The 57,671-nt window shown below is 33.7% G+C and carries 47 protein-coding genes, 2 tRNA genes and 3 pseudogenes (2 of these 52 running past the window's edge); 24 read left to right on the top strand and 28 right to left on the bottom strand.

Annotation, left to right across the window (positions count from 1 at the left end):
- On the top strand, positions 1-30 hold the 3' end of the coding sequence (locus Trichorick_RS04480) for a DUF2670 domain-containing protein (RefSeq protein WP_323737833.1). Its footprint begins 375 nt before the window's first position; 30 of the gene's 405 nt are visible here — the last part of the coding sequence; its start codon lies off the left edge, out of view; the stop codon is at positions 28-30.
- Positions 31-359: 329 nt separating this feature from the next.
- Here Trichorick_RS04480 and rnc read toward each other — a convergent pair whose 3' ends face one another.
- Both rnc and lepB read right to left on the bottom strand, forming a co-directional pair.
- Complete coding sequence (rnc, locus tag Trichorick_RS04485; protein ID WP_323737834.1) at positions 360-1,067, bottom strand: ribonuclease III; 708 nt, start codon at positions 1,065-1,067, stop codon at positions 360-362.
- On the bottom strand, positions 1,060-1,839 hold the full coding sequence (lepB, locus tag Trichorick_RS04490) for a signal peptidase I (protein ID WP_410250266.1): 780 nt from the start codon (positions 1,837-1,839) through the stop codon (positions 1,060-1,062). Before lepB ends, rnc begins: the two co-directional genes overlap by 8 nt.
- Before the next feature lie 109 nt (positions 1,840-1,948).
- Here lepB and Trichorick_RS04495 point away from each other — a divergent pair, with 109 nt between their 5' ends.
- Positions 1,949-2,722: a peptidoglycan recognition protein family protein gene (locus Trichorick_RS04495; protein ID WP_323737836.1), complete on the top strand. Its 774-nt coding sequence runs from the start codon at positions 1,949-1,951 to the stop codon at positions 2,720-2,722.
- Here Trichorick_RS04495 and Trichorick_RS04500 read toward each other — a convergent pair.
- Positions 2,713-5,556 (bottom strand): hypothetical protein, encoded by a 2,844-nt coding sequence (locus Trichorick_RS04500; RefSeq protein WP_323737837.1) that lies wholly within the window; start codon positions 5,554-5,556, stop codon positions 2,713-2,715. The two genes, Trichorick_RS04495 and Trichorick_RS04500, sit on opposite strands and share 10 nt — an antisense overlap.
- A gap of 520 nt (positions 5,557-6,076) precedes the next feature.
- On the opposite strand from Trichorick_RS04500, the gene pheS reads away from it, so the two are divergent.
- Positions 6,077-7,105 (top strand): phenylalanine--tRNA ligase subunit alpha, encoded by a 1,029-nt coding sequence (pheS, locus tag Trichorick_RS04505; protein ID WP_323737838.1) that lies wholly within the window; start codon positions 6,077-6,079, stop codon positions 7,103-7,105.
- Complete coding sequence (gene pheT, locus Trichorick_RS04510) at positions 7,102-9,498, top strand: phenylalanine--tRNA ligase subunit beta (RefSeq protein WP_323737839.1); 2,397 nt, start codon at positions 7,102-7,104, stop codon at positions 9,496-9,498. Before pheS ends, pheT begins: the two co-directional genes overlap by 4 nt.
- On the opposite strand, the gene bcp is transcribed toward pheT, so the two are convergent.
- The 3 genes and pseudogenes from bcp to Trichorick_RS04525 form a co-directional block, all read right to left on the bottom strand.
- Positions 9,493-9,960 carry a thioredoxin-dependent thiol peroxidase gene (gene bcp / locus Trichorick_RS04515; protein ID WP_323737840.1) on the bottom strand — a complete coding sequence of 156 codons (468 nt, stop codon included), beginning with the start codon at positions 9,958-9,960 and terminating at the stop codon, positions 9,493-9,495. The genes pheT and bcp overlap by 6 nt on opposite strands.
- Positions 9,961-10,050: 90 nt before the next feature.
- Positions 10,051-11,037: pseudogene (locus tag Trichorick_RS04520) on the bottom strand (LD-carboxypeptidase); the annotation flags it as partial.
- 41 nt (positions 11,038-11,078) lie between these two features.
- Positions 11,079-13,688, bottom strand: a complete 2,610-nt coding sequence (locus Trichorick_RS04525; RefSeq protein ID WP_323737842.1) for an AsmA-like C-terminal region-containing protein — start codon at positions 13,686-13,688, stop codon at positions 11,079-11,081.
- Positions 13,689-14,194: 506 nt separating this feature from the next.
- Between Trichorick_RS04525 and Trichorick_RS04530 the strand changes: the two genes are divergently transcribed.
- From Trichorick_RS04530 to Trichorick_RS04555, 6 genes are all read left to right on the top strand, one after another.
- Entirely contained in the window at positions 14,195-15,028 is an 834-nt protein-coding gene (locus Trichorick_RS04530) for an HAD family hydrolase (RefSeq protein WP_323737843.1), read from the top strand.
- Between the two features lie 195 nt (positions 15,029-15,223).
- Positions 15,224-17,665, top strand: a complete 2,442-nt coding sequence (locus Trichorick_RS04535; RefSeq protein WP_323738875.1) for a VirB4 family type IV secretion/conjugal transfer ATPase — start codon at positions 15,224-15,226, stop codon at positions 17,663-17,665.
- 176 nt (positions 17,666-17,841) lie between these two features.
- Positions 17,842-21,624, top strand: a complete 3,783-nt coding sequence (locus Trichorick_RS04540; protein ID WP_323737844.1) for a hypothetical protein — start codon at positions 17,842-17,844, stop codon at positions 21,622-21,624.
- The gene (locus Trichorick_RS04545; RefSeq protein WP_323737845.1) at positions 21,617-21,958 is read left to right on the top strand and encodes a hypothetical protein; all 342 of its coding nucleotides are present in this window, start codon (positions 21,617-21,619) and stop codon (positions 21,956-21,958) included. Before Trichorick_RS04540 ends, Trichorick_RS04545 begins: the two co-directional genes overlap by 8 nt.
- Positions 21,959-22,148: 190 nt before the next feature.
- The gene (locus Trichorick_RS04550; protein WP_323738876.1) at positions 22,149-22,850 is read left to right on the top strand and encodes a metal ABC transporter ATP-binding protein; all 702 of its coding nucleotides are present in this window, start codon (positions 22,149-22,151) and stop codon (positions 22,848-22,850) included.
- Positions 22,851-22,852: 2 nt separating this feature from the next.
- On the top strand, positions 22,853-23,623 hold the full coding sequence (locus Trichorick_RS04555) for a metal ABC transporter permease (protein ID WP_323737846.1): 771 nt from the start codon (positions 22,853-22,855) through the stop codon (positions 23,621-23,623).
- An 8-nt stretch (positions 23,624-23,631) separates the two neighbouring features.
- Here the strand turns inward: Trichorick_RS04555 and Trichorick_RS04560 are convergent, their stop codons facing one another.
- The 8 genes from Trichorick_RS04560 to Trichorick_RS04595 all read right to left on the bottom strand — a co-directional run bounded on the left by Trichorick_RS04560 (position 23,632) and on the right by Trichorick_RS04595 (position 31,518).
- Entirely contained in the window at positions 23,632-25,515 is a 1,884-nt protein-coding gene (locus tag Trichorick_RS04560) for a glycosyltransferase (RefSeq protein ID WP_323737847.1), read from the bottom strand.
- A gap of 18 nt (positions 25,516-25,533) precedes the next feature.
- Complete coding sequence (locus tag Trichorick_RS04565) at positions 25,534-26,334, bottom strand: enoyl-ACP reductase FabI (RefSeq protein ID WP_323738877.1); 801 nt, start codon at positions 26,332-26,334, stop codon at positions 25,534-25,536.
- Between the two features lie 105 nt (positions 26,335-26,439).
- Positions 26,440-27,303 carry an LpxI family protein gene (locus Trichorick_RS04570; RefSeq protein ID WP_323737848.1) on the bottom strand — a complete coding sequence of 288 codons (864 nt, stop codon included), beginning with the start codon at positions 27,301-27,303 and terminating at the stop codon, positions 26,440-26,442.
- Between the two features lie 265 nt (positions 27,304-27,568).
- Positions 27,569-28,357: an acyl-ACP--UDP-N-acetylglucosamine O-acyltransferase gene (gene lpxA, locus Trichorick_RS04575; RefSeq protein ID WP_323737849.1), complete on the bottom strand. Its 789-nt coding sequence runs from the start codon at positions 28,355-28,357 to the stop codon at positions 27,569-27,571.
- Positions 28,358-28,550: 193 nt separating this feature from the next.
- Positions 28,551-28,997 carry a 3-hydroxyacyl-ACP dehydratase FabZ gene (gene fabZ / locus Trichorick_RS04580; RefSeq protein ID WP_323737850.1) on the bottom strand — a complete coding sequence of 149 codons (447 nt, stop codon included), beginning with the start codon at positions 28,995-28,997 and terminating at the stop codon, positions 28,551-28,553.
- Entirely contained in the window at positions 28,987-30,033 is a 1,047-nt protein-coding gene (lpxD, locus tag Trichorick_RS04585; protein WP_323737851.1) for a UDP-3-O-(3-hydroxymyristoyl)glucosamine N-acyltransferase, read from the bottom strand. The genes fabZ and lpxD overlap by 11 nt, the downstream gene beginning before the upstream one ends.
- A gap of 441 nt (positions 30,034-30,474) precedes the next feature.
- Positions 30,475-31,035 (bottom strand): RDD family protein, encoded by a 561-nt coding sequence (locus tag Trichorick_RS04590; RefSeq protein WP_323737852.1) that lies wholly within the window; start codon positions 31,033-31,035, stop codon positions 30,475-30,477.
- Between the two features lie 12 nt (positions 31,036-31,047).
- The gene (locus tag Trichorick_RS04595; RefSeq protein WP_323737853.1) at positions 31,048-31,518 is read right to left on the bottom strand and encodes an RT0821/Lpp0805 family surface protein; all 471 of its coding nucleotides are present in this window, start codon (positions 31,516-31,518) and stop codon (positions 31,048-31,050) included.
- A 124-nt stretch (positions 31,519-31,642) separates the two neighbouring features.
- Here Trichorick_RS04595 and Trichorick_RS04600 point away from each other — a divergent pair, with 124 nt between their 5' ends.
- The 6 genes from Trichorick_RS04600 to Trichorick_RS04625 all read left to right on the top strand — a co-directional run bounded on the left by Trichorick_RS04600 (position 31,643) and on the right by Trichorick_RS04625 (position 37,042).
- Positions 31,643-32,548, top strand: a complete 906-nt coding sequence (locus Trichorick_RS04600; protein WP_410250267.1) for a cation diffusion facilitator family transporter — start codon at positions 31,643-31,645, stop codon at positions 32,546-32,548.
- Between the two features lie 10 nt (positions 32,549-32,558).
- Positions 32,559-33,005, top strand: a complete 447-nt coding sequence (locus Trichorick_RS04605; RefSeq protein ID WP_323737855.1) for a nucleoside deaminase — start codon at positions 32,559-32,561, stop codon at positions 33,003-33,005.
- Between the two features lie 47 nt (positions 33,006-33,052).
- On the top strand, positions 33,053-33,925 hold the full coding sequence (gene motA, locus Trichorick_RS04610) for a flagellar motor stator protein MotA (protein ID WP_323737856.1): 873 nt from the start codon (positions 33,053-33,055) through the stop codon (positions 33,923-33,925).
- 2 nt (positions 33,926-33,927) lie between these two features.
- The gene (locus Trichorick_RS04615; protein WP_323737857.1) at positions 33,928-34,833 is read left to right on the top strand and encodes a flagellar motor protein MotB; all 906 of its coding nucleotides are present in this window, start codon (positions 33,928-33,930) and stop codon (positions 34,831-34,833) included.
- 231 nt (positions 34,834-35,064) lie between these two features.
- Positions 35,065-35,823, top strand: coding sequence for a flagellar biosynthetic protein FliR (locus tag Trichorick_RS04620; protein WP_323737858.1), 759 nt, complete (start codon positions 35,065-35,067; stop codon positions 35,821-35,823).
- A 58-nt stretch (positions 35,824-35,881) separates the two neighbouring features.
- A complete protein-coding gene (locus tag Trichorick_RS04625; protein WP_323737859.1) occupies positions 35,882-37,042 on the top strand; it encodes a mannose-1-phosphate guanylyltransferase in 1,161 nt (386 codons plus the stop codon).
- 158 nt (positions 37,043-37,200) lie between these two features.
- On the opposite strand, the pseudogene Trichorick_RS04630 reads toward Trichorick_RS04625, so the two are convergent.
- Both Trichorick_RS04630 and Trichorick_RS04635 read right to left on the bottom strand, forming a co-directional pair.
- A pseudogene (locus tag Trichorick_RS04630) lies at positions 37,201-37,500 on the bottom strand (DDE-type integrase/transposase/recombinase); the annotation flags it as partial.
- Between the two features lie 93 nt (positions 37,501-37,593).
- Positions 37,594-37,986, bottom strand: a complete 393-nt coding sequence (locus Trichorick_RS04635; RefSeq protein ID WP_323737860.1) for a hypothetical protein — start codon at positions 37,984-37,986, stop codon at positions 37,594-37,596.
- Between the two features lie 437 nt (positions 37,987-38,423).
- Here Trichorick_RS04635 and Trichorick_RS04640 point away from each other — a divergent pair, with 437 nt between their 5' ends.
- From Trichorick_RS04640 to Trichorick_RS04650, 3 genes are all read left to right on the top strand, one after another.
- Positions 38,424-38,681: an AbrB/MazE/SpoVT family DNA-binding domain-containing protein gene (locus tag Trichorick_RS04640; protein ID WP_323737861.1), complete on the top strand. Its 258-nt coding sequence runs from the start codon at positions 38,424-38,426 to the stop codon at positions 38,679-38,681.
- Positions 38,678-39,076, top strand: a complete 399-nt coding sequence (locus Trichorick_RS04645) for a PIN domain-containing protein (RefSeq protein ID WP_323737862.1) — start codon at positions 38,678-38,680, stop codon at positions 39,074-39,076. Before Trichorick_RS04640 ends, Trichorick_RS04645 begins: the two co-directional genes overlap by 4 nt.
- Before the next feature lie 550 nt (positions 39,077-39,626).
- Positions 39,627-40,010, top strand: a complete 384-nt coding sequence (locus tag Trichorick_RS04650) for a transposase (RefSeq protein ID WP_410250235.1) — start codon at positions 39,627-39,629, stop codon at positions 40,008-40,010.
- A gap of 229 nt (positions 40,011-40,239) precedes the next feature.
- Here Trichorick_RS04650 and Trichorick_RS04655 read toward each other — a convergent pair.
- The 6 genes and pseudogenes from Trichorick_RS04655 to Trichorick_RS04680 form a co-directional block, all read right to left on the bottom strand.
- Positions 40,240-40,316, bottom strand: a tRNA-Arg gene (locus Trichorick_RS04655).
- A 204-nt stretch (positions 40,317-40,520) separates the two neighbouring features.
- On the bottom strand, positions 40,521-40,934 hold the full coding sequence (locus tag Trichorick_RS04660; RefSeq protein WP_323737864.1) for a hypothetical protein: 414 nt from the start codon (positions 40,932-40,934) through the stop codon (positions 40,521-40,523).
- A gap of 891 nt (positions 40,935-41,825) precedes the next feature.
- Positions 41,826-42,305 (bottom strand): annotated as a pseudogene (locus tag Trichorick_RS04665) (hypothetical protein); the annotation flags it as partial.
- A gap of 833 nt (positions 42,306-43,138) precedes the next feature.
- Positions 43,139-43,741, bottom strand: coding sequence for a UbiX family flavin prenyltransferase (locus tag Trichorick_RS04670; protein ID WP_323737865.1), 603 nt, complete (start codon positions 43,739-43,741; stop codon positions 43,139-43,141).
- Positions 43,742-44,329: 588 nt separating this feature from the next.
- Positions 44,330-44,602 carry an HU family DNA-binding protein gene (locus tag Trichorick_RS04675; protein WP_323737866.1) on the bottom strand — a complete coding sequence of 91 codons (273 nt, stop codon included), beginning with the start codon at positions 44,600-44,602 and terminating at the stop codon, positions 44,330-44,332.
- A 231-nt stretch (positions 44,603-44,833) separates the two neighbouring features.
- Complete coding sequence (locus Trichorick_RS04680) at positions 44,834-45,190, bottom strand: glutaredoxin domain-containing protein (protein ID WP_323737867.1); 357 nt, start codon at positions 45,188-45,190, stop codon at positions 44,834-44,836.
- Positions 45,191-45,683: 493 nt separating this feature from the next.
- Here Trichorick_RS04680 and Trichorick_RS04685 point away from each other — a divergent pair, with 493 nt between their 5' ends.
- From Trichorick_RS04685 to Trichorick_RS04700, 4 genes are all read left to right on the top strand, one after another.
- Positions 45,684-48,056, top strand: a complete 2,373-nt coding sequence (locus tag Trichorick_RS04685; protein ID WP_323737868.1) for an AAA family ATPase — start codon at positions 45,684-45,686, stop codon at positions 48,054-48,056.
- 143 nt (positions 48,057-48,199) lie between these two features.
- Positions 48,200-48,691 (top strand): 50S ribosomal protein L13, encoded by a 492-nt coding sequence (gene rplM / locus Trichorick_RS04690; protein WP_323737869.1) that lies wholly within the window; start codon positions 48,200-48,202, stop codon positions 48,689-48,691.
- Entirely contained in the window at positions 48,678-49,118 is a 441-nt protein-coding gene (gene rpsI, locus Trichorick_RS04695; RefSeq protein WP_323738878.1) for a 30S ribosomal protein S9, read from the top strand. The genes rplM and rpsI overlap by 14 nt, the downstream gene beginning before the upstream one ends.
- Before the next feature lie 829 nt (positions 49,119-49,947).
- Positions 49,948-50,024, top strand: a tRNA-Met gene (locus Trichorick_RS04700).
- Positions 50,025-50,449: 425 nt separating this feature from the next.
- On the opposite strand, the gene Trichorick_RS04705 is transcribed toward Trichorick_RS04700, so the two are convergent.
- The 3 genes from Trichorick_RS04705 to Trichorick_RS04715 are packed head-to-tail and all read right to left on the bottom strand — an operon-like array spanning position 50,450 to position 52,227.
- A complete protein-coding gene (locus Trichorick_RS04705) occupies positions 50,450-51,331 on the bottom strand; it encodes a ribonuclease D (RefSeq protein ID WP_323737870.1) in 882 nt (293 codons plus the stop codon).
- A gap of 25 nt (positions 51,332-51,356) precedes the next feature.
- Entirely contained in the window at positions 51,357-51,533 is a 177-nt protein-coding gene (locus tag Trichorick_RS04710) for a hypothetical protein (protein ID WP_323737871.1), read from the bottom strand.
- 37 nt (positions 51,534-51,570) lie between these two features.
- A complete protein-coding gene (locus Trichorick_RS04715; protein WP_323737872.1) occupies positions 51,571-52,227 on the bottom strand; it encodes a phosphatase PAP2 family protein in 657 nt (218 codons plus the stop codon).
- A 14-nt stretch (positions 52,228-52,241) separates the two neighbouring features.
- On the opposite strand from Trichorick_RS04715, the gene Trichorick_RS04720 reads away from it, so the two are divergent.
- Positions 52,242-52,991: an MBL fold metallo-hydrolase gene (locus Trichorick_RS04720; RefSeq protein WP_323737873.1), complete on the top strand. Its 750-nt coding sequence runs from the start codon at positions 52,242-52,244 to the stop codon at positions 52,989-52,991.
- On the opposite strand, the gene Trichorick_RS04725 is transcribed toward Trichorick_RS04720, so the two are convergent.
- The 3 genes from Trichorick_RS04725 to Trichorick_RS04735 all read right to left on the bottom strand — a co-directional run.
- Positions 52,988-54,208, bottom strand: coding sequence for a CCA tRNA nucleotidyltransferase (locus tag Trichorick_RS04725; protein WP_323737874.1), 1,221 nt, complete (start codon positions 54,206-54,208; stop codon positions 52,988-52,990). The genes Trichorick_RS04720 and Trichorick_RS04725 overlap by 4 nt on opposite strands.
- 214 nt (positions 54,209-54,422) lie before the next feature.
- A complete protein-coding gene (locus Trichorick_RS04730) occupies positions 54,423-55,328 on the bottom strand; it encodes a hypothetical protein (RefSeq protein WP_323737875.1) in 906 nt (301 codons plus the stop codon).
- 16 nt (positions 55,329-55,344) lie between these two features.
- Positions 55,345-57,671 carry the 3' portion of a FlgK family flagellar hook-associated protein gene (locus Trichorick_RS04735; RefSeq protein ID WP_323737876.1) on the bottom strand. It continues 469 nt past the right edge of the window, so the window shows 2,327 of its 2,796 coding nt (coding positions 470-2,796); the start codon falls outside the window, past its right edge; it ends in the stop codon at positions 55,345-55,347.

The following is a 57,671-nucleotide window of genomic DNA, read 5'->3' on the forward strand; positions in this document are numbered from 1 at the left end:
AATCCATACGATAACGATAGTGGTGAATAGAACAACTATAACGCACGATGTTATGTTATCCTGAGCGCCATGATGTCATCCTGCACAACGTCATCCCGGAACACTCTAATGTCATCCCGAACTTGTTTCGGGATCTTATGAAGCCATGATGAGATCCCGAAACAAGTTCGGGATGACGTTGTGTGTATGGTATATGGTATGATATCGAGTGTTCGAGGGACTATGTTGGTTGGGATTGTATGAGTATTAAATTCTTGGCATCTAGCTGCTAAAAACCTATACAGGCAGGAGTGACATCGATGGCGCATTAAAATCGTGAACAACACTCCTGGTATTATTATAGTAAGACTAGAAATTTATTACAATTTGAGTATATCCAATATTTTCTGCGCTGCTTCTTTTTCTGCTGTTTTAATAGAGTTGCCATGCCCTTGTTGTTGATAATGAGCTACCTTAGCCATAATAGTAAAATATGGTGAATGAGCATATCCTGACTTGTTTACAACTGTATATATTGGTTTATTATATCCCTTACTTTGAGCCCACTCCTGTAAAGTAGTTTTAGGATCAGTTTTGCTAATATTAATATTATTTAAGAACTCTGACCATAGATTGATAATAATAGATCTAATGGTATCAATGTTACTATCCAGATAAATGGCAGCTATCAGTGCTTCCATGGCATTTTCTAAATTATTAGGATTACTGCGGCCACCAGAAATTTCTTCGCCGTGAGTCATTATTATATCATCAGCCAAATTAATTGCTGCCGCTACTTTACATAAGGTTTCTTTACAAACTAAAAATGATCTTACTCTAGCTAAAGTACCTTCATCTTGTTTGGTGAAGTTTTGAAATAAATACTCGGTAATAATAAAATTAAGTATTGCATCACCAAGTAATTCTAATCTTTCATAATTTTTATTGATTGAGTATTTGGAAATATTTTGCTTTAAAGAGGGGTGACTTAATGATTCAACTAACAACTCAAGATTATTAAAATGATATCCAGTTGATTGTTCAATTCTTTTGCTTATTGTTTGAATAACAGCGGTTTCATTAATCATAATATATACTTTTAAACATTCGATTAAATCTAATAGATTTTAACCATAACCATATTCTTGCCACACGTTCAGTTATACTACCATTATCTACCCATAATAGTTCTTTGGTAGAGAAAAGAATGACCCGCCCTTTAGCAATAAAATTCTCAAATGGCACAAATCCCAAATCTACTCTACTATCATTAGAACAATCACGATTATCTCCTAGAAAAAAATAATGATCTTTTGGTACATAGAATATCTCGGTATTACTGTATTTATTAATCATCATAGTAAATTTTTCCATCTTCTGATCAAGTTTATAAGCAGTATAACTGACTCCATTTGGCAATGTTTCTTTATATTTATTATATTTCTGACCTTGTTCGTCAGTATAATCACCTATTTCAGATCTCACTATAGGCATATCATTAATATATATTACATCTTTAATAAGTTGAATTTTATCACCAGGTAAACCAATCAATCTTTTAATATATCTAAGTTCCATATTCATTGGTGGACGAAAAATTATAATATCACCTCTTTGCGGAGCTGATGCAAAGACTCTACCACTAAAAATATTAGGACTAAAAGGAAAAGAATATCTACTGTAACCGTAAGAATATTTTGTTGAAAATATGTATTCACCTTCAAGAACTGTTGCTTTCATTGAGCCTGTAGGAACAAAAAACAGTTCTATTACTAAACTTCTGATAGCTAAAGCTATTAGAACAACATATATTAATGATCTAATCTCGTTTATGGTATGATTTATTTTTTTTTCAGTGATCGCTGTCAATTTTTACTTCTATTTAATGTTGTATACTTACTTGCAAAGCTTTTGGTTATTATAGTACCAGGCGATAATAGTTTACAACCACTATGAAATCTAGCAATTTATGAATATTATCACAAAATTTTGTTCACCCAATTATTCTATTAGAAAAGGTGAGATAAAATTTATCATAATTCATTATACAGAAATGGAGTTTGATGAAGCCATCAGCAAATTATGTAATATTGCAGCCAAGGTTAGCGCTCATTACGTGATCAAAGCTGACGGCGAAGTATTTAGGCTGGTCGAAGATCAACATAGCGCATGGCACGCCGGAGTCAGCAACTGGCAAAATTATAGTAGTATTAATGAATATTCTGTCGGTATAGAATTAGATAATTTAGGTTATGCCAGTTATCCAATAGCACAAATGCAAAGCTGTATTAGCTTATGCAAGCAACTAATAACGCTGTATAATATTCCAAGAACTAACATCTTGGGTCATTCTGATATTGCTCCAAATCGAAAGATTGACCCTGGACCATTTTTTGATTGGTCATATTTGGGGCAACATAAGCTAGGCTTATGGTATAGAATGCCCTTAAATCTATCAACTCAAGATACTTTTGTAGTTGATATTATGTTCTCTTTTGGTGATAAATCAGATGAAGTCACCAAATTACAGCAAGATTTGCAAAGAATCGGTTACAAAATCGAAATCACCGGTACATTTGATCTTCAGACTAACTATGTAATTAGAGCTTTCCAGTCTCACTTTTATCCGCAATTAATAATTAAATTAGGGAAAGATTTATATCACAACAATAATTATCAATATTCATGGGATGAAGTATCCCATGAAATATTGCAGTCAATAAAATTAAATTATTATATTTGATCGTCACCTTCTTCATGATGACCTGTTAAGTCTGCTTGTTGATGATGAATAATATTATCCAGTGCTTGTTTTGTTTCTTCTATAGCGATGTATGATGAATATGATAGTAGTGTATTATGTAGAGCTTCGGTTAATTCAATATGGTAAGTATTTATAAAAGTTTCTAACGCTTGATAATAACTACCAGCAACTAAATGATGATAAATCTTATTAAGTAAAGCTGGATTATCAGATGACGCTGAATTAAACTGTGCTATACATTCACACAGCTCTTTTGTAAGATTATTAATATAACTACCACTAAACATATTGCCTACTATAACTTTAGTAGTAATGACATTCTTGATAAGTGATGATAAAAACTCATTAATTTTAACTATACTGTTCCGTTGTGTTATACTGAAATAAATGCTCGTAAGTTGAGTAGTTGGTATCACTTGAAGCAATCCTGATACTTCATCCCACGTTAATTCTTTATAAGACCAATTTAACTCTACGATACTATTCTGGTTAAGCAAACTACGTAACTTCTCGTAATTACCGGCTTTAATTAGCTGATAGCATCTGTCATCTTGATTAAAGAGCTCCTCATTATCCAAAAGTTTTGGCCAAGGAAGTGGTTGTTTTTCGTGATGTACTTGAATCGTGTTCATCTTATCACCATTAACATCAACTCCATTTATAATACACCTAGTAGACTTGCTCAGCTTAATAAATTCAGCAATTGTTTGTTGATAATTACTATCCTCCTTCTCATAATTAAAATGTATTGTATCAAGATGCATTTTGGGAACTTGTGAGATTATCTCAAACAACTTAGTTGTTTCTTCATAGGTTAATGGTTCAAAAGAAGATAGACCGAGTTCTATTATATTATTATTATTAAAAAAATTCTTTAGTGTATCATAGTAACCGGCTTTAAGCAGCATATAGCAAATCTTAGAGGCACGAGTATAGTTCTCGTACATATTATGATGAGTATTACCAAACTTTTCGGTAAGAAGCACGGAGCTAGCAATAGGTTTCGCCGAATCTGAATATCTACTTAACTCATATAAAATATCATCTATTTTACCACTTAAGTAAAAATAACTACTAAATTCCCTCTTCCTACCGTAAACAATCATTAGTAACTCTTCCGGCAAAGGCTTGTCTGTCATTAAACAAACTCGATGGGTAATTTTCGTTTCCCTTATTATCTCAAATAGCTCTAAAGTTTCGGGTAAACTTAATTCATCTAAATTCAATCTGAGCTCTTGAATATCATTATTAAGAAGAAAAAGCTTTAACTGCTCAATTGAACCAGAATTAATGAAATGTTTGCAAATATTAAAGCATCGAAGATTTTGTAGTTCTTCATATCCGCACTCTTTTTCTCTTGATAGAGCACTGAGGATAAACTCAATTATACTTAATGAGATACCTTCTAGATTTGCACTTTGTAAATTTTCATAAGTTATAGCGTAGGCTGTTAGAAAAATTTTTAATTCTGGGTAATAACTACTATTAATTAGTTCATCACAAATATCTTTAAGCAAATCATAATCATTAAATCTCTGTTGGTATTCTCTATTAAATTTAGTTATTTTTGACACGAGATTCTCTTCATTGCCAATAAAATTAAGCTTTTCAATTATTGACTTTATTAATAATGGCTGATCTTCGTGATGATAAACCTCTTGAACTTCTAAACTAACTTTGGTAGCATTAGCATTTCTTATATCAAACAGAGTTTGCTCTATAAACAAAGGTATTTGATCGGATGAAACGGACAAATGGGTGATATTATTAAATACCAAAAAAGTATTCAACCTCTCATAATGACAACTCTTAAGAAGCGCAGTACAGATTTCATCAGACATAGCTTGCGATTGCTCGATCGAGCTTAATCTTTCATAGCTAGCTATTTTGCTTATAACTTCCTCATTCATATCAAGACTCATCCAGTCTTGATCAGTTATATGATGATTGGTAATAAAATCAAATAATCCACTGTAAACACCTTCTTTAATCAGTTGGTAACAAACTTTCTTAATCGTCGGTAATATCTCATTGCTGGTTGTATCTGTTTTTTGTAAGTGTACAAATAGATCGATAGATGACTGAGTATTAATGCTAATAATATCATTAACATTGAGTATATTATGATTTTTAAGAAAAGTAGCTAACGATTCAAAATAGCCTTGTGTAATTAGATCATAACAAATTTTATTCAACAAATTTTTATCTGTTGTGCCTTTTTTTAGCATTTTATTAAAAGTAGCTATCTTAATTAAGACAGAGCTTTCTCGATCTATATTAAATAGATTGAAATTAGTTGTTATATGCTCATTGGTACAATACGGCACTAATAATTGTGCGTAAATAATATCATCAACTTGCGCGAAAAAATTCTCAACTTTGCTGTTTGACACAGCTCTAAATAGGTTCATTTGAGCAGAAACATTAACTATACGTATATTGTCTACATTTAACATAGTAATTTTGGTCTCCGGCAAAATTCGAGCTAATGCGTGAGCTTCATTTGTCGACAACTTATAGCCCGAATAGATTGTAAGTTTGTTAACAAGTGTTGATGGTAAAATGTTAATCAATATTTCTTGCGATAAATGTGTCTGCAAAACAAGCGAGGTGATATGTGTCCTTGGCAACACTTCAGCTAGCATGCTCATTGTTGCTTTTGCATGTTCATCATTATAATTATAAGGTAAATTTAAGTATAATAGTTCAATAGTAGTATATGGAAGTTCATCATATAACCTCCTCATATCTTCTAGATTTTCAATTTTTATATGTGGTGTAGTTTCAAAATCAATAAAATAGCTTTGTCTCATAATAATCTTTTTTATCCTTTTTTATATTTATATATATGTTATGTACATTATAATATCTATTAATATAATTCATGTCAATATGCTGATAATTTAATTTTAATTAAATATTAAAGAGAGAAATGTTCTGAAAGCTTTAGAAGCGCAAATTATCCCAACTGATATTTAATTGGCAACTCGCGTTAATTTACATAAGAATAAGTAAGAATTGATTGGTTACTAATTAAAGTGGATAATATGAATATGTACATTCTAAAAAAATGATGTATATTTAATCTATAAGTTAAATTATTATGAGTGCTAGGATTTATAAGGTTGTAGGAAATTTGGTTATCTGTATACAAGGCGTCATCACCAGGAGTCGTTAGGCTCCGTGGTAATCCAGAAATTAGCTTAAGTAAGAGGATCTTATAAAGACTGAATTGTTTCGATTTTTGACAAAATCTCAAGCAAGACGACTTTTTCTATATCTAAAAACCGTGAACGCTCACAAAGAAAAAATTAATCGAAATTAATCCGTAATATGCTTAAACATCTGATCGAATCAGCGGCAGATAAAATTGCTGTGGCTAACAATTTAAATGAATTACAACAAATTAAAGTTGAATTTCTCGGAAAAAAAAGCCCTGTAGCTCAGGCTATGCAGAAACTAGGGTCACTTAGTGAGTTTGAGCGCAAAAATTTTGGTCAACAAATCAACGAAGTAAAACAACGCATTACTGAATTAATTCAGGAAAAACAAATTATCCTTGAAGCTCAAGCTTTAGAACAGCAATTACATAATGAAGCCATAGATCTTACACTACCACCAAGGCCGCGCAAATATGGCAGCGTTCATCCGATTAGTCAGGCTTTAGAAGAATTGACGCAAATTTTTGCCAAATTCGGCTTGACTGCAAAATATGGGTCAAGCATCGAAACTGATTGGTATAACTTCACTGCCTTAAATATTGGTGAGCATCATCCAGCGCGACAAATGCATGATACATTTTATCTTAAGTTTGGTGAAGTGTTGCGTACTCACACCTCACCAATTCAAATAAGAACAATGCAGCATGAAAAACCACCATATAGAATAATTGCTCCCGGTAGAACTTATAGATCCGATTCAGATCAGACTCATACTCCGATGTTTCATCAAATTGAGGGGCTAGTAATAGACAAAAATATTCATATGGGACATTTGAAATACGTAATCATAGAATTTATTAAGCATTTCTTTGAACAGACAAATATTAAAATACGATTTAGACCAAGTTTTTTTCCTTTTACCGAACCGTCTGCTGAGGTGGATATTTGTTTAAATGATAATAATCAATGGTTGGAGGTGCTTGGTTGCGGCATGGTTCACCCTAAAGTACTAGAAAATGTAAATATTGACTCAAATGAATGGCAGGGCTTTGCTTTTGGGTTAGGAGTTGAGCGTTTGGCAATGCTTAAATATAATATCAAGGATTTACGACAATTTTTTGATGGCGACATACGCTGGCTAAGACATTATAATTTTTCTGCATTTGATGTTCCAACATTAGTTGGAGGGTTAACAAAATGAAATTTACTTTATCATGGTTAAAGCGTTTTTTAGATACTGACGCTACGGTTACGGAAATTGCTACAACATTAACTAATATTGGTTTAGAAATTGAATCGGTAATCGATAAAAGACAGGAATTAGTCGATTTTACTGTGGCTCATATTATTGACACTATGCCACATCCAGCTGCTGATAAATTAAGAATTTGTACTGTACAAACGACAACAGAAAACTTACAAATTGTCTGTGGGGCACCAAATGCACGGGCTGGAATCAAGGTAGTGTTGGCTAAGGTTGGTGTAGAAATTCCTAATGGTAAATTTAAAATCAAGGCCTCAGAAATTAGAGGTATTAAAAGTATGGGGATGCTCTGTTCTGCAGCAGAGCTTCTGATCGGTAGTGATGCTGATGGGATCATCGAATTACCGGATAGTGCAAATATTGGTGAAAAGTTTATCAAATATTATGGCCTGGATGACCCGGTAATCCAAGTTAATGTTACTCCAAATCGTGGTGATGCACTTGGAGTATATGGCATTGCTCGTGACTTGGCAGCTGTGGGTATTGGTAGATTACTGCCGCTCGAACTGCCAAAAATTGATCATAGCTTTCATTCTGAGTTCAACGTTAAAGTAATGGCTTCTGATGCTTGTCCCTTATTTTGTATTCGTGAATTTAAAAACGTCAATAATATAGAGAGCCCAAGCTGGCTAAAGCAATTATTAGAAAATATTGGTGTACGTCCGATTTCAGCCATTGTCGATATTACTAATTACATGGCTTACAGTTTTGGCCAACCAATGCATGCTTATGATGCTGATAAGTTAGCTGCTTTAGAAGTGAAATTATTGAAAGATGAACAACAATTTCAGGCTTTAAATAATAAAGAGTATAAGTGTATTTCTGAAGATTTAGTGATTTGTGATGGTTGTGAAGTCCATGCTCTTGCTGGAATCATTGGTGGCAATACTAGTGCCTGTAGTGAAAATACTCGTAATATAATATTAGAAGCGGCAGTGTTTGAACCGTTGATGATTACCAAGACTGGTCGTAGATTACAAATTGATACTGACTCTAGATATCGTTTTGAACGCCGAGTCGATAAAACTTTCGTTGCCTCAGCTTTAGATATTGCAACGCAAATGATTTTATCAATTTGTGGTGGAACAGTTAGTGAGATGCTGGGAATAGCAGAGCAATCGTCGTCACAAACTGAGGCTCATAATGGTTTTATTGATTTTCCACTAAGCTTTCTTCAGCAATATAGTGGCTTAGTGCTATCAGCAGAGCAAATTTGTACTATCTTAAAAGAATTGGGTTTTAAGGTAGTGGTTGTTGGTGAGATTTTAAAAATACAAGTACCGGCGTGGCGCCATGATGTTAAGATCAAGGAAGATATTGTTGAAGAAATTTTACGCATATATGGCTATGATCAGATCACGGAAATTGCTCTACCCAACTCAGAGATTATAGGGGTAATACCAGTAGCGCAAAAACGCTTGCATGATCTTCGGAGAATAATTGCATGTGCTGGTTATGATGAGGTAATCACTTGGTCATTTATGAGCAGCATTACTGCGCGATTATTTGCTGAATTGCATAACGAACTAGTGCTGGTCAACCCTATCAGTGTCGATCTTGATTATATGCGACCTAGTATTGTGCCTAATCTTCTGGCGATCATTGCTAAGAATCAAGCAAGAAGGGTGGCTGATATGTCATTATTTGAAATTGGTCCAGTATTTTGTGGAACAAAACCAGAAGATGAAATAACCATGATATCGGGAGTTAGATGTGGTGATTATTTGCCAAAGAACTGCCATGGCGCTTCCAGAATAGTTGATATATTTGATATCAAAGCTGATTTAGCAGCGATATTATCGCATCTGGAGCTGTCTATTGATCGATGCCAGATATCTACAGCCAAACATACTTATTATCATCCAACTAGATCAGCAAGCTTATCGTTAGGTAAGAATATTATTGGACATTTTGGGCAAATTCACCCTACTATATTACAGCATTTTGATATAGAAGGTGAAGTGATAGCGTTTGAATTGAATATCACAAATATTCCTACGTCTAAACCAAAATTTGGCAGAAGAACAGAATTTATAACTTCTGATTTTCAGATTAACTACCGTGACTATGCTTTTATAATAGATGTAGTGCAACCAGTCGGTAATATAATTTCCTATATTAAAAATATTGACAACAAACTTATAAAATCTGTGGAATTATTTGACGTTTATACTAGTGATAAGATTGCAAGTGGCAAAAAATCAGTTGCAATCTCAGTACAAATTCAAGCAGATGATCATACATTAACTGAGGAAGAATTACTTAAACTCCATAATGCAATTATTGATGGAGTAAAAAAGAATTTTGCTGGTGAGATTCGCAAATTATAAAGTTTTGCAGAAATCCAATACTTCTTGAGCATGACCATCTATTGATACTTTAGACCAAATATGTTTGATCTTACCAGTTTGATCAATGATAAAGGTTGCTCGATTGATTCCCATATATTTTTTACCATACATTGATTTCTCTACCCACACTCCATAACGCTGACAAGTATCAGAGTCAGCATCAGAAGCAAGATCAAATTGCAGACAATATTTATCCTGAAATTTATTATGAGAACTGATATTGTCCTTGGAGATTCCAATAATTACCGCATTTATCTTTGCAAATTCAGGTTTTAAAATATTAAATGCTTGTGCTTCCAGTGTGCAGCCTGGAGTATCATCTTTAGGATAAAAATATAATACTACTATTTTACCTTTCAATTTAGATAGAGTGATTTCTGTGCCATCTTTGATTGGCATAGTAAAGTCCGGAGCTATATCACCAATATTTAATGTCGTCATAATTTTACCTTTTTATTTATTAACAGTTCCGATGTTATTCATTAGACCTCTTTCCAAACTCAATTTCTGAATCATAAATGGGTTTGGAAAGAGGTCTATTATTAAATCAAACTTACTATCCTTAGTCGGAGCAATCCTGGCTTCAGTATTATAAATTATAGGATCATTTACTTGCTCATGTCCAAATCTATTACTCTTGAATATTGGAATATTTACAGTTGCAGCAAAATCTTTTAGTGCTGCTATCATATTTTGATCATCATTACCACAAGCACCAAATATTATAGCTTTTACTTCTGCTAACAAACCAGCCTGCCGTAAATGAGTTAAAGCTCGATCTAGCTGGTAGGGTTTAATCCCGACATCCTCCAAAAACAGAATTTTATTAGAGGTTTTTATTTGCCACTCTGTACCAATGCTTGTTTCAACAATAGTTAAATTACCTCCGGTAAGCGTTCCCTTGACATGCTGTCCCTTATGCTCGTCAGCTAGGCTATTAATAGCCAGCAATCCTTTAATAGTGACCGACTTTACTTTACCGCTCACTATTTCTGCTATTTTTGTAAAATTCGTTCGTTTCTTGTCTTGGTTTAATATCTCGACAATACCATTTCCATGGATTGTTTTCCATCCCCACTCTTGAGTCAAAAAAATATGTAATGCTGTAATATCACTAAATCCAATGAGCCACTTATCTTTAGCAGGTTTTTTTAATCGTTTTAACAATGGTATTATTTTTGCTGCACCATACCCCCCGCGTAAGCACCAAACTATCTGTGAAGATCGATCAAACAATGCATTTTTTAAACATTCAAACCTAACTTGATCCGTATGAGCATGGAAAAGTGATTGTGATCCGTCAAAACAATTGTCGGGTAACAGTAATTTTAATGATGAAATACTGCGTAACTTCTCCAATGAGGCATTATCTGTACCAGAGGCAGGAGCCGCTATAGTAATTGGTGTGTTTTTTAATAATCTAAGAAAGTCTGCATTATCTCGCTCAAAATTAGCAAATACTACTTTAGTAATTAATAATAACACAAAAAAAATAAGGGCTTTATAGCTTGAATACATAATTAATATCTATCTAAACAATAGACCTTTCGTAAATTGAGTTATTGTGGTGTTGGTGGATTATTATCAGTATTTTTATTATTTACCTGTTGCTTTTGTAAAAATTCAGTTAATGAAGTAGAATCAGCTGTCAGTTGTGGAGCTATTATTGTGCCAGCAGCCTTAATTCCTAATGATGTTGGGGTAGAAGGATTGTACTTACTACCGGTTAAAGTTGGTGAAAATGCATAAAATGAGAATAGAGAAGATAAATTCAGTTGTAAATCATAAATATTAATAGCAGCAACAACAGCTGCATTGGCATATTTGGTTTGTAATGTTGTATTTTTTAAAGTTGCCACCCCTTGAATTAATTCAAGTTCACCGTTGAGAGAGTTGATTGGTGTTTGACCGGTAGATAAGGCATTATTTAGATCTGTCTTGAACTGAGTTATATCATAGTTAGGTTGGCTTATACTTGCTATTAGTGTATCAATAGAGAAATTATTTATTTTTACATTCTTAGCAACAAACGAAGATTTTGTATAAAGATTATATAACAACTTTTCTATACTATCACCATTAGTAGTGATCATACCATTAACACTAGCAGAACCATCAGAGTTAAGCCAGCCAACAGGTAGTATTTTTGATAATGCTGCCACGTCAATAGTGTTTAATGCATATACTAAATTCCAGGTATAAGGATCTAATAGCACACTACCTTCAACTTCTATAGTTCCATTAAGAAGTTGAGCCTTTAAGCTGGGGATTTTAAATAGAGTATTATCGTTTTTAGTGGAGAATGTTACTTTTTCTAAAACCAGATCATTTTGGTAGATTTTGGAGAAAAAACAATCTAACTGTAGTAATATTTTATCCAAACTGAAGTTATTTAATAAATTGTTACGCAATTGAAACAGAAATCCTGGAGATAAAAAACTTACTGGCACTACACCATCAGTAATTTGTACTACTAATTGTGGACTAAGGCCATCAGTGAGTAGCTTTCCAGTGGCACGTAAATAATCCGATCCCTTGTTGGTGTATAAATTGTTAACTATAATTCTTGCTGGAGTAATAGATAATACTATATTAGCTAAACCTAAATCTTTTTGAGCAAGTTTTAAATCATCAATAGTAACATCAAAGTTACCTAAATATGATAAGGTTCTAATTGGCACAAATTTACTTAAATAATCTGCTGCTTTCATGTTTTCTGTTAGACTTTTAGCAAAATTTAACATTGGTGTAATTACAGGGTATAGAGCTTGATCTAGGTCTAATTGTGAAAAGCGAAGAAATGATTTGATACGTGGCATGGTTCCGATAAATTTACTAGAAATGCTACCTGTAATCTCAACATCATTAGTTTTTAGTAGAAGGTTTTGTAGTGATAAATCTATGGGAGTGCATTTTACATCAGCTGATAGTGCAAATGGTATAACTCTTTCTACAGTAGCATTTGTACAACCTAGCAAAGAAAGTATAGTGTTGAAATTACTGTGTTGTAATATAAGTTTACCATCAAATATGCTACGTACACTATTTTGAGTGACTATACCATTTAGCTGGAATCTGCCACCAGAAGCAATAATTCCAGAAAAATCACTAATTAATAGCTGCCCTTGTTTCAAATCTGTAATTAATTTAAACTGATTGATGATATCATCATTGCTTAAGATAATTTGATCAATCTCGATTACTGAGTTTAGAGAATTATTGGCAAAAACAAATTTTTCTTGACTCTTATAGTCGGTGTTTTGATCATTTGTTGATGGACTTAATAAAGATTTAAGATCAATTTTTGCAAATTTCAGTGCTATTACATTAGTTGCATTATCATTTTTAGCTAAAGTAATCTCACCACTGCCGATAACAGAATTGGCTTTAATATTAATAGTCTTAAATTGCAATAAATTTTCATCAGCCACTATATCAAAATTTATGGCTATAGGTTCATTTTGCGTAATTTTAGCTAATAATGGACTAACATCTGGTAAATGATAGTTTATCAATTCTGGTAAACTCTTAATTTTAGCTGCAACGATACCAGAAGATAGGCGGTTGTCTTTGTATGTTTCTGATAATTGTAGTTCGTATCCTGGAGTATTAAGATTAAGTGTTATATCTAACGAATCTGTTGTGTTACGGAAAAATCCAGAAAACGCCATCTCTTCAATATTACCACTAAAACTGTTATTTGCAGAACCTATAAAATTGTCAATATTAATGATAGAATTATCAGTTGGGTCAATAAATGTTAAATGGTTAATATTAATATCAATATCCTTCTGCACATAATCAACTAAATTTGTAATTAGTCGATCATGAGTACTAACGCTAAATTTGACATTAGGTAAATTTAATTTTGCATTCGATATTTTAATAAAACTAATTTTTGGTTGAAATTTTAGTAGAGATATGAGAGAAAACCTGAATTCTATATCTTGTAACTCCAATTCCTGAGTTGCAATAGTATCAATAACTAAAGTAGGCCAAGGAAGTGCAACCAATTTAACTTTACCAATAGCTTGGCTGTCAAATTCTATAGTTTTTTGTTTTGCTAAGAAATTTACGCAAATACTTTTATAATCAATAAAGAATAGTGCCCCAAACAGTCCCCCAGCTAAAGTTATACATACCACTAATGTTATAATTATTCTTTTCATATTGTTTTGTTCTTTAAAATGGCCTAGATTGAGAGTCTATATAAAAGAGGTCTAATAGTCGAGAATGTTCAACATCAAGTTAAGGAAAATTGATGTTCAATAGTCATTGCGAGTTGCTCCTACGTCAGCAAGGCATAGTCGAAGCAATCAAAAAAGGCTGTTAACCCTTTAATAAACTGGATTGCCACGACCACTAACGTAGTCTCGTAATGACGTATTTTAACTTAATTGACACAATTCATTAAACACTCTCTAATAGTCGTACAGGCTATAGTAAAATAATACAGTACTAATTTAATATGCACAACTACACCAATTATTATCATCGATTTATGATGTTGGCATCACCATTTATGTTTTTTATTTATCACTGAATAGCATTAGAATTTACTGGTAAAAATCATATATAACTAATAATTTGTATTATAGTTATCTTTTTTCTATTAGCGGCACATAAGTAATTTTGTTAGAATTATTAACGCGTTAATTAATATGGAGGTAATTTTATGAAAACTAAAACAATAGTCTGTTTAGACTTTGATGGCACTATCGTTCGAGGTAATTGGCATTATAATTTTAAAGAATCGTCGTATGTTCCAATTACCGATAGAGCTGGATTGATAGTGAATGGTACTCTAGATAGTGATATGCTGCCTAATGAAGAGTATATGGCTAATATTGACGCCATGAAACAATATGCCAGAAAATTATTGCAATATCAGGATACGTCTTTTAAAAATCTTGAAGGGTTAAAAAACATTATTAGCACCCTACTCAAGCAGGGAGACTGTGTTGCTATCACTTCTTTTTCCAGATATCCACACGCAATAGATGAAACTTTAAAAAACCTTGGACTTTTACCAGAAGAAATTATTAAAATAGCAGTTATTTGTGGAATGCCATTAGGAGACGTAGAAGAAATAGGTAAGTCGCAGCATATTGAGCGAGCAATGGCAATGTATAATATTACAAGTCCAGCAAATGTGCTATTGGTAGATGATACATTTGACAATACATTAGCTGCGCGTAAACAAGGGTATAAAGCAATATTGGTTCAGCCTAAAGATCATACATATTTAGAAAAAATACTAAAATTTGAAGATGATGATATACCACCACTAAAAATATCAAATTTCCATTATAAAGTAGATCCTGGTATGATCTTAAACAGCATTGGAGCAAAAATAGCCTTATTTAAACAGCAGCGGAAACAGAGTAATTCTGATGGTGATCAATCTACAACTTCTACAACTTCTACAAATACTGACTTAGGTAAGTATGATAGTAAGACAGACTTAAGTTTAGTAGGCGAAGTAACAGAGGAGCAGCTGCAGCAATAGTTAGATGAGCAATAAAACAACATTAGTAACTTTCACGTAACACATATAGCTATTTCAGCTTAGTTTACAACTAAAAGCCTAACAAATTATTCATTACTTATACATAATAGGCAGCGCATTTGTATTATTTTGATATTGGTGTAATTTACTCAATCGAGACGTAATGCTTAAATTTAAAAGGATTGATTTGTGTTCATAAGTCGCAGTTCTAGGAAATCCGATAAAGATTTATATAATAACGTGGCAGAGCGTTATATTCCTATAGCATGTCATTATGATTCCCATACATTATTAACTAAGAATGGCGAGTTATTGCAAACTATACAGATTAATGGCATTAACTCTGAGAAAATTAGTGACAAATTGTTTAACCTAAGGGAAATGGTTCGTGGAGCAATAAAGGATAATATTGAAGATAAGGATTTTGCTTTCTGGATTCACACTGTTAGGCGTAAAACTAATTTGGATGATATGACGCCATATAAGAAATTATTGCCGGCAAATATTCATGATCTGTGGCAGCGTAAGAATTATTGGGATGATAAATTTGTTAATACTCTTTATATTTCTATTATACATGACTCTCCGGCGATAAGCATAACTAATCTTAGTGCATTTATTAATTCACTAACCTCTAAAGTTATTATAGATTTTCATGATCGCTATTTTGATGATGCATTTACTAGATTAAATTCAACAGTGGATAAGTTGTTGGCAAGTTTGGAAGAATATGGGGCTGTGAAATTAGGAATAAGATTTGAAGGAGAAAATAGTTTTTCTGATCCTATGTTTTTGTATCGTCGGATTGTACATCTTAACGAAGATAATTGTTTAACGCCAGTTACTGATTTATCTACTGCTTTGGCGTCTCATCAATATGCGGTGGGAGGAGATAAACTTGAGGTTATAGATGAACATGGAAAGAAATTTGCAGCAATGCTTTCGGTTAAGGAATATCACGAAATTTCTTCAGAAGCTTTAGATGTTTTCCTGCAGTTACCAATTGAAATGATTGCTACAGAAGTTTTTTATTTTGTTAATAAAGAAAAAGTAACCTCTGCATTTACAGAGCAAGATAATATACTTAGAGTCAGTGGAGATAGTGATTTAAATGATATAAAGGGCATTACACAAATTATGGATGTGGATGGAGCTTTTAAAAGTAAATTTTGTCGTCAACAAATTTCTATTGCTATTATAGGGGATGATGTTGATAGATTAGAAGAAGATATTCATGATGCATCTCAAGAATTGTCCAAGATTGGCATAGTACATGTCAGAGAAGATATTAATTTAGAGCAAACTTTTTGGGCGCAATTACCAGGAAATTTTGTTTTCTTAAGACGAATGACTCCTACTATTTTACAGAATACGGCGGCGCTTGCTTCGCTACATAATTTTCCTAGTGGTGAACAGTATAATCCGTGGGGGCGTGCTGTGACCTTGCTTAGAACGGAGAAAAGTACGCCATATTTTATGAATTTACATACCAAGGATAATAAAGTAAATAACTGCATTTATGGCGCGGCTAAAACTGGTAAAACTGTATTAACTAATTTTTTAATTTCTGAAGCCACTAAATATGATCCAACTATTTTGTATTTTGCGCATAACAATGATTCGCAAATATTTATCGAAGCTCTTGAGGGGCAATGGTTGGAAACTGAAAAATCATTGATCAATCCCCTATTATATGATGACACTAAAGAGGCACGTGCATTTATTTATGAATTCTTAAGAATCATTTGTAATCATTACATAAAGCCATTAAACGAGCAAGAAGATTCTTTCTTAAATACATTAGTCAGTAACATCTTTACTATAAATATATCAAACCGTAATTTATCCACAGTTTTAAAAGGATCGGATTTTTCTACTCTCGGTGGAGAATTGATAAAATCTAGATTGGAGATTTTTAATGAAGGTGGATTATTTTATGGCATCTTTGATAAAAGCGAAACAATTAAAATATCTTCAAGCACTATTATGGGAGTTAATCTACATAAGCTTGGTGCGCAGTATTTTACCAAAGAATTCTGGCCTGAAGATCCAAAATTAGTAAATCAGTTTACGGATAAGTTGCAACAAAATAACAGTGTGCGTATGGGGTTAATTTATGCGCTCAGTTATTATTTTATTACTAATAATAATGCTCCTAAGATATTAGTAATAGATGGTGTAGAACAGGTATTAGACCCTAAATATTTTAATAATGTTGTAACAGATATTTTAGACAAAGTAGCTAAAAATAACGGTGTAATGTCCAGTAATTTGAATTTAGGAGTTCTCCAATCACCAGAAGCTGAGTCATATAAAGAATGGGTTAAGTTAATTGATACCAGCTTTATTTTACCTTTGGACGTAAGAATGGATGATGCAGGTGAGTTGCTTGGTTTAAATAAAGCTGAAATTGATAAATTATTGACATTTAACCTCGCTTCAAGGATGTTTTTGGTTAAACAAGGAGCGCAAGCTATCGCTGCCGAATTAAGCATAGGAGGCTTTATTGGGATGGTTAGGATATTATCCGCTGATACAGAAGAATTAGCCGTATATCAGCAAATATTGGCAAAATACCCAGGTCACCCTGATAATTGGATTGATCATTTGTATGAGGCTTTGGATAACATCCAATAAATATACTCGGTGAAAATTGAGAATTGCGTTGTCGTCGTTAGAGATCTCCGGTGCTCACGTACCTTAGTACGCTCCGCGCCTCGACTCTACGACTCCTAGCACTTCTTCAATTTTGACCTTCGTCTATCCAAATTATTAAAGTATAAGCTGGAATATAATTTAGAGTAAGAATAGCAGTGATAAAAAAATATTACCCTATATTATTAATAATACTGTTTTGGTCGCTAAATTGCAGTGCGTCTTTTTGGAGTGCTATTGCGGCATGTTTAAAAAATCCGTGTAACTGTGGTTATGGTACAAAATACGAGTGGTGGAATAATAATCAAGTTAAGTTAGATAAAGGGGATGAGAATCCATTATGTCCACCATGGAATAAAGGGCGTGAGGATAATACTTGTTTAACCCAATTTGATTATCCAGGAGTATTTATCCCATGGTATTTAGAGCATTGTGCAGAAGCGACAAGTGAAAGTACGTATTTTTCTCCAAAAATTCGTCTCAGATATCAAGCATGTAATATAGCTGCTTGCTGGACTAATTCAACAACTTTAAATTGGGACGGTGATTGCGTGAATTGGCCGACAGCTTACGCATTGCCATTGTTAAGGATTTGCGCTCGTATTGCAGTGCCTGAAACTCTAACTGATCTAGGTGATCCTTTGCCTGCAGATCCTGGCTATACTAAAGGTAAGCACCTTAATGCATATGGGGCTGAGGAAGATGATAAACCAATTCCCGGTGATGACGGTAAACCCATTATACTAACTAAACCAAAATTATGCGCCTATAAAGACCCATCATTAGTAGATACAGTAACAACACTTGGTGCACTAGGAGTGGACTTAATGGATTGGAATCCTACCAACCAAGCTATGCATAACACTGGAGAACTTCATCCAATTGCTAAAGTACTAATTTTTTTGGTAACGACTTTATCTAATACCGGGCAATCTTTAGGAGATATGATTGGTTCTTTATTGGATGCAATAGGTGGGCTGATAATTCCTGGGCTTGATTTGTTTAAAGTAATTTTTGATGCTATAGGTGCTATTATTCAATATATAGGAGATATTTTTATAGCTATTCTTAAAGAATTTGGGCAGTTTAATAGAGTAGTAGATTCTTATAGATTTGGTTGTGTTGAGGTGCCGGTAGGACCATATCCTCCGCCTTATTGTCCACAGCTTTCACCATTTATACCATCACCTACAACAAATGTTATTTGTGAAGTAGGTGGGTATTCTAATAATACCACTATTCCTCTGATGTCAACCACAGATCATAAATGTGTAATATCAAAGTTAGTTAATAATTTTGTGCGCAATAGTATTCGGATAAGTTTTGATAATTTTGTGCCACTTTGTCAAAAAGGAGAAGATCCAACAAAAACAGACAAATGCGTTAAAATATTAGGACCATTTAACGGTTCAGCTAAATCCATACATACTGCTAGTGGATTTTGGGATGTCATTCCCTCATGTGCAGATAGTCCAGGATCTGTCTGTGTTAGTACTAATATTAAAGCACCGCAGTGTAATGCGTTTGATGCTGATAGTTGGTGCTTATCTGGATTTAGAGTGGCTTATGGATCGAGTACCGGCAAAACATCTGTTCCTAGTAATTATTTTCTTAATGATTTAGTTGGTTGTGATGTGAATAGCGGTAGTACATGTCAGAAAATATGGGGAGTAAATACGGGAGCATTCATAGATATTTCTTTAGTTTTTCCTAAAGTAGAAAGTGGTTATTCTTTTATGCCTCTAAAAAAGAATGTTTCTTTAAATGATACAAATGGTAATGCCAGAAGATTATCTGTGGTTATACGTAGACAATCTACTACGATCACTGATATGCCAGGTGGATCTTCAACATTTCAACAGGATCCAAAACAAATTTGTGTTCTTGGAGAGGATAACAGTATAGTTGGTTGTGAAGACAGAATACCGATGAAACCTAGAGTCAAGAGCACATGCAAATCATCGTTAAATTCTGATTTTTTTGTTTGTCGGAATGATGGTAAGCCTTGTACTTCGGCGTCTGGGGCAGAATATCAAGGTATAGTAAATTATCAAACGATAAGTGATACTGTTTGCAGTAATATAGTCACTGGTACTTCTCCAATGCAAGCTTGTCCTTCATCTACAGCAGTAATGTGTAAAGCTAGCGGTGACGCAACTTGTCAAAATGCTGGTGCTTTTTGTATATCCTCAACAGGTGATGTGGTGAGCTGTACAAATAATAGTAGTAATGTCTGTACCAATGCTACTTTAAAATGCACATCTCCTTCTGGTCAGGAAGTGAGTTGTAGTGGTATATCTTCAACACCTAAGGTATTTGATTGCGATAAAATCAAGGATCAACAAAACCTCGAAGCTTATATCGACTATATCGACCCTGGTATATCTCCTGGCTTGAGACAAAACTGTAATAATAATTATTTTAAACCGGCATTTATAACAGTTTTAAAAAGTGGAGAAGATTTTACCAGTGCAGTAATACAGCCATTATCAGTCAATAATTCTGATGTTGCTAAGTATAGAGTGAATTTAGCTGGATATGATTTTACCTCAAATGTTACTGATGATCAGTTTACTCAGAAGCCTTTTAGTGGCCCTAAATCAATTAATCCATCAAGTATTTATGGTGATTATAAAGCCGGTCCAGATGATAAAATAGCTGCTCCTTATGTTGTGCAAAGCGATGGTAGTCTTAAAGAAGTAGACGGAGTATACTTAACTGGCCTTGAATATGTTGGTGGTAATGACCCCAATATACGAGAAGGGAAGTATATTCAAGGGGGAACATTCACTTGCCTACAAGTATCTACTATGGATCGCTGTAGTGCAGCAAATACTACTAGTTGTGTGTTGGCCAAATTATTAGAAGCAGATACGGTAAATTGTGTAGATTTTGCCAATAAATCACAGTCATCTAAATATATTGGTAAGTTACATTTATGCGATAGTGTACCTGGTCTCTTAGAGACAATATTATGTGTCACTAAGGATGATTCGTTACCAGGTAAAGATGGTGGTGCTGGAATTACTATAAAATCTTGTCCAAATGGTAAATTTTGTTACACAAACGATAAAAACCCAGGTAAAGAAGTTTGTAAGGTCAGTTTACTAAATCAAGATAGGTACGATCCTGCTCAAAATCCTTCTATAAGTGCCTCATTACTTGATAATCAGTATTACGATTTAAATGGCAGTCCAGGAGCTGGATATGATAAAACATTATATGCTCTTCGTGATAAGACTCCGGTAGAACTAGGGTTATGCACAACGATACCACGGCCAAAATGTGAAGCGATTACTAGTCCTAGTTGGTCATATGATGGTGGTGCAACTTGGCCTGAAACTGATGTAGGTATGCAAGCTGTAGGAAAGTGTCCATCTGGATATAGTACTCTTGTCCCACTTACGCGTTATTGTATTGCTAATGCAAGCAATATGACGGTTGCGTTTGAAAAGTTGGATAAAGATGCTAGTGGTAATAGTATAAGTTGTATGCCAGGTGCTGTACAGTTTAGTAACACTCACACATTCCCTGCTTCATATCCTCAGAAGAAGACAGCTAATACCTATGAATTCGGTGTAGATAAGGAGGGCACAGTGACAGGGCCTAATACATTTAGTTCAAATTTACAATTTAATATTCAAGATCTATCAAAAGTAAGTTATTTTCGTATTGCAAAAATTGGTTATGATGATTGGATAGAAGTATATGTCAATGGTAATTTTGTCGCAGGATATAAAAATTTTAAACTACCGATTATTTTAGGTGTAACAACAACAGAACTAGATCTTAATACTGATTCTAATAGTTATAGAAGCGACTTAGGTACTATAGATATTAAAAGTAAACTCCAGCCTGGGCTTAATAGTATTCGCTTTAATCTAAGGGTTATAGGCGGTGGTAGCTTATACTATAAAATTGAATATGGAATAAATGATTAATATCAGAGAATATATAGCCAATAACACTTATAGCGTTTATCAGTTAGGTGGTAACAATGCGTCATCACTAGAAGCCGTTAAGCTTCGTGATGATCCAGTTGCAGTTCGAGTAAGAGAGGGCGCACAGGCACAGCCATTGAAAGTTAATGTAAGGCTTTTAGAAGTGTCATTGCGAGGATCTTTGGCTCCGTGGCAATCCTTTTTAGCTCTTTTTGGATTGATTTTGGATTCCTACGCTCGATTATGGTTCGCTCTGAATGACGACTTGTATGCGGTTTACATCAACTTTCGACAGCTATGGCGTACAGGTAAATTGCATCTTGAACGTCATTGAAACTTAGAATGTTTGCTAGCTTTACCGTAGTTTCTACAAGAGTGCTATTGATAATTCATTCACTGCTTGTATATATTCTTGCAGCATAATACTTAAATAAGTTAGAAGAATACGAGGTAGCAAAATATCGTTTTGAAATAGCTTGTTATTGCGATAAGAATATTAATTTCACTTGAGAATAAATCTAGAAATAATGTCGGTATTGATTGAACTGGATAATGTATCTAAATTACTTGAAGCCAAACTAATTATCGATCAAGTAAGTTTTAAATTACACAAAGGTGATTTAACTACTTTAATCGGTCCAAACGGTGCAGGCAAAACTACTATTGCTAAATTGATCACTGGATTAGAGTTTCCTTCATCAGGAAACATCATCATATCGCCTAATTTAAAAATTGGTTATGTTCCGCAAAAATTAGAAATTAATAAAAATCTGCCACTTACAGTTGAGCATTTTGTATATCTATTAGTTACAAATTTTGAGTATGATAAATGGCAATGGCTATTAGATTTTGCTGATTTTAATCGTGTTAGGAATTTAGATGTATCTAAATTATCGGGAGGACAGTTGCAAAAGATTTTACTAGTAGCAACTTTACTAAATAATTCGGATCTTGTAATACTTGATGAACCGACGCAATCACTAGACATTAATAGTCAACAGGAGTTTTATCGGCTACTTGATAAAATAAGAAAAGAGACACAATTAACAATCTTTATGATTTCGCATGATTTATATACTGTAATGAAGAATTCTGATCAGGTAATATGTTTAAACGGCCATATTTGTTGTAGTGGGCGCCCTAGTGATTCAACGCATGATCAGGATTTTATTAGCGCTTTATCTACAATAGGTTTTTATACGCATCATCATGATCATCGACATTAATCATGCTGATAATTGTCTGTACCTCAATCTTGATCAGCATCATTTTTGCTCCTCTTGGCTGTCTGAGTTTATGGAAAAGATATACCTATTTCACTGATGGTTTTGCTCATGCCAGTGTGCTTGCAGGAAGCATTAGCCTTATATGTAATATCCCATTATTATATTCTGGAATGTTATTCGCCATATTATTTGCGTTGGTCATCTTTAAGTATCGTAGTATTTTTGATGGTAACGTAATAGTTGGACTGATGGCAAATTTTATGTTATCAATGGCGCTGATAATTAGTTATTTTGCGCCAACTTCAGTAGATATTAATCTATTATTATTTGGTGATCTTATATCTGCTTCAATAAACGATATAATGATTTTATTCTGGATTATGGTAATAATAACAGCTTTTTTTGTGATATTTTACAAGCAAATTATTTTGGTGGTAATTAATCGTGATCTTGCCCAAATTATGGGAATAAAAGTAAAATTAATAGAATTATTGTTTTTAATATTATTATCAATCTCAGTATTTTCTACACTTAAAATAGTTGGAGCCTTACTTGTTAGCGGAATGCTATTAATACCGACGGTAATTGCACGATTATTTACAATCACTCCAAAACAGATGATTATAACTGCAACTATTATTTCTGTAGCCCTAACTTTATTAGGGTTATCAATATCTTTCTACTTAGATACTCCGGTGGCGCCGGTAATTATTTGTGTAGGTGTAATTACTTATTTCGTAACTTATTCGTTTAACTTATATCGCTTAAGATAAGCTTAGGTCTATTCAATGATAGCATAAGAGCAGTGCCGATCATTAATAAATGACTTATAATTGGTATAAATATTGATCATCTTATTAAAGAAACCTTCTGTAATGTACGGATCTGCTGGACCAATCGAAGCTGTAGGTAAGATAACCATCTTGCCATATAGCCACATATTTTGATAAATAGTTTTAATCAGGTTTTGGCTTAAATTAGTGTTTTGTTGATAAAAATCTTCTAATACCTTAGAAATAACAGGGCTTGCAGCAACTGATCCAATTAATTTTTGTGAAGCGAGTAGTTGTAAATTTTGGTGATTTACTGGTTGTAACCCGGTATATAATTTATACTTATTACCAAGCTCAAATAATGGAGAAATAGGTTTGGCTTTTGCATCAGCATAATGTCCACCAAATCTATTAATTAGTTCAAGACCAGATAAAAACCGTAACTCTTCAGGAGCATGCTGTTGCTCAGTAAGATATTTTTTTATAATTGGTAGGAGCTCAGATATTTTATTTAAATCCCAAATTTCAATAATAAAATTTCGATTTAACATGATCCAATCATGCATGTTATTAGCCAAATCATTTTTCTCTTGTTCATTAAACACCACAAAAATAATTTTTTTCGGTATTTCATCATTTACCTTGAACGGTAATAATGAGGGAGCGTTTTTAGCGTAATAATATTCCAGAGAATCCAAAATATGTTGATCTGATGGAGGTAACTTCATCAATAATTTTTTACGTTCTGGAATTTCCATATCCATGCCTTGAGCAAATGTTAAAAATCCAGTCTCTGATTTTGCTATATTATGCAAAATAAAGCTTTCTTGTTTAGCTCCAGCAAACGGAAATTTATCCTGAATATTTTGGCTTGTAGCAATTTTAATAAAATTAAATAGACTGTTTTTTTCGTTAATTTTATATAAGTCATATATGAAGCAAGAGAATTCATAAGTTGTGGGTAATACTATAGCTTTCTGATCATTTAATAATTCTTTGTGGATAGCTTCACGCAAAGGATACATTGTAGTTTTTAAAATAAACCAGTTAATATCTGCATAATTTCTATTGCTATCATCACCATTATCATATAGTTGTAGTTGTTTTGGTAAATTAGTTGTAATAATATCAAGAGTACTTTTGATTATCGGATGTTTAGGTATAGTACCAATAAAGCCATTGTTGATCTGTAGGTTTCCTCCAAGCTGATATAAAATAAATTCTGAAACAGCATAAAAATCATATTTATGATTTAATTCATCTAAAGATTTATAGCATTTGATATCTGTGTCTCTATATACCCCACCATATTTTAATAATATTTCGTATCTTAATATATCAGATTTTTGTGTCCACGTACGAGCCAAGTCATAAACATGCTTATATTGCAGATTAAGTTGTTCAATGTCAGCATCTTGCCATAATTTAAATTCCCAATCCGGATGCAACAATTTACATTCTTCCATGTAGTTTTTATATAATGGTGGTAGAGGACTCTGACCAATCCATATTTGATGCATAATTTTAGGAATTAATGGTTCGGCGTTATACACCATTTTAGAAGGAGATCTTTGCTGATAAATATCTGCTATTAACTTATTGAATGTTTGATTCTTGAATTTATCCCAAGTACTTTTTACTCTTGATGATCTATCAGTTACTGATTCTTCAAAAGTTGGATCTTGAGCAAAAGATAAAGAAGATGAAAAGATTAATATAAGGAACTTAAGCAGCCAAAGCTTTAGAGAGTGTTTAATAAACTGTGTCAAGTCGTCTTGCCTGAGGTCTCTGCCTGAAGCAATCCAGTCAATCTTAAAGATTGACTGGATTGCTTCAGGCAAAACCCTCGCAATGACAGGCCTTATTTTTAATCGACACAGTTCAGCGAACACTCTCAAACTTTAGCACATCTAATTATCTGAGGGTTGACTCATGCCCATAATATTATACCCGCAATCAACATGATGTATTTCACCAGTGACACCAGCAGCATAATTGCTTAACAAATACACAGCAGCACCAGCAACATCCTCTTGCTTGGTGTTACGACGTAGAGGAGAAGTGGCAGCATGAATATTGAGCATTGTTTTGAAATCACCAATACCACTAGAAGCAAGGGTTTTAATAGGTCCGGCAGAAATACCATTTACTCTAATGCCATTTTCTCCCATGTCATAGGCTAAATAGCGTATACTTGCTTCAAGAGCAGCTTTTGCCACTCCCATAACGTTGTAACCAGGTATAACTTTCTCTGCACCGTAGTAAGTCAAGCTTAGAATACTACTACCAGGTGCCATTAATACTTCGGCTCTTTGAGCTAGGGCAGTCAATGAATAACAGGAAATCTGCATGGAGTTCTGAAAATTCCTCAGGCTGGTATCGATATATCTTCCTTTTAACTCATTTTTATCTGCAAAAGCGATCGAATGTACAATAAAATCTAATTTACCCCATTGTTGTTTTATTGAGGTAAATAACTTATCCATAGATTCTTCGCTAGCGACATCACATTGGTCAACGAAGTCACATCCTACTTCGTCTGCTAAAGGAATTACTCTTTTTGCCAGAATTTCATTTGGATAAGTAAAAGCAATATTTGCACCTTCTTCTTTTGCTGCATTTGCAATGGCCCAAGCTATAGACATATTATTTGCTACACCCGTAATTAATCCTTTTTTTCCTACTAATAAACCTGTAACATCGTTTTGCATATATTTACCAATTTTATTTTTTGCAAAGACTATCATGTGAAGTAGATTTTTGTAAATCTATTTTTTATTTGTATAGTATAAGGGGATAGATGTAAACTTTAATTCTCAAACATTGAGCAAATCAATCGTTGAAATAAAAATACCACAATTATTTGCTAACTCGATTGTAGTTTTATGATCAATAATAATGGTCTTATGATCAATAGCAAGACCACTATATTTATAATTAGATAGTAGCTTAATTGTATCTGGTCCGATAGTAGGGAGATCCAAACGCATGTCTTGGTTTTGTTTTAGCATTTTTATAAGGATAGCTCCTGTCTTTTTTTTACGTAAACTAGCGCATCTTATGATTAAGTTATCTGTTCCTTCTGCTGCTTCTATGCCAAGTACATAACCATCTTCTACAATTACTGATTGTCCGACATCTAAAGCGCCTAAAGCTATAGCTACTTTTTTACCAAATTCAATATCTATGAGGTTTTGAGCGGATGGAATAAGTGTGGTTAAGGCATTATTTTCAGTAGTTACATTAGTTATATTAGCATATATATCTTGGACAGAGACTACGGTAAAGCCATAATGCTCAAAAAAATCTGCCACTACTCGTAGAATACTATCATCACCAAGAAATTTATTGGCTAATATTTTAGACAGTAATTTTGCTCCAATAAGGTCAGCTTTAATGGTCAGTAAATTGGGACGACGTACTCCACCGGCAAAAATAATATTTTTTACTCCAAACTGTTTGAAATAATCAATTACGGCACCGACGCTGCCGATTGCAAATTCTCGATATGGGAGCTGTGGGTCAAACTTTACATCAACCTCATTATTTATGGCAGCAATGCAGCAATTACCATTTTGTTGTGTGTAAAATTTGGCAATCTCTAATGGTAGCAAACCACGTCCAGCTATAATTCCTAAAGTTGAGAGAGTGGTATCAGTATTTTGGTAATGGTTGGTCATGTATGTAATGTCCCTCCTGAATTTATTTCAGGAGTTGTTTAGATTTCATGAGATCCTGAAATAAATTCAGGAGGACATTCTAAATTGCTAAGGTTTTTTGAATCAGCTTATCTCAAATAAATAGGTCTGATAGTGCAAGTGAAGTTTTGGTATACGAAGGTCAAAATTAAGAAGTGCTAGAAGTTCTAGAATCGAGAAGCGCAGCGTACACTTGAGTTTGTTTCGCATCGCAGAGTTCTAGGAACGACAACACAATTCTTAATTTTCACCGAGTAGATCGTGGTTGACAGAAAGCACGCATATTATCCTGTTGAATAAAATTTATTATTTGTTCAACAATAACATTGCCTTTATAAGATTGTGAAATCTGATTAACTCGATCAGCAAAGATACCATGATCAGCAAATAGTTCTTCTATTGCCTTAACACTATCTAATGTTTCCTGCTTATCAAAGCCACGTCTTTTCATACCTACTAGATTTAATCCTTCAAGTACTGCTCGCTCATTTTTTGCTAGGCCAAATGGAATGATATCTTTATCAATAGCAGACATACCACCAATCATTGCATGTTGACCAATGCGTACATATTGTAATACTGCCGATAAGCCACCAATTATAGCGTAATCATAAACCTGTACATGTCCGGCCAAACTAACATAATTAGCTAAAATAACGTTACTACCAATTTTACAATCATGAGCTATATGTACGCCAACCATGAATAAACCATGGTCTCCGATCATAGTTATCATACCACCACCTGTAGTTCCGGGCTGAATGGTAACATATTCTCTGATAATATTATTTTGGCCAATGATAATTTCAGAAGATTCTCCCTGATATTTTAGATCCTGAGGAGCATGACCAATTGAAGCAAATGGATAAATAACAGTGTTATTACCAATTGTAGTCTTACCTTCGATAATCACATGTGACTTAAGGTCTACATTATCACCCAACAACACATCTGATCCAATTAGACAAAATGGGCCTATTTTTACATTTTGCCCAATTGAAGCTGTTGGATGCACTATGGCCAATGGATGAATCATAATAGACCTCCTGCATAACCTATTCTGGTTGGTAATTTTGTTGTCAAAATTTGACTCTGGTTCTTACTGTACATAGTGACACTTGCGATCCTCGTCTGCATTTTGTCTGAAGAATTTCTTAACTATTTCTAAGTTATGCAGGAGGTCTAATATACTCTGTTTATCAATTGTTTGTGCCATAGGAGTATAGCCGTTAAAGCCTATTTTTAACCATTGCCGTAAAAAAACTTTCTGCTGCTATAGTGTTGTTGATTTCAGCTCTTGCAGCAAATTTCCACACTTGAGATCTATTCTGTTCTATAGTTGAATATAGATACATCGTATCACCAGGTTCAACAATTTTACGAAATTTTGTTGATTCTATTGACATAAAATATACATCTTTATCTTCTTTAGTATCCATAGATTTAGAAACTAAAACAGCAGATAATTGAGCCATTGCTTCAATAATTAATACTCCAGGCATAATTGGTCGATGTGGGAAATGACCAGTAAATTGTGGTTCATTAACAGTAACATTCTTGATGCCGACTATTGAGTGATTTGGTTGTAGCGCTATAACTTTATCTATCAGCAAAAAAGGATAACGATGCGGAATCATTTTCATGATTTCTACTATATCAATTATTTCAACATTCATTTTTCTTTCTCTTTTGAATCAGCTGTTTTATGGCAATAGTTTGTTTATGCCAGTCTCTAATCGGTACTGTCGGTGTGCCGCCAACTATACTATTTGGTGGCAAATCCTGAATTACTCCACCTTGGGCGGCAATTTGTGATTGATCGCCAACCGTGAGATGTCCAGATATACCAACTTGTCCTCCAAGAGCGCAGTAATTACCGATTTTACTGCTGCCGGCAATACCTACTTGTGCAACAATTATCGAGCCCTTACCGATTCTGACATTATGAGCAATTTGTACTAAATTATCTATGCGACATAGATCTTCGATTACTGTATCATTTAGAGAGCCTCGATCAATAGTAGCATTAGCTCCAATCTCAACATTATTACCAATTATTACTTTCCCAATATGAAAAATTTTGTGATGTACTCCTCCTGCGGTGGCAAAACCAAAACCATCTTGACCAATTCGAGCTCCAGGTAAAATCACAACATCATCCCCTATTTCACAATAGCTAAGAGTAACATGTGAATATATTTTTGCTCGATTGCCAATTCGCACTCCAAAATCAATAAAACTACCAGCTTCGATAATACAATCATCACCTATAGTTACATTATCTTCGATAACTACATTATGACCGATATAACAGTTCTTGCCTATAATTGCAAGTGCTGATACTTGCGCTGATGTAGCAATCTTTTGTGGATAGGTTTTTGCAAGATTATAAAATAAATCAATTAACTTAGTGTAGGCTAGATATGGATTCTTATTTTTTAATAGCACCAGTTGTAATTCTGTTTTAGTAGTAAAATCGCTGGGCACTATACACGCAGTCGCACGGCTATTATCAAAATCTTTTGCATATTTTTTGTTACTAAAGAAACTAATATCACCATCATTTGCTAATGTTAAAGGTTTTACAGCAACAATAGGGGTATCTTGATTATAACGATTTCCTTGAGGGAATAAGATCTCACAATTAGTAGCTGTGGCAATTTCAGCAATCGTGTGAGGTTTTGATATTTTGTAAAAATTTGTATCTACCATAGAGTTATTAGTTGTTTGTTTATGTACTTAGAGCCTGTCAGATCAGTACATCTAAGAGGTGATTTTGTCGTCAAAACGCAGGCGAAGTTCCGAAACAAACTAAAAAACTGCTTGCGGTACTCGGCTTCGTTTTTCCTAAAACTTCCTCTATTATATCTACTGATTTGACAGGCTCTTAAATTGGTGCTGTTTGTTGAACCAACGCATCAAGCTAAGAGAAAAGAGACAATACGAATGTCATTGCGAGGCGTTCCCCGTGTCTGAGTTGAGACCCACGTTAGTGTGGTCGAAGCAATCTAGTCGTTTATTTCCTGGATTGCTTCAGGCAAAGCTCTCGCAATGACGGGGAACGTCTCGTAATGACTGTGTGGGGTGATGTGACTCAAGTAAGACAATTTATTGTCTCTTTTTTTAACTTGAGCACAATGTCAAAGACTTCTCTTATCGTCTGATTACCCTTGTATTACAAATCATATCGTGAAATCCCTTTTTTTCTTTAGTAATTATTATTGGTATAGCTAATATAATTGCTGTAGCACCAAGTAATACTAAAAGTAATGCTAAAATTGCTTCAAGATCAATAAAGAAAGCTACAATAAGTAGCATAAACAACATTATTAATACCGCAGAGGCAACCATAGCAAGTTCTCTTGCTATGGCTCTAAGTAAGGTTAATTTATTACCTTCAATAGTAATTAACTTCAATTTTAGCAAGTATTTACCAGGAGTAGCTTGCATCGTAGAACTATTAAATAACGGATAATAGATCCAGGCCATTATTGAGTGAGTTGTATTAGCAAAATTTTCTACCTTGGTGATTTGTATTTCATCAGAGTTATATTCTACAATGTTACGCCATGTTTCTGAATATAGCGAGATAAAATCTATACCAAAGAAAACACTTCCTATTACAATAAGAGTAATTTGTAATAGGAAGCCATCTATTATGTGAGCACAGCTACGTCGCCATATGCCTGCATATTCAAATTGTAGCTGGTTCATTTGTAACTTCTCTCACTGTATAATTTGCCATTGACCGTCAGGTTTGCGACAGGCACGACCATAGGCCTTTTCTTCTTTGCCGCCGACAACTATTACTTGAGTATATTCCCGGCAATATTCCCCGCTATCAGCTCTATAGGTTTTTGTAGGAGTAACATATCCATAGTGTCCGTTATCAGGATTGCGCCATTCGACGCTGTTTCCAGCCGGTGAGGTTTCTAATGCTTGTTGTGAACGCATTTCTAATATACGACGATCAGTGTCATCCATGGTTTTACCAATTTGACCACCTATTAGTGCTCCAGCTAATACTCCCACTCCAGTTGCAGCTAAGGCACCACTACCTTTACCAAACTGAGAACCAAGTAACCCTCCAGCCAGACCACCAATTAAGGTGCCACTGCCTTGCTTGTTCATTCCTCCTGCGCATCCTTGCAAGATAAATCCTATTAAAGCTATTGCGATAATTTTGTTGCTATTCATACTTCCTCTTTAAAATAATAATGCTATTATATAGCTTAACAAGAAGTTATTATACGATTTCCTATAAAATATACCACATATTTTATTCATAATATATAACCACAAATAAATGCAACTATTAAGTATGTCCGTCAAAGTTGAACATCAGCTAATAAGATTAGCATCAAGTTTGTCAGTAGTTACTGCGGTGATAATACTCGCCATTAAAATCTATGGTTTGGAGAGTACAGATTCACAATCAATACTTGCTTCATTAGTGGATTCAATGCTTGATATTTCTTCATCATTGCTAAATTTAATAGCGATTCGTATAGCACTGCAACCACCAGATCACAATCATCGATTTGGTCATGAAAAATTCCAGGATTTAGCTGTTTTTTCACAATCGATGTTTTTTTGTGCTTCAGGTATATTTACTTTTATCTCATCAGCAAGAAGTTTGTTTGAACAGAATCCGGTTACAAATCCCGAGATAGGCATCAAAGCCATGTATTGGTGTGTATTATTGACCTTTTTATTAGTATGTTATCAAAGCTACGTTATAAAAAAAACAAAATCTAATATAATAGCAGCTGATAAAGTACACTATTTTGCTGATTTTTTAACCAATATTGCGGTAATTCTCTCTTTATACTTATGCAATAAAATTTGGTGGATCGATGCTTTATGCGGTATTAGTATTTCATTGTATATATTGTACTCATGCTACTCTTTATTTCGTCAAGCAATAAGAAATTTAGTTGATGAAGAGATGCCTGACAAGGATAAGCAAAAAATACTAACCATTATTATTAATAATCAGAAGATTAAAGGAATTCATGATTTTAAAACCAGATATGCTGCTAATAAACCGTTTATCCAATTTCATTTGGAAATGGATGGAACGATGTCGTTAAACGATGCTCATCAAATTAGTGATCAGATATGCGAGGAATTATTAAAAATTTTTCCAAATGCAGAAATTATTGTTCATCAAGATCCAGAAGAAATAGATGAACCAGTAGGTTATCGTGAAGTCCTCAGGATTTAACAGTGTATTTATGCAAAAAGCATTAATGCTAGCAGCAGAGGCGTATAATAACGATGAGATTCCTGTTGGAGCTGTTATTGTAAATCGCAAAGAGCAAACTATAGTTGCTAAAGCTCATAATATTATGCAGAAACATAATAATTCTTTATTGCATGCAGAAATAGTCGCAATTAATCGCGCATGTCAAGGGTTAAATAGTAAGTATCTGGAGAATTGTGATATTTATGTTAGTTTGGAACCATGCGTAATGTGTGCAGCTGCTATATCTTATGCAAAAATCAGTAGATTATTTTATGCTGCTGCCGATCGAAAGCAAGGAGCAGTTGAGCATGGAGTACGATTTTTTACAAAGAAATCATGTTTTCATCGTCCAGAAGTGTATGATAACCTAGATGCTGAAAAATCTCAGCAGCTAATTAAAAGTTTTTTTAGGCAGATAAGAAAAAATGGTCTATAATCTGTTTCTAGTAATAGAGTTGATATTTTAGAGAATAGGAATAAAGTATGTTATTTGTTATAGGTTTTATAGTTGTTTTTGCTTCAGTGATTACGGGCTATAAAATGCACTCTGGAGACCTGTCTGTACTTTGGCAGCCTAATGAAATCATAATTATTGTCGGCGCTGGCTTTGGCTCCATCTTAATTGGTAATCCGTGGGGAGTGATAGTAAAAACAGTAAAATCATTGAAAAGCTTATTTGTAGGTGGTAGTGTATATGACAAAAATGATTATTTAGAATTATTGTTGTTTTGTTTTAATACTTTTAAATTAATGAAAGTTAAAGGTATGTTAGAAATTGAGTCGCACATAGAAAATCCCGATGAAAGTGAATTATTTGCTCAAGCACCATCATTAAAGAAAGAAGCTTTCATGTATAGATTCGTTACAGATAATTTAAGAATAGTAACTATGGGAGCTGATAATTCTTATCAATTTGAGGATCTTGTTAGTAAAGAGATAGAAGTTTATGAAGATGGAATTAATGCTCCCAGCAAAGTAATATTGACTCTTGCTGATGCATTGCCGGCGCTTGGTATTGTTGCAGCTGTACTTGGGGTAATCGTAACTATGAGAAGTATAGCTGAACCTCCGGAAATCCTTGGTGCTTTAATTGCAGCGGCATTAGTCGGTACTTTTACTGGAGTATTGCTAGCGTACGGGTTATTTGGGCCAATGGGGAATTTTTTGGCTAAGAATGCTGAGTACAGAGTGGAGTATCTTGAGTGTATAAAAGTTGGTTTTCTGTCATATTTAAATAATAATCCACCAATAATAATTGTGGAATATATGAGAAAGTGTATTCCCGATGCTGTTAGACCAACATTCCAGGAGTTAGATAATTTCATTAGTGGTGATACCATGAAAATTATGAATTAATTATGTCAAAAAGCAAAAGTAATGTTACCATAATCTATAGGAGGAAATTAGTCGATAAAAGTCCTACCTATAAACGTACAGGTACTTGGAAAGTAGCTTATGCAGACTTTATTACTGCGATGATGGCTTTCTTTTTAATGTTATGGTTGCTTAGTGTTACCCCAGAGAATACATTGCAAGGAGTTGCGCAATATTTTGCGGTAGTAAGATCCGATACTGAGAAAACGGGTGGTGAAGGAGGTGGAAACGACATAAATCTTGATGATGGTATGGTTGGTCCTACTTCTGCTTCAAGTTCGTTAGTGAATGGTTCGCCTTCCAGAGGTCGCAGAATCAATCAGCAAGATAGTGGGATGATGAGTGATGTAGAAAAACAACATTTTCTTGATATCATGAATACCATCCAGAAAAATGTCGAGATTCAGGATTACATTGATAACATCAGCGTAGATGTTACTGATGAGGGTTTAAGAATACAGATTATGGACAGTGATAATCGTCCGGTTTTCAAACCTAATACTTATGAATTACAACCATATATGAACAAAGTACTAAGTGTCATCGGTAAAATGATTAAAGATCAGCCTAACTACTTAGCTCTTAGCGGCCATACAGCTAGTGTCAAAGATAAAGATGCACTTCAAAGAACAGAAGCTGATTATTGGTTTTTATCAGCTATGCGTGCAAATGAAATTCGTAAATTTTTGACTAAAAATTTAATAAAAGATGACCAAGTTGCGCGAATAGTCGGTAGAGCTGACAAAGAACCATTCGATCCAAAGGATAAATATAGTCCTAAAAATATCAGAGTAAGTATCACCTTGCTTAATAGTTCAGCGGTTAGTCGTTTTCAACAATCGGCGCCAACAGGCTCATCAGCGCCAGCAGGAAAACAAAAAAATAAATAGTAGATTTTAAAGTTTTTAGTGAAGCAATTCAGAAATGGCCTGAATAACCTAGTTGTTATTACTGGATTGCTTTGATTTCTTACAAAATTCTTGCAATGACGTTTAATATCAACTTTTCCCTTAACTTGACGTGTATGATTTATTGAATCCTCCCAGCTCAGGACATTTCGTGTATAACTAATATTTTTGGTTGCTAACGCTAATTCAACTTAAATAACTAACTAAATATATATGTTAGAAGAAGTAACTACTGAATTTATTTTTAAATTTATGCTGATTTTTGCAAGGCTTGGCACAGCTTTCATGTTATTTCCAGCTCTTGGTGATCATAATGTTTTTATGAGAGGACGGCTTGCTATTGCGATGACGGTAACTTTTGTTTTATATCTATTGATCATGTCATCATTACCAGCATATTCAGAGAATTTGCTATATAATGTCAGTTTGTTATTTATTGAGGTGGTAATCGGTTTGATTATAACTATTGGTGCTAAATGTTATTTTTTATCCTTACATACTATAGGGCAGATTATTTCTATGCAGTCAGGGCTTGGAGCGGCTACATTTTTTGATCCGGGACAACGTTCTCAAGTAGCAATATTTGGTAATTTATTAATAATATCAACTACTGTATATATATTTATTACTGATACTCATTATTTATTTATTCAAGTAATTTTAGATAGTTATACCAGATTTCCTCCAGGTGAATTATTGGAGATATCAGACATGAGTAAATTTGTGACGCATGTCGTGAATGATAGTTTTATTTTAGCTTTTAAAATCTCTTCACCATTCTTATTACTAGGTATGGTTTTACTTGTAGGTGCCGGAATACTATCCAGATTGATGCCAAATTTACAAGTATTTTTTATTCTTACCCCAGCTCAAGTTCTATTAATGTTTATGATTTTATATTTGGTAATGGAAACGTTAGTTGAAAAAATAATAACCGCTGTGCAAATGACCATGGGCTTAACAAGCTTTTAACTTGACAAATACTACAAGCAACTTATCATGCTGCTTATATTATTAGTTATATAGACTTATGAAAATTAAACCAGTGATTATGGCTGGTGGTGTTGGTGCTAGGTTATGGCCTTTATCGCGTCAACTTTATCCTAAACAGTTTATTAAGATTTTTGATGGCCTCAGTTTGTTACAAAGAACGTTACTGAGAAATCAAGTATTTGGAAAGCCAACTATAATTGTTGGAGAGAATCATCGATTTATTGCAGCGGAACAAGTACAAGAAATAAATATAGAAGCTGACATCATTACTGAACCATCATCAAAAAATACTGCGCCATGTGCGATCATAGCAGCGTTAACTGCTAAACAGGCAGGGTATGATATGGTAATGTTATTACCATCAGATCATTGGATTTCTAGTGAAGAAGACTATATCTCAGTCATTAGAAAGTCACTGGAATATGTCAGCACTTTGGGCATATGTATTATTGGTATTAAACCAGAATCATCCAATATAGGCTATGGATATATAAAAGCAAAAAATCAAATAGATGCTAACATATTTACAGTAGAGAAATTTGTCGAAAAACCTAATTTAGATACAGCTTTAGCTTATTTTGCTATGACTACTTTAGGGCATGGTAGTTACTTTTGGAATTCAGGGATTTTTATTTTTAAAGTTGATTTTTTGCTTAAAGAAGCACAAAAGCATCAATTAATTCTTTTTGAACAAGTGTATAATTCTTTTGTTAGCTCGATTGAAGATAAAGATTTTATTAGGCTAAATAAAGACTACTATGATCTCATTAAGCCAATATCAGTTGATTACGCTATTATAGAACATTTAGATCAGATGATTATGGTTCGAGCGGAGTTTTTGTGGAAGGATATGGGTAGTTGGTATTCATTATGGCGTAGCCGTGCTAAAGATGAATGTAATAATTATTTTGAAGGAGATGTATTCGCGCGCTCAGTTACAAATTCATACATTAGTACCGGCAAGAAATTAACAGCTGTTATAGGCCTTGATAATGTTATCGTTATTAATACTGAAGATGGAGTGCTAGTAGCTAATAAGTCTAAAGTTGACGATATTAGTGAACTAGTCGCGCATCTAGACGATTTAGGAAGAGTAGAGGTCATAGGTTATACTAGCCAATTATTATCTAGACATCTTACTCAGAACATATGTGATCTAAAACATAAGCTAAAAAGGAAAAAATCCAGGAAAAGTTAGTTCGTACTGTCAACTCGTTACGAGTTTCGCTTTAAAAACTAATCAAAAATTTTGTTCAGAGCCTAAATAAGAGAGTCTGTCGAGGTAATCCAGTTTTTTTGGTTCTGTCGCATCTATTTTTGCAAGGTATGTTTTACGCAAAACTAAGATTTTGGCCGTTATGCAGCGATTAACATTTTAAAATTTTTGAAAGTAGAAAGATTGTTATTAGATCCAATTAATTGTCCTTTTTGAATTATACGAATATTCTCAATACCAGAAATAGTAATTTTTGCTGAACGAAAACTGTTAAAGCCAAGCATCGGCTTCGTTCGTTTTTTAATAAATCTATGATCCTGCTCGACAATATTGTTGAGATATTTGACTTAACACAGCTCAATTTGTATATCTTTGACAAGCTCTTTGTTTGCAGCTTTGAGAGCAGAGATATTACTGTCACTTTTATCGATAGTTACCTTCTGTTATCTCAGATTTAAAGATCACTGGCAATAGATGCGATAGAACCAAGAGGTCTAATGAGCGTTTGATTCTCAAGCCAGTATCATAGAATCTTATATATCCCCTACAACTTGTAACTCAATGTTATTCTTATCAGCAAGATCAGCCATAAACGATAAATCATCATTATCGTAATAATCAATATTAAATCCTAGCTCGCTAAAAACATTTTTATATGCTTTTTTTAGATCGTTACTACAATTAGACTTAGTTACGTTAATCACACTAATCATTAATTCTCTGTTAATCGGTTCAGCTGCTATATATTCGGACAATGCCTCCGATGCTTGCAATAGCAACATTTCATTTGGTTTGAGGACAGTGTTTTGATTAACCAGAGCTTCGTATACTATATTTATATCTTCTGGGAGATAAGTCCCATTTTTACAGTTATTAATAGCTTGTTGTAATTGTATATCGTTAAAAGCATTAGATCTTGTACGCATAATAAAAACCTCTCTAAAAATAAAAAATTGAGTTCTAAGATCATATAAAGACCCTTGGGATGAGTCTAGATGATCTAATAAATGAATATGTTAATTTGATCTTGTACTAGTTTTTCGGACACTGAATCATGCGATTGATAATAAATTTTGTTCGAATAATACAGGTATATTGTAAGCTATAGTAGAGTGTCTACGTTTACGGTTATAATATTCAATATGGTTCTGTCGCATCTATTGCCAGTGATCTTTAAATCTGAGATAACAGGCAATAGATGCGACAGAACCTCTAAAGTAATAGGCATCGATTATATCTTACCTTAATAATTATATCTTACCTTTTATTATAATTTTATATAATAACAATATTATGTAAGTTCTTGAAATTAGACATGTTTTATTATAATATCTTTATTATAAATATAATATGTTCTATCTATATGTATGTAAGCACAGTAACGATATCCTCTAAAGGGCAAATAGTTCTACCTAAAAAAATTCGTAACGCTCTTAATACTAATATCATATCTTTAATTATTAATGATCAGAATCAAGTTTTAATTACTCCAGTACAGGAGTTGGGCGCTAGCCTTGCTTCTTATTCCAAAGATACAGATCTATCTTTTGAGAAAATAAGAAAACAGGCTTGGAAAAATACTATTTTAGCTAAGACTAATGATTTTGCGAGTGAAGAATGAAATATTATTGTGATACTAATTTTGTTATTCGTTACCTATTAGGCGATAACAAAGAAATGTTAGCAAAAACTAAAGAGATTTTTGCACAAGTACAAACCGGCAAAATATTTTTAATTCTTGAGCAAACAGTTTTTACCGAAATAGTTTTTGTCCTGTCATCATTTTATAAAGTTCCTAAAAATAAAATATCAGAAATATTATCTGAGCTTCTGGCTTACAAGGGAGTTGTTTGTGAAGATAAAGAATCATTATTACTAGCTCTTGATTTTTATCATAAACAGAATCTGCATATAGTAGATTGTTTGCTTATTGTGAAAGCAGAGCAAGCTGGTCTAGGTATTCTTTCTTTTGACCAAAAATTGATGAACGTTAGTAACAAAAAGGATAGGCTTTAAACTATGATCGGAAAAACAGTAGGTTATATTAGAGTAAGTCACTTTGACTAAAATCCAGAGAGGCAGTTAGAAGGCATTAAGTTAGACAAAAAGTTTATAGATAAAGCTTCTGGTAAGGATACCAACCGCCATGCTCTAGAAGAACTAATCGGCTATGTACGGGAAGATGATATAATTATCGAGTTCTTTGATAATTTGCGTTGAAAAGAAAAAGACGGTATAAAATATGAAGTAATGAAATATAGTTAATTCATGCAAAATATGCTTCAATTACCACCTATCCCGAGGTCTATATTGGGATTATCGGATATCGAGGTTGAAAGAGTTGAAATCAGCTATAATAGTGAATTTATCATTACTATAAAAAATACGCAGAAAGAAGTAAAATGCAAAAAATGCAATAACCCAACAGAGCCACATGGCCATGGACGGGTTATAAGGCTAAGACATTTGCCGATATTTGATCACACAACTAGATATCGCGTATCAAAATTATATCGTAAATGCTTGATCCTTGCGTAAGAAGAAACTTAAAAAATTAAAAAAGCCCATGGCGCCGGAAGAATACAAGGAATTAGAACCGGCTATATCATTGTTATGTAGGCGTAAGGAATACGCAATTAGCGAGATAGAGGAAAAACAGCTGGAGCCTTTGTTTAAAGTTGTTTCTAAGATTAAGGAAGCCTATAACCTTTGTTTAAAATTAAAAACGATATATAATAAACACTTAACTTCTAAAGAAGCGCTAGAGTCGATAAACAGCTGGATTGAAAACGTTGAGAGTTCTAAGTTAACCTCTTTTAAGAGTTTCATCCAAACGCTCAAAAAATATAAGAATGAGATATGTAATTACTTCATAAATCGCAATACCAGTGGTTTTGTTGAAGGATTTAACAATAAAGTAAAAGTATTAAAGTTGCTATGGCATTCTTAATTTAAAACGCCTGTTTCAGAGAATATTTTTGGATCTCTCTGGGTATACTTTTTTGAATAATTTAACCAATCTAAATGCGGTACAAATGTAAGTTCAACGCAAATTATCAAAGAGCCAAATAAGCTTGATATCTAATACAATATTTTAATTTTATATCAAAACTTTGTTCTAAAGTATACCTAATCAAAGTTTCTTAATTTTAAAAAATCTTGAATCCCCTTGTATTATATGGTGCATTCGATTGGATTCGAACCAACGACCTTTGCCTTCGGAGGGCAATGCTCTATCCAATTGAGCTACGAATGCTATATATATATAAAAAAGTAAGCGTTCACGGTTTTTAGAAAAAGTCGTCTTGTTTGAGATTTTGTTAAAAATCGAAGCAATCCAGTTTTTATAAGGTTTCCTTAATCAAGCTGATTTCTGGATTACTATGGAGCCTAACGACTCTTCTTGATAACGCTTTGTATGTTGGTATACTTAAAAAACTTAAAAACACGTGAACGCTCACTATAAAATAGTAATACCACGAATACCGCCATGATAACAATCCAACTCAAATGAATTTGGATGTAATCTTTCACAACTATCACATGATCTGATATCAATAATATCTTGATTATTATCAATAGTTTGCAATTGTGATAGTAATGTATGTAGAGATTCTATAGAACTTTCTGATTCATTACCACCTATTATATTCATTTTTATTAATCCAGAATCCTGAATATTATTGGGGTTAATTTCTGCAAAAAACTTAATTAATAGATCTTGGTCCAGATTTCTTGCAAGACCAACTTTTTCTAACTTAGTAGAAAAAATACTATAAGCTATCTCTTTATTTAATTCTTTGGTGTATAAAACTAATTCATCTTGCAATGTGACGATTATATATTCTTTACTTTTTACTTCTATTCTTTTCATATATTACTTTCCAAGGCTTTGATCTTTATTCTGATTTTGTTGACGATTTTGTGGAGTAGCGGACGGAGTATTAGAATGAGATTTGGTTACTGATTGATTACGAAATTGTTCGATCTTTTTTATAGTTTCAGGAGAGTAGCTAGGTTTATCTAATTCTTGTTGTTTGGATTGATTGAGTTGAGGAGTCTTTATCTCTTTTTGTTGCGATGCAACAATTTGTTGAGAAGAATCCTTTTCTGGTTGCTGCGATTGGGCAGTCTTTCCTCCTGTAATAGTTTTCCAGGTATTTTTAATAGCATCGACAACGTTACTTGCTACTTCTTTAATAGTTTCCCAAGTTTTTGCTACTGCACTCTTAATCTTGCCCCAAGTGCTTTGCTCTTGTTGTACTTCTACCGATTTAGCTAATTTAGAGGTATGTTCTTTGATATTTTTTTCCAATTCTTGTTCTATTTTAGAAAAAGGTTTATTAGAATCTTGCAGTGATTCTTTAACGTTACTCAGTAAATTATTTTTGATTTCTTGCCGCTGTTGCTCATTAATACCGATCTTTTGTTCTACTAAGCCTTGATTCAACTTATAATCCAAGTTTTTTTCTACAACAGCTTCAATTATTTTAGGATTTTCTTGTCTGATTTTTTCTACTGTTTTAGCAAGTGGATCATATATTATATTGGCATTCCACGTTTCAGTAGCATTACCAGCAGTCTTAGGAGTATTTAAATAACGCTGTACCAATGATTCTTTGTCCAGATCGCTAAATACAGGGGCTTTCATTTCTGGAGATTTGGTTAAATCAAAAGCAAAATTCAGTGATGGCTTTAAATTATGTAATAATTTTCTTGCATCTGTGGTCTCATGGTGCTTGCCTGGTACTGCATGTTCTAATTTAGCGGTCTGAGGATCAAATACAATTCCTGATGGAGCTCCTTTATCACCAATATCTGCGGATTTAATATTCACTGTTGCATGCTTGCTTAACTCTCCTGTGACTCTGGCTATATTATCATCTGATACTGCTTTAGATTGTGGTGATCGATCTCGCCCTCCAACTAAATAAGCATCTAATTTTGTGCCTTCCGGGAAATTTGCAACAACATTTGCTAGTGATGTGGTGTCAGTAAATCTATCGACATGCGCTAAAGCGGTTTTTTTTGTTACAGGATCATGAAGAATAACCGCAACACATTGTTGTATATTATCAGTACCTATTTTCTTATCTGAAAAACCAACTTCATGCTGTTCTACCCTGTCTGCAGTATAATCAACTTTACCTTGCTGCAGATCATAGCCCACTGCATAATGTTCTAACGCTTCTTTATGTTTTCCCTGTGCCCTATTGATTCCACCTAGTGCTAATCGTGCGCTCAATTCTTGAGATTGATCATTGTTTTTTAAACTATTCTCTAAAGAAGTTTGATTCTCTTTTTCATATTTTTCAAGAGTGCCGTTTGCTTGATGTGTAGTTGCAAGGTTTTTATAAGCTACTTCAGCATTATAATAATCTTTGTTTTCCATAAATACAGCTGCGCTTTTCTGAAAATTTACTGCAGCTTCTTGATGCTTTCCTAGCGCATGCTGAGTTACAGCAATGTTAGAATATACAGATGCTAAGAACTGGTTGTTTGGTTGATCCTTAGGAATAATCTGTTCGGCAGTTTGAAATTGCTGTAAAGCTTTTTGTGTTTGTCCTTGAGATAAGAATTGTTGTCCCTCATTATATAAGCGATTAACATCAGGTGGAGGAATATAAGGTGGTTTGGCACTTAGATATTCAGAAAAGCTGGATTTTAAAGATGATAGCTGATTTAACATCTCAGTTTGAGTTTTTTCTGCAGCTTGTCCATCAATTAACATATAATTATCTATACCTAAGAAATTAATTTAAAGTCACTAATTAGAGAACTCTAATAGAATAAAACTATTCTATTAAGAATACTTTTGAAAACTTGCGTCTTCGGTATGCAAGTTTAGAAGCATTTTGCGCTTCAATCCGCAGCATACATAAAATTTGTTCGAATCTCTACCTCGGCGTAACAACACAATTGTCTGTAGGAGCAGAGTGTGAGAGGTCTAACCTAAAATTATATATTCAAGCCATAGTGCTAGTCAATTAACAACCTAAAATTTTATGAGATTTAAATTTTGATTCCTAATCTACTGCAAGTAAATTTGGTAAATTATAAAAAATTTCTACAAGAGATCTATTCTAAATCTGATTGATGCGACAAATTCATGCCGTTCCATCGTTTTATAGTAGGAGTGTCAATATTAAATAAGTCTAGTACTCTGGCTACCGAATGATTTATAAGATCATTAATATTTTCTGGAGAATTGTAAAAAGCAGGCACAGGTGGAGCAATGATGGCGCCATATTGTGATGCTTGCAGCATATTTTGTAAATGTCCAATATGTAAGGGGGTCTCTCTAATCATTAAAACTAATCTACGTCTTTCTTTTAAAGTTACACCTGCTGTACGGCTAATTAAATTATCTTCATAACTACAAGCAATTGAAGCTAAAGTTTTCATACTACATGGGGCAATTATCATGCCCATAGTTTGAAAAGAACCACTAGCTATTTTAGAACCTACATCTGTGTAGTTATAAACATAAGTTGCCAAACTCTTTACTTGTTTTATTGAGTAGGTAGTTTCTTGAGTGATTGTTAGATAAGCAGATTTTGAGATAATTAAATGACTTTGTATATTATGACATTTTAGATGCTCAAGTGCTTTTATGCCATAAATTGCACCTGATGCTCCTGAGATTGCTACCACTATTTGAGGGATATAGTTATTGTTCATTAGGTCTTCTTGCATAATTTATTCTAGTTATTCATTAGACCTTGCTCACAAACTCTACTTCTGCGGATGATTTGTACAACAGGTCCGGTACTCGAATCCGAAACAAACCTAGAGTGCGCTGCGGGTCGAGGTTCCGTGTCTCCTTCAAATCCTCTCCCAGAAGCGAGTTTCGAAAGAGGTTTATTCTGTATTTTTGTCTAAAAAATTTCTTAACTATACAAACGCTTCATCCCGAAACAAGTTCGGGGTGACATCTTTTATCTTATGTAATGAGCTATATATTTATCTTTTTTTCAAATTTTTAAAAGAAGCTGTCTAATATTCTTAAGGTTGAGCGTATAGAAAGGGGAGCGTTATTTGGTTAAAATTAGTTTTGCGCTATTTGTAATCAAGAAGCTTCGGTTATTATAATCGTAGTTATTGGTAGTATACGCCGGCTCGTGTGTAAGATTTATCTACACTCCGAGCAAATTCGGCGTCAGTAAAATTTTAATCCACCTAACTCGTGGATATCACAGATGTAATATTAAAAAGATGAAATAATTAACGCAATATTTAAAACATATATTGTAAGCTACTCAAAATAAATTAGTTGCAAGCATCTTTCATCTTTTTTCCGGCTTTAAATACCGGTTGTTTATAAGCTGCAATGTGCATTTTTTCACCTGTTTTAGGGTTGCGCCCTTCTCTTGCTTGTCTATTTTGTACTTGAAAAGAACCAAATCCTACTAAATTAATATCGTGTCCTTTGCTTAAAGCCATGATAACACTATCTGTTACGTTATTTAGAGCTCTTTCAGCATCGGCTTTTGAGTTGCCTGAAAGCTCTGCCATAAGGCTAATCAGTTCTCCTTTATTCATATATTACTCCTGTTTAATTTATTGACGTGAATTCTGGTTATAATCAGGGATGAAACACAAGTGTTGCCTGACTATAGTGATGATATAACAAATAGAGCATTGATAGCAACTGGAACTATTATGTTTGATATTTTAATAGATTATTTATCTATATAATTTAAATTGTATTGCTGCAATCTTGCATCATAGTACAATTCTTGGGTGATTTAATCTAATGCTTTTGCAAATTATCTAGAACTGATTTAGTAGTTTAGTGAGCTGATTAGTGTCATTGAGGTTAGCCAGTTCCTGGTAGCCGCCTATAAAAACTTCGTTAATAAAAATAAAAGGCACTGTTGATTGCCCAGTTTTGTTGCGTAATTTTGCGTATTGTTCTTTATCCCAAGTGATATCTATATCGATGTAAGGTATGTCTTTATTATCAAGTAGTTTTTTGGCTTCAATGCAGAAAGAGCATTTTTCTTTGCCATAGATGACAATTTTTCTTTTATATTCTCTAACGTCTTTAGCTTTTAGGTCTTGACTGTATATTGTATACGCAAGAAAGCAGAGTAATGCTACTATTGGTAGATAAAGACCTTTTATCATTAGACCTCTTGCATAACCTAATCTTAGTTGATAATTTTGTTGTCAGCACTTGACTCAAGGCGCAGCATGTACTAGCAACACTTGCAATTCTCGTCTGTATTTTCCCTAAAAATTCTTCAACCATTTTTAGGCTATGCAAGAGGTCTATTAGCTGCACGATGTAATCGTTGTCAATATATCACACTATTTTGTTCTAATGATATAAATGCGTTGATCTATAAAACATAGCAAAACTATTTCATTAAATCTATACAAATAAAATAATATCAATTCCTACCATAGCATTATACTAAATTCTTGATTAAATATCAATAATTATTAGATTCTATAAATATATTTAGTTAAAGATAAAGACGCTTGTATGTTCAGAGTTGCAATAATTTACCCAATATCAATTGATAATATATATACAAAAGGATAAGATATTTATTATGAAAATCTGAAAATCTATATTTTCAAACCAATTATTTATTCATGGAGTATTTTGTAATTTATGATCTCTAAAAACATTGAAGTTATCTTAAATAAGGCTTTGGCAATAGCTAATGAATATCATCATGAATATGCGACATATGAACATTTGCTACTATCATTGCTTGAGGATAGTGATACGCAAAAACTATTTAAATATTATAAAATTGATGCTGATATTGTTGTAAAAAAACTACGTCGGTATTTACAGCAGGATTTAGCAGAATTAGTGAACCGTGATAATCTGGATGAGATAAAGCCCACTGCCGGGTTTCAGCGTATTATTCAACGAGCAGCAATTCATGGTCAAGCTAATGGGTTAGCTCGTGTTAGTGGGGCTTATATGCTTGCCGAGTTTTTTTTAGAACAGGAAGCATATGCTGTTCATTGTTTGCGAGAAAGCAATATAACCAGACAGCATGTATTGAGTTATCTAGCAAAAAACAGTGGTAAAAAAGGATTACGGCAGTCTCAATCGGAACCTTATTCAACTTTATTATATGATAATAAAGCTAAAGTTGAAAAAAATAAGTGCAATCATGATAATATAATAAAAAATAAATCCCAAATGTCAAAATCAACATCTCAACATATAGAATTGGATACTTATTGTGTTAATCTAAATGTAAAAGCACGTGATGGTAATATAGATTGTTTAGTTGGTAGACAAAATGAAATCCAAAGAACCATAGAAGTATTGTGTCGTCGTCGTAAAAATAATGCTTTATTGGTAGGTGAACCTGGGGTAGGTAAAACAGCAATAGCCGAGGGGTTAGCGCTTAGGATAGAAAAAGGAGATGTCCCTGATGTGCTAAAACAATCTGTGGTTTACTCCTTAGATATAGGTAGTGTAGTTGCTGGAACAAAATATCGTGGAGATTTTGAAGAAAGAATAAAGAAAATATTTGCTGAGCTTAAAGCTAGACCAGAAATTATCCTGTTTATTGATGAAATACACACAATAATAGGAGCTGGCTCTACTACCTCTGGTGCTTTAGATGCCAGTAATTTGTTAAAGCCGGCATTTGCTAAAGGCGAATTACGCTGTATCGGTTCTACTACTTTTCGTGAATATCATAATTATTTTGAAAAAGATATGGCTCTTGTACGACGTTTCCAAAAAATTATTATAGATGAGCCTGATGAGCAAACTACAATTAATATTTTACAAGGTCTTAAAGGGTACTATGAAAAACATCATAAGGTTAAATATGATGATGCAGCTTTATCCGCTGCTGTAATATTGTCCGTAAGATATATCAATGACCGGCATCTACCGGATAAAGCAATAGATTTGATGGATGAAGCTGGAGCAAGAAAGAATATTAAAAATATGCCAGATAGTACTCCTATTGTTACAGTCAAAGATATTGAAGAGTTAGTATCAACTATTGCTAATATTCCTAATCTTTCAGTGAGTGCAAGCGATATTGTCGGTTTAAGAGATTTGGAAGGAAATTTAAAAAATTATATCTTCGGACAGGATGAAGCAGTTGCCAAACTGGTTGCAAGTATTAAATTATCACGAGCCGGTTTGAAAAAGAATACACGTCCAACCGGTTGTTACCTTTTTGCCGGTACTACTGGTGTAGGCAAAACCGAGTTGGCAAAACAGCTGGCCAAATTTTGTAACATGGAACTTATTCAGTTAGACATGTCAGAATTTTCTGAAAAACATTCAATGTCCAGGTTATTAGGTAGTCCACCTGGATATACTGGTTTTGATCAAGGGGGGCAGTTAACTGAAGAGGTAGATAAATATCAATATTCAGTAGTATTATTTGATGAAATCGAAAAGGCTCATCCAGAAATTCTCAATTTATTACTGCAAATTATGGATGAAGGCACAATAACTGATAACACTGGTAAAGAAGTTAATTTTAGTCATACTATTATTATATTAACCACTAATCTGGGATCTGAGGCTGCCACAAAGACTCCTATGGGCTTTAGTAGAAATGATTATAGTAAGAAGCATAATGCAAGTTTAGAAGCTATTAATTTGGTGTTTACTCCAGAGCTTCGTAATCGCTTGGATAGTATTATCATATTTAATCCTTTAGATGATAAAATCATTAATATGATAATAGAAAAGAATCTAAAAGAGCTAGCTGCTCAGTTAATTGAACGTGATGTGCAAATTTCAGTTAATCAATCGGTGACTAAATATTTAGCAAATAATTGTTTGGCTCAAGAAAATGGCGCACGTATTTTAGATCGAATAATTGATAATACTTTAAAGCAGCCAATTGCTGATGAAATTTTGTTTGGTAAGTTGCAGAATGGTGGTAGCGTATCAATTGCCGCAACTAAGTCTGGTGACTTAAAATTTAAATTTGTTGGTAAATCAAAAACTGAATCTACCAATCAACTAGAATATAGTGGAGAGGTCTAGGAGCATGTCAGATCAGTAGATAAAATTACCTCTTATATCTACTGATCTGACATGATCTAATATTATTCTTGACATATTATAGCAGGAAATGTATTTATTTCTTATGGGTACTAAAGTCTAAATAAAAATATAGAGTGTTGAACGTGAAAACTTATTCTGCAAAGCCATCAGAAATTAATAAAAAATGGTGGGTTATAGATGCAAAAGATGTGGTTCTTGGAAGATTAGCAGCTGAAGTATCAAAGATGTTGCGTGGTAAACATAAAGCTAGCTTTACTCCGCATATGGATTGTGGCGATTATATAATAATAGTGAATGCTGCTCAAGTACATTTAACTGGTAAAAAATCTGATCTTAAGGATGGGAAATTTTATCATCGGCATACAGGATTTCCAGGTGGAATCAAAACTACTACAGCAGGCAAAATGTTGGTTGGAAAACACCCAGAGCGTGTTATAAAACTCGCTGTAAAAAGAATGATAACTAGAAATGTTTTGGGTTCCAAGCAAGTTAGCAATCTGTATGTATATCCAGACGATAGTCACCCGCATCAAGCGCAGCAACCTGAAATATACGACTTTGGGAATAAAAATAATAAAAACAAGAAATTAAATTCATATGATGATAAGCACTAAAAGTAGCACGACTGCAAAACAACAGACCGAGCAAAGCAAAAGTAAACAAGCTTATGGAACCGGTAGAAGGAAAAACGCTATTGCCAGAGTATGGGTAAGTCATGGTACGGGAGCTATTATAGTAAATAAAAAATCATTGGATCAATATTTTCCACGTGAGGCTCATGTAAAAACCATTTTGCAGCCCTTGGCCATGACTAAAGTGCTCGGTCAATATAATATTACTTGTACAGTAAAAGGTGGCGGTTGTTCAGGACAAGCAGGAGCAATAGTACACGGTATGGCACGAGCTCTAAATGAGTTTATTCCAGAATTACATCAGATGTTACGTAATGGTGGTTTCTTAACTAGAGACTCAAGAGTTGTCGAACGTAAAAAATATGGTAGACATAAGGCTCGTAAGAGTACTCAGTTCTCAAAACGTTAATGGATTTGTGCAGTTAGTGGTTGTTGAAATTTAGCTGCCTAAAATTATAGCAAAATTACTAAAATTCTGATATTAGCTCTCTCTTAAAACGCAACTTGATACGAGAGAGGTAGTATCAAAAGACACCACGCCTGACTTGATGACCAATATAATTTTAGGTTTGTTAAGAAATGCTGATCTGCCTGTGTATAAATCATCTGCAATAATGTATAGTTTCTGAGAGCCTGTCTTGAAAGTCTATATAAGAGAGGAAGTTTTAGGAAAAACGAAGTCGAGTACCGCAGCGTACTTTTGGGTACGTGAGGAACGGAGACGAGTTTTGACAACAAAATTACCTCTTATATAGACTTTCAAGACAGGCTCTGAGAGATGCTTATTAAATTTCAGGAATAAACTTTAGAGTTGCTATAGGTTTCATTAGGTATAGTAAAGCTATAGAGTAAGCCTACAAAATTTTGTACGTAGTGCCAGTGATATAGTAAGCATTGTTCATAGGTTTTAGAAAAAGTCATCACTGTGAGCAAGTGTTTACTCGCACGGCAACCCGCTCTTTAATAAGGTGCGTGGCTCTCTCTTACTCGAGTTGATTTCTGGGATCACCACGGAGCTTAATGACTTCTCGTGATGATACCTTGTAGATGACATACTAACATTCAAACTAAAAAACTCGTGAACACTCACGTGAGAGAAGCTATAGCTAAAGTCAGTAAGCTTGGGACGATAAATTGCAGCATGAACTGCGCAAAGCGTAAGAATACGTGAGCACATGTGAAGTGCGTAAAGTTTAAAGAGTAAAAGGCTCTGACCGACGCTATATATAATATTTTATGGCGAGGTAGCTCAGTTGGTTAGAGCAGCGGAATCATAATCCGCATGTCGGGGGTTCAATTCCCTCTCTCGCTACCATCAGAATATTTTATTTTTACTATATCACGATTGAGAAAGCTCTACATTTCTTGATAAACATTCGAATCTATGCCCATCAGTAACTCTAAGGCCTGCAAATTATCGTTATCACAAATTTCTTCCACAAAATCTTTACAATTAATACTAAGATGACTCATTAAGCTAATCAGGTGTGATGTAACTTTATTACCATGATTATCTGAGAACTTTTTTAATAACTTAGGATAATTTAGTAGTATATTATCATATACAATTTCAATGAAACTAAATATATTGCAGGAGGAGCATTCCCATCTCTTGCCTCAATGAAAGTAATAATAAGATTATAACTATTTTCTTGGAGTAAATAATGATTTAAAGAGTTATAGTTTTGTTTAGAGAAATGAATTATTATTTTCTGAATGATTTTTGTTACTGATTATTATTTATATATCAAAATTAAGCAATTCCTTAGATTCACGTAACCCTAGACATAAATCAAACAGTTGGTTCATATATTTTTCCCTGACAATATGTAAACTATGCAACTGTAATCTACGTAATTCTTTGGTAGTTATAGGCAAAGAGTAACAAATTTTTACCAAATCATCATCGGTAGCGAAATGTCTTTTAGGGATATTGATATTGATTGCACAGCTTTCACGGAAAGCGGCAATTATTTGCATTCGATAAATAAAATCTTTAGAACGGTCTTGAAATTTTACCTTTTTCCAAGCCTCAGTATAGTTTACAGTATAATTTTCTGTTTTTAATAAAGTGATAATTGCATTATTATAAATATCATTTAAGTGATGAGAGTCTATAATGTTCTGTAAATATTGATAAAGTGAGTGCAGATATTCTACATCTATAATTGCATATTGTAACATTTGATGTGGTAATGGACGTTGTAGCCAATTAGCTGTTTGATAAGTTTTATCGATATCAACCTTACAAATAATTTTGCATAAATCACTATAGCTTAATGCAATCCCTAATCCCGTCACTCTAGCGGCAAGTTGCGTATCAAAAACATTCTTTGGTAATTTTTTAAAAATATGATAAAAAATTTCAAAATCTTCTCGTGGAGAATGAAATATTTTCAAAATTTGATCATTTAACAAGATATTTTTGATTTTAGTCAGATTTAAACCAGCGAGAGCGTCGACCACTAGCTGATGTTTATTGCTAATAATTTGGATAATACTTAACTCTGCATAATATGTGTGTCTACGCTCAAACTCAGTGTCAATACAGACTATTTTTGAGTCATTAATGATGATATCACAAAATTCATCTAATTGTTGTTGAGTATTAATTAGTATCATTTGGTTTGAGTTAATCTAATTAATATTAATTGGAATCTTCCATTGCACTGTTTTCTCCAGCAACTGATATTTCTGTAGTATCTACCAGCACATGCAAGTGATTGATTGGTTCGATGGTAATATTCTTTCCTATTTTTAAATGCTTTACATAAGTTGCTCTTTGTAAAATTAGAGTAGCATTATTGTCAATTATTAATAGCATAACCATCTTGATTTTTTTCTAATTTCATAAATATCAATCAATTTGCAAATAATTTAATATTTATAATATTGCCAATAGTTTTAAGTAGATTTTGTATTAACAATCTATAAATTATATTACCAATAATAATTACAAAAATAATAATTAAAAAAGAGTAAAGAATATCTGCTGGATAATGCATTGCTAAAGTAATCCGTGATAAACCAACCATCAACACTATACCAGCAGCAAAGAGCTTTTGTTTGACATTTAAATATGACCAAATACAATATGCTATCAATAAAGCAAGGCCTGTATGAGCACTAGGAAAGCTGGACAGACATCTTTCCGTACTAATGTCAGTTATAGTGACAAAATTTATTGGTGGTGATGAACAAAATGGCCTTGGTAAATTAAAAGAGAATTTAAGCAAGCTATATACCAAACCAAAAACTACATATATAATCCCGATTTTTGCTAGTTCATTATAAATAAGCCAAAATTTTAAATTTCGTTGAGTGATGTCAGAAATTTTTTGTAATTTTAGATAAAAATAAATAGCACTTACTATATAATATACAGCAAAATTACCAATAAAGAAAGACCAGGTAATAATTTGTAAAAAATATGGCAATATACCAATATTAGTGCTAAGGTTTATCAGTACAAATAATTTTTGATTCCAACCGTAAAAATTATAAAATATTTCAAACATCTTATTGTATATATATGTTTCAAGTAACAGTGTTAGGTTGTGGAGGGTCAGTTGGTGTACCGATGATCGGTTGCAGCTGTAAAGTTTGTAAATCAAATTCACTCTACAATAAAAGAACTAGATCCGCAATATTTATTAGTGATGAGAATAGTAATATCCTGGTAGATTTTGGTTTTGATATAAAAGATCAAATAGTGCAAGCTGAAATAAATAAGCTAGATGGAGCAATATTAACACATGATCATGCAGATCATGTCGCTGGGATTGATAATTTAAGGTTGTTCACACGAATTCAGCAACGGCCTTTAAATATTTACACTGATTATACTACAGCTGCAGCAGTGGAGCATCGGTATCAATATTTATTTACTAATAAGCAATTGATCATGAATTCCATAGGTTTTTTTGACAAATTAAATATAGGAAACCTTAGCTTACAGCTATTTCGGCAACATCATGGATCAATTGACAGTATCGGGATTAGGATTAAAAATTTTGTATATTCCAGTGATATAGTTGATTTTCCGGTAGAGTCTAAGCAATATTTGTATAATATTGAGATTTGGGTTTTAGATTGCACTGGTGATCAATCTAGTAAAACTCATGCTGGACTTGATAAAATATTGCAATGGAATGAAGAATATCAACCGCAGCAAATCTTCTTAACTAACATGCAGCATACCATTGATTATCATGAAATATCAACCAGGCTACCAAAGAATATTAGACCATTATATGATGGTTATAAGTTTATAGTCAATTAAGTCGAATTAGCATTGAGGTCACAGGCTATATCCAATAGTTGTTGCTTGGTTATAGTAAAATCACTATCTATCCATAAGGACTTAAGCTTTGAGAGCATGGTACCTAAGGCCTTACCATGGAAACCAATTTTTAATAAATCATTACCAGTAATAGGAAATAGTGGTTTTGTGGTGTTAATATGTGTTGCTATAAATTCTTTGGCAACTTCGGAATTGGTATAACTCGTTACTACGACTGCCGTAATATATTCTGGATAATTATCAAAATTTTGCCATAATTTTTTTAACATATAATATATTGGTAGATGCTGCGATTCTTGAATTAAACTCAAGATATTTAATATTTCTTCTGAATCATGTTTAGAAAATTTAAAGCTAAGTAGTTGTTGGTTAGTTAAAGAGATTTCAGCATGAAACAATAGGCTGTATTTAATACTTCTTGTGAGTTTAATGCTAATATTTTGAGCGAAGTCATTACCTTTTGCTAAGGCATTATAATCCCATTGCCAGGGAAAAATATACGGCAGTATATTTTGATTATCCATTTGTTGTAGGATAGTGGGTGCATTATCTGAGTCAATTAAACGATCAATTTCTGCTTTAATTCGCTCAAAAGATAGAGTGCTTAATTTGTGTTTTAATTCAGCACAAGCTTTTAAGCCCTCAGGATCAATTCGCTTGGCGTAGTCACATGAGAATCTAAAAAAACGTAATATCCTTAGGTAATCTTCTTGAATGCGTTGCTGTGGTATACCAATAAACATGACTTGTTTATCTGATATATCCTGAATACCATTAAAGTAATCATAAATAGTTTCTGTGAATGGACAGTAACTAAGTGCATTAATGGTAAAATCACGCCTTGCGGCATCTTGCTTAAAATCTGTGGTAAATACTACTTTGGCATGTCGTCCATCACAGCCTATATCTTGGCGTAAGGTAGTAATTTCAAAACGCTCATTACCTATAAATGCACTAATCGTACCAAAAGCTACTCCTGTTGGTACGATCTTAAGATTATTTTTTGTTGATAAAACAGACATTACCTGTTCAGGTAATAAGGTAGTATTAATATCAATATCGAAATTCGGTTTACCAAGTATAGCGTCTCTAACACAACCACCAACTAATCTAGAAAGACCACCGGCAGAGTTTAAATATGACAAGATTTGTTTATAGTAGCTAGATTGTATAGTAAGCTGTTTATATATATACACATTAATCTGAATTATATTGAACTTCCATCATAGCAATCTCTCGACCGCGTGTCTGAGCTGAAACACAGCCGAAGCAATCTAGAACTCGTATGGCAATTGACTAGGTTGCTTCGCCAACGCCTCAGTTTAGACGAGTGAATAGCTCAAACAAAACGGTTTATATCGTCTCTTTTTCCTTAACTTGACGCGTAGGTTTTTGCGAATACTCTCTAAATTAGAAAATATCAAATATTCTTTGTAAAGTATTGAGTTGTGCCTTGAATATTTTTAAAGAAAATCCATAACCATCTCCAGCATTTTTAACGGCTGCAGCAATTTCTGGCTGCTCACGTTGAAATACCTCGGTTATGGTCTGTATATTTCGTTTTGATAAGGAATCATTATCTGCTGTGGCAGCTTTAAGCTTATCCTGTTCTATACCAATTAGCGCAATTGCCTGACCAAGTAAGGCAGTTGCCTGATTTAAAGCTTCATCTATTGCTACTGGATCGGGAATAGGAGCTTTTAGCAAATTCATAGCTCCTATTGCTTGGGCAACTCCTGCCATACCAGCATATATATTTCCAACTGTTACTGTGCCTAACTCAGATACTTGTACTTTTATTGGATTTGGTGCAGAGGTAGTATAATTAGTTGTAACATCACCATCAGCATCAAGATTACTGACTGCAACCAAGTCACCACAAGGAGGATGTTTGGAATCAACTCCACCAAATAAATATGAGCCATTAACAATTTGAATATTTAGTAGTTCTTGAATTTGTGGTAATGCAGCATTTGCTTTGTCGGTAAATGTACCGGCTGCATTTGCATTATCAGGTATAGCTTCTTTTAAACGGGTTATTACGTCTATGATTTTAGTTAGAGCATCTCGCTCTTGACCTAATCTTATAGTAGTTGTGGTGATGTTCAATTTAAAACCAGTTATTGCAGCAGACTGACTTTGGATTCTATGAAATTCATTAAATGTGCCAGAATCACGTAACTTATCTTGTGTGTCATAGCGACGTGTATCGCCTTTACTAGCTTCAACGAATCCCTGCTTTGCTTTGTTAATTGTGCTTACAGAGCTATTTGGAATAGTGTTAATTATGTCTAATATGTGGAAAGAGTTAGTCATAATGGTTCTCCTGAAATTACGCAGCAGCTGCCGCGATACTATTTATTATCATTTTATTAATATCGTTTGTTATTCTGATTGTTGCAGTAATAGCGTTAAGAAGATCTTGTAAATCAAGCGTTTTTAAATATTCAGTTTGTTTATCAATACCACTATTATCATTACGTAGCTTAGTCATAGTTTCTAATACATTTTCTGCAACTTTTAGATCATTTTTAGCTGTTCCTAATTGTCCAGCTAAACTACTGGCAATTATAGTGGTCACTCCATTTAGTGTAGCAGAAAATGTTGGAACTAGCTTTGTTCCTTCTACAGTTATCATCTTTTTGTCTAAATCGCTTAATAGTTGTACTACTTGCGTTGAAGCATTGCCAATTCTGCTGCTATTTATGGTAACATTAGCATTTTTGTCGGTACCACCTCCTAAAATTGTTGCAGGTATAATGGCAAGTGGTCCGGTTACTACAGCAGCACCATCAGTAAGAGTCACATTTGTTCCTCCTCCCATATTAACAGCAACTTGTATATTATTACCAGATAGACCAGGATTCTTTGCTGCTAAAGTAATGGTATCTAGTCCATTGGATACGGCATCTACTAGCAAACCGTTAGTAGCAGTAATTGTATTTGCTAAGTTGGCCATAGTAGCGGGCAAGCCACCGCCTATTAACACTTCATTTGCAGCAAGAGGACCAGCAGCTCTAAAAGTAAAAAGCTGTCCCGCAATAGTAACAGTATCACCAGGTGCAGGATTTCCTGCAAAGAGCATATCCATTGTTGCGCGAGTGTCACCTACTTTAATAATATCTACTCTTCCACCTAAGCTTACTTTTCCCATTGATATTTTATTAACATCTGTAGCAATTTCAGGATTGACTTCCAACTCACCAGATTTTTCATTCCAATTAAAGTAATCATTAAAACCAAAAAAATGACCAAAGCCTCTATCAGTAGCTGACTCAGTGTTAAAACCTAAGTCCTTACTATCGCTACTATCAATTATTAAAGCAAGCTCCTTACTTGTGGTTTCGATTTGTAAGTAACCTTCTGTATATACATCATCATCATTTATTCTGCTGCCGTCTGCTTTTACTAATCTGGCAGTAGCAATAGGTAGATGAGTTATTAAGCCCGGTGGTGGTGCTTGGTGCATATTTCCAGCTTGAGGTGTTCCCACTACTCTTTGATTGATCATATTTGGATTTGCTGCATTAACAGAAAATCTAGCTGTACCTTCTCGCACAACTCCGTTGTCTCCAATTACTCTTATTTGAACATCGATATCATGTGCAGCATTAATACCTCTAACAGTAATTGGTTGGTTAGTACGAATATGTGTACCTTTTGCTAAATTAAATGCTTCTGGTAATTGGCTTACAAGAGCTCCACCGCCTGAAACCGCAACTCCAAGAATCTCAACTTTACTACCAGAATACTGACTACCATCTATTTCAAAATCAAAGGTCAGTATTCCAGCATTAATACCAGCATTATCAATATTCGATCTACCAACTAATTTAATGTCATTTACTAAATACTGATTTGGAATCGCTACTCCCACTGGTTGTTGATCAAACACTTCCCCAATTGATAGCCGATTACTGCTAATTCCTGAATTCAATGATTCATTAAGTTCTTTGACAATATCAGCGACTTTAGGTTTGCCATTGCCATTTAAACTTGGCAGTTTTTCTAAATTTATCTCTATATCTCTTATCGGTCCAGAAGAACCTTCAACTTCCTCACCTTGGCTACCAACAACCGCAACTTTAATACCTCCTCCCCAAGAGCCAATTTGAGATAAACTTACTAGCTTATTGCTAGTAAATTTAGTTTTTGGTGGAAATGGTGAGCCACTATTATGCATTTTATTCACTCTATCAGCTATGGTTTTAGTAAGTGCTGTAAGAGTTTCCTTTGAATCTGGTAGTATCTGGTCACGTAACTTAATGTTAGCACTGATTGCACCACCAGCAATTTGAGAGGCCATTAAACTGTTGCTATTTATTACTTCGGTACTGCTTATTTTTTGATTATCACGATTGTACCAATCAAGGTTTACCGGATTTAAGGACGCCCCTCCAATCATTGCTTCTTGTGATAACAAACCAGCATAGCTAAGTTGTGCATATCCACCAGTTTGATCTAAAATAGTTGCACCGCCATTAGTGCTTGAAACTAATGCTTCTCCTCTATTTCCAAACCTGACTCTAATATCAAAATGAGTTGCCAACTGATTTAGCAATCTATCTCGCTGGTCAAACAGCCTAATAGAACCAGAGATACTTATTTGCTCATTAAGCACTTTTAAATCTCTGATAATTTGATTTGCTTCTTGTATAC

This window comes from Candidatus Trichorickettsia mobilis (assembly GCF_034366785.1).
Lineage (GTDB): Bacteria > Pseudomonadota > Alphaproteobacteria > Rickettsiales > Rickettsiaceae > Trichorickettsia > Trichorickettsia mobilis_A.

Bases quoted from the DNA above. Each gene is read 5' to 3' on its own strand.
- Trichorick_RS04565 (WP_323738877.1), bottom strand. From the start codon at position 26,334: ATGCAAAACGATGTTACAGGTTTATTAGTAGGAAAAAAAGGATTAATT.
- Trichorick_RS04670 (WP_323737865.1), bottom strand. From the start codon at position 43,741: ATGAACAATAACTATATCCCTCAAATAGTGGTAGCAATCTCAGGAGCA.
- Trichorick_RS04680 (WP_323737867.1), bottom strand. From the start codon at position 45,190: ATGATAAAAGGTCTTTATCTACCAATAGTAGCATTACTCTGCTTTCTT.
- Trichorick_RS04705 (WP_323737870.1), bottom strand. From the start codon at position 51,331: ATGATACTAATTAATACTCAACAACAATTAGATGAATTTTGTGATATC.
- Trichorick_RS04715 (WP_323737872.1), bottom strand. From the start codon at position 52,227: ATGTTTGAAATATTTTATAATTTTTACGGTTGGAATCAAAAATTATTT.
- Trichorick_RS04500 (WP_323737837.1), bottom strand. From the start codon at position 5,556: ATGAGACAAAGCTATTTTATTGATTTTGAAACTACACCACATATAAAA.
- Trichorick_RS04605 (WP_323737855.1), top strand. From the start codon at position 32,559: ATGCAAAAAGCATTAATGCTAGCAGCAGAGGCGTATAATAACGATGAG.
- rnc (WP_323737834.1), bottom strand. From the start codon at position 1,067: ATGATTAATGAAACCGCTGTTATTCAAACAATAAGCAAAAGAATTGAA.
- Trichorick_RS04545 (WP_323737845.1), top strand. From the start codon at position 21,617: ATGATTAATATCAGAGAATATATAGCCAATAACACTTATAGCGTTTAT.
- lpxD (WP_323737851.1), bottom strand. From the start codon at position 30,033: ATGGTAGATACAAATTTTTACAAAATATCAAAACCTCACACGATTGCT.
- Trichorick_RS04590 (WP_323737852.1), bottom strand. From the start codon at position 31,035: ATGAACCAGCTACAATTTGAATATGCAGGCATATGGCGACGTAGCTGT.
- rpsI (WP_323738878.1), top strand. From the start codon at position 48,678: ATGATAAGCACTAAAAGTAGCACGACTGCAAAACAACAGACCGAGCAA.
- Trichorick_RS04570 (WP_323737848.1), bottom strand. From the start codon at position 27,303: ATGACCAACCATTACCAAAATACTGATACCACTCTCTCAACTTTAGGA.
- Trichorick_RS04525 (WP_323737842.1), bottom strand. From the start codon at position 13,688: ATGAAAAGAATAATTATAACATTAGTGGTATGTATAACTTTAGCTGGG.
- Trichorick_RS04625 (WP_323737859.1), top strand. From the start codon at position 35,882: ATGAAAATTAAACCAGTGATTATGGCTGGTGGTGTTGGTGCTAGGTTA.
- Trichorick_RS04600 (WP_410250267.1), top strand. From the start codon at position 31,643: ATGTCCGTCAAAGTTGAACATCAGCTAATAAGATTAGCATCAAGTTTG.
- Trichorick_RS04650 (WP_410250235.1), top strand. From the start codon at position 39,627: ATGGCGCCGGAAGAATACAAGGAATTAGAACCGGCTATATCATTGTTA.
- Trichorick_RS04615 (WP_323737857.1), top strand. From the start codon at position 33,928: ATGTCAAAAAGCAAAAGTAATGTTACCATAATCTATAGGAGGAAATTA.
- Trichorick_RS04645 (WP_323737862.1), top strand. From the start codon at position 38,678: ATGAAATATTATTGTGATACTAATTTTGTTATTCGTTACCTATTAGGC.
- Trichorick_RS04530 (WP_323737843.1), top strand. From the start codon at position 14,195: ATGAAAACTAAAACAATAGTCTGTTTAGACTTTGATGGCACTATCGTT.
- Trichorick_RS04730 (WP_323737875.1), bottom strand. From the start codon at position 55,328: ATGACTAACTCTTTCCACATATTAGACATAATTAACACTATTCCAAAT.
- motA (WP_323737856.1), top strand. From the start codon at position 33,053: ATGTTATTTGTTATAGGTTTTATAGTTGTTTTTGCTTCAGTGATTACG.
- Trichorick_RS04635 (WP_323737860.1), bottom strand. From the start codon at position 37,986: ATGCGTACAAGATCTAATGCTTTTAACGATATACAATTACAACAAGCT.
- Trichorick_RS04660 (WP_323737864.1), bottom strand. From the start codon at position 40,934: ATGAAAAGAATAGAAGTAAAAAGTAAAGAATATATAATCGTCACATTG.
- Trichorick_RS04685 (WP_323737868.1), top strand. From the start codon at position 45,684: ATGATCTCTAAAAACATTGAAGTTATCTTAAATAAGGCTTTGGCAATA.
- pheT (WP_323737839.1), top strand. From the start codon at position 7,102: ATGAAATTTACTTTATCATGGTTAAAGCGTTTTTTAGATACTGACGCT.
- Trichorick_RS04640 (WP_323737861.1), top strand. From the start codon at position 38,424: ATGTATGTAAGCACAGTAACGATATCCTCTAAAGGGCAAATAGTTCTA.
- Trichorick_RS04595 (WP_323737853.1), bottom strand. From the start codon at position 31,518: ATGAATAGCAACAAAATTATCGCAATAGCTTTAATAGGATTTATCTTG.
- Trichorick_RS04495 (WP_323737836.1), top strand. From the start codon at position 1,949: ATGAATATTATCACAAAATTTTGTTCACCCAATTATTCTATTAGAAAA.
- Trichorick_RS04620 (WP_323737858.1), top strand. From the start codon at position 35,065: ATGTTAGAAGAAGTAACTACTGAATTTATTTTTAAATTTATGCTGATT.
- pheS (WP_323737838.1), top strand. From the start codon at position 6,077: ATGCTTAAACATCTGATCGAATCAGCGGCAGATAAAATTGCTGTGGCT.
- lpxA (WP_323737849.1), bottom strand. From the start codon at position 28,357: ATGATTCATCCATTGGCCATAGTGCATCCAACAGCTTCAATTGGGCAA.
- Trichorick_RS04675 (WP_323737866.1), bottom strand. From the start codon at position 44,602: ATGAATAAAGGAGAACTGATTAGCCTTATGGCAGAGCTTTCAGGCAAC.
- Trichorick_RS04710 (WP_323737871.1), bottom strand. From the start codon at position 51,533: ATGCTATTAATAATTGACAATAATGCTACTCTAATTTTACAAAGAGCA.
- fabZ (WP_323737850.1), bottom strand. From the start codon at position 28,997: ATGAATGTTGAAATAATTGATATAGTAGAAATCATGAAAATGATTCCG.
- Trichorick_RS04555 (WP_323737846.1), top strand. From the start codon at position 22,853: ATGCTGATAATTGTCTGTACCTCAATCTTGATCAGCATCATTTTTGCT.
- Trichorick_RS04720 (WP_323737873.1), top strand. From the start codon at position 52,242: ATGTTTCAAGTAACAGTGTTAGGTTGTGGAGGGTCAGTTGGTGTACCG.
- bcp (WP_323737840.1), bottom strand. From the start codon at position 9,960: ATGACGACATTAAATATTGGTGATATAGCTCCGGACTTTACTATGCCA.